The following is a 57,671-nucleotide window of genomic DNA, read 5'->3' as shown; positions in this document are numbered from 1 at the left end:
GGTGTTCAGCGTCGGCACCACGCACTGACAGCCGAAGGTGATCGGCGCCTGCAACCGCACGTTGCCGGCAGGCTGCTGATGCACCTGCTGCACAAACGCATCGGCGCGATGCATCTCTTCCAGCATGCGGGTGCAAAACGGATAGTAAGCCTGGCCCAGCTCGGTCAGCGCCACCTTGCGCGTGGTGCGCTGCAGCAGTTTGATACCCAGCCGCACCTCCAGCCGGGCGATTTCGCGGCTGACGTGCGATTTTGATACCCCCAGCGTACGGGCCGCTTCGCTGAAGCTTTGCCGCTCAACGACGCGTGCAAACAGCATCATGGCGGTGAGATTATCGCTGTTGTCCATGTTCTCTGGCTGATTCGAAAGAGTGAGAACCGCAGCTTAAAAGCAAACACGCGAATGCGCACCCGATTTCCCGTTACGCAGCGGCCACGGGAAATCGGGCGAGGGATGTCACACCGCCACCGCTAACGGAAACAGCAGGCGGTCCGGCTCGACGCGACGCTGACGCCGCAGCTGGCCTGGCGTGACGCGAAAATAATTTTTAAAGGTGCGGGTGTAAGCCTGTTGGGTATCAAAGCCGTAGCTCATCGCTACCTGCAGAATCGCCTCATCACTGTTGATCAGCGTGAGCGCTGACTCAGTCAGCCGGCGCTGGCGAATGTATTCTGCCAGAGAAAAACCGGTGTGCTGACGGAACAGACGTTGCAGATGCCAGCGGGAATATCCCGAGCGGCGTGCTACTTCATCCAGATGCAGATCGTGCCCTAAATTTTTTTCAATCCACTCCAGCAAACTACGGATAAATTCGCGCTGATTCATGACTCCCTCCGGCGTCGGTAAAATGTCCAGTGACGTCACTGTAGCGCGTTAAATTTATCCCTTAATTAGCAGAAAATTAGCGCAGAATTAGCAAGCAAAAAAACGGCTTTCCCGACGAAACAGCGCACCAGGTTAATTCTGCGCTAATTATCGGGCGCTACACTGCGACAAGTTATTCAGGAGGGCATCATGCGTGTGCTGCTGGTAGAAGATGATGAAATGATCGGCGCCAACCTGCAGCAGGCGCTGGAGGCCGCCGGCTGGTCGGTGGACTGGGTGCGTGACGGCGTATTTGCCAGCAACGCCTGGCAGGAAGGCGGTTACACCTGCGTCCTGCTCGATCTCGGTTTACCGCGTGAAGATGGCATCAATGTGCTGCGCCGTGCGCGCACGCGCGGTGACATGACGCCGGTGCTGGTGCTGACCGCACGTGATACCGTGCAGCAGCGCATTCAGGGTCTGGACAGCGGCGCCGATGACTACTTACTCAAACCCTTTGATCTGCAAGAGGTTCTGGCGCGTATGCGAGCCATCACCCGACGCAGCCACGGTGCGGCGGACTCCCTGCTGGGCAACGGCGACGTGCAGCTCGATATGATGACGCGTGAAGTGCTGTACAAAGGCCAGCGCGAGCAGCTAACCGCACGTGAATACGCCCTGCTCTATGCGCTGCTGGAACGCCCAGGGGCGATCCTGTCGCGTGAGCAGTTAGAAAACCGCATCTACGGCTGGGGCGAAGAGGTCACCAGCAACGCCGTGGACGTGCTGATTCACGGCATGCGGCGCAAACTCGATAACGAAGTGATTCGCAACGTACGCGGTCTGGGCTGGCGGGTGCCAGCAATATGAGATCCTTTACGTTTATGCGGTCGCTGCGCAACAAACTGCTGGTCACGCTGGTGCTGCTGCATCTGGCGATGATCGGCGGCGTCACCTGGTATTTCTACCACTGCTATGGCGACATGATGGGCACCATGAAGGACGACCAGCTCGCTAAAATTGCCGATGCCTGGTCAAGCAGCCAGCGCATGCCGGCACTGATGCCGATGGTGATGCAGCAGGAGAAGCTGAAAAGTACCTATATCGTTCAGCTCTGGGACACCAATAATCACCTGCGCGCCAGTTCCTGGCCGGCGTTGCATGCGCCCCTGCAGAGCAAAAAAGGCTGGTCAGATTTAAAAGTTGGCGACTGCGGCGATGACTGCCAGTGGCGCGTTTACACCCGACCCGGCGAGCTGGGCAGCGAGATCGGCAATATTCAGGTGCTGCACAACGTCGGCTACATGAAGAGCCTGATGGTGAAGCGCGTACTCTCCGCCATCATTCCGCTCATCCTGATGATGCCGCTGTCGCTGCTGGTGATCTGGCTGGTGGTGCGTGCCATTACGCGCGATCTGCGCGTGGCGTCGCGCCAGATTGCGGCGCAGGAAACCCTGCATCCGCACAGCGTGTCGCCGGACGGTCTGCCGGACGAAGTGCTGCCGCTGGTCGATGCCTATAACTCGCTACTGGATAAACTACGCGCGGCCTGGTCGTCACAGCGCCAGTTCCTTGAGGATGCCGCACATGAACTGCGCACGCCGGTCACCGCCGTCACGTTACAGCTGGAGAACCTGCGTCAGCACATCCTGCCGGGCGAAGCCAGCCGCCAGTTTGATCAGCTGGAAGCGGGCGTCACGCGCACGCGCCATCTGGTGACGCAGTTGCTGAATATCTCACGCCAGGAGGATCAGTCCGTGGTCGCCAGCGTCGAGACCATTGAGCTTGATGACCTGCTGAAGGAGAGCATTGAGCAGCTGATGGTGGTAGCGGACAAGCGCGGCATTGATATCGGCTTCAACGGCACCGCGCACTATCGTCTGCACGCCAGCCGCTCCGATCTGCGCAGCCTGTTCGATAACCTGATCGGCAACGCCATGCTGCACACGCCGGAGGGCAGCATGGTGGATGTGCTGCTGCATCGCGTCGGTCATCATACGGTGGTGGATATTGTCGATAACGGCCCCGGCATGCCGGAGTCGTTTATTGAGCGCGCCTTCGATCGCTTTACCCGCTCGCCGGATGTCCAGGCGCAGGGCAGCGGCCTGGGATTATCGATCGTGCGCAGCGTGGCGCAAAAGCATCAGATGCAGGTGGCGCTGTCGAATTGCCTGAACCCGCAGGGTGAAGTGTGTGGCCTGCAGGTACGCGTAACCCTTCCCTGACGTCTTTCCTCCTCCGGCGCGATAATCCGCGCCGGCTATTTTCTTCTCCTGCCAGTTCTCTGCGTATCCCGACAACGTAAACGGTTGCGGGGTTCCGTTCGTTACACGGCCTTTATGTGATCTAGTTCACATATTTACTGAATCGAAATGCAACACTTTTTGACAAACGTGATCAAAATCTATTTTCTATCGCTCTGTTACAGGCACATTACGCGGGCCTGAAAATCCGGCGCGTCAGACCGGCGACAACAGCACACTGCCCATCCCCTGGGATCGATTTCACCCGATCGCAGCATTTGCGCGGCGATCACGAGCAAGTGGTTAAAAAATAATGAAATTTAAAACGTTGATAGCAGGGGCCTTACTGGCCAGTAGCTGGACCGGCGCCGCACAGGCGGCGGAAAGCGATCCGCAGTACCTTTCTGACTGGTGGCATCAGAGCGTGAACGTGGTAGGCAGTTATCACACCCGCTTCGGACCTCAGTTCAACAATGATGTGTATCTCGAATACGAAGCCTTTACTAAAAAGGACTGGTTTGATTTCTACGGCTACCTTGACCTGACCAACTTCTTTGGCGTGGGTAACAGCAATGCCAACGGTATTTTTGACCATGGTTCGCCGATGTTCATGGAAATTGAGCCACGCTTCTCCATCGATAAGCTGACCGGCACCAGCCTGGCATTCGGACCGTTCAAAGAGTGGTACTTCGCTAACAACTACATCTACGACATGGGTCGCAACAGCGACAGCCGTCAGAACACCTGGTATATGGGTCTGGGTACTGACATCGATACCCATAGCGATATCGGCCTGTCACTGAACGTGTACGCGAAATACCAGTGGGAAAACTACGGCGCGGCTAACGAAAACAGCTGGGATGGTTATCGCTTCAAGGTGAAATACTTTGTGCCGATCACTGACCTGTGGGGCGGCAAGCTGAGCTATATCGGCTTCACCAACTTTGACTGGGGTTCCGATCTGCGTGACAAGTCTGACCGCTCACGCACCAGCAACTCGATTGCCTCCAGCCACATTCTGTCGCTGAACTACGATCACTGGCATGTCTCTACCGTGGCGCGTTACTTCCACAACGGCGGCCAGTGGGCTGATGGCCAGGAGCTGAACTTTGGCAACGGTCCATTTGAAGTGAAATCGACCGGCTGGGGTTACTACCTGGTGGTGGGTTACAACTTCTAAACCGCTTCCGGCGTGGCCGCTTACCATCGCGGCCACGCCAGTCGGTTACGCCTGTGGCTTCACCACGTTGATGCGCCATGGGATGCCAAACTTATCGATAAACATCCCGAAGCCGTTCGACCAGAAGGTTTTTTGCCATTCAGTGGTCACTTTGCCGCCCGCAGAGAGCTTATCAAACCAGGCTTTACCCTCCGCTTCATCTGGCGTGGCCAGGCTCACCGCATAACCGGCATGTTCGGACGCCGGTGGCTGGGCGGTATTGCCATCACTCAGCATCAGCTCGCCCTGACCAATGCGCAGATGCGCATGCATAATCTTTTCCGGCGGCAGCGGCGGCGCCGACCGATCGCCCACCTGCTCGCCCTGCTCCGGCATATCGCCAAACGTCATTTTTTGCAGAATTTCGCCGCCGGTGGCCTCCAGATAGAAGGCAATGGCTTCTTCACAGCGGCCGTAGAGAAATAAATAAGGACTCACCTGCATCGTAACCTCCGTTGAGAGTGCGTTAACGCGTGTCGTACACCTAAAGTGTAGACGATGCAGTTTTTCACCCGTCACGGCTGGCAGTAGCGGCGGAACAGCTGCGCCATGTAAGCGCTCATCGGCGTCAGCGCGGTGTCTTTACGCTGAATCAGATAGAAGGTGGCTTTCGGCAGCGGATCGTCGAGATCCAGCGCGATCAGCTGCCCGCCGTGCGTAGGGTCTTCAATCACGTCGCGCGCAATGATGCTGACAAAATCACTCTTCGCCACCAGGCTGGTGCAGGCCATAAAGGTCTCGCAGGTCACCGCGATTTTGGGTGCCATGCCGCGCTCACCGAACAGGTCATGCAGCAGTCGGTAATAACTGCCCTGCGGCGTCGGCATGGTCCAGTCGCAATGTTGCAACTCGGCCAGCGAGCGCGCATGCGCCATCGGATGCCCTTTACGCATCACCACCTGATACTCGCGCTGCATCAGCCGCTCGAAAATCAGCTCCTGATCGAAGTGATGCCGGTCGTAGGTATTGATGGTGAAATCCAGCGCACCCTGCCGCAGTTCATGCACCATCGACACCAGCTGGCCCTCGACTATACGCACTTTCACCAGTGGATATTCGCGATGAAACTGGGTTATCACCTGCGGCATCACGGTACGCGCAATGCTGCCGCCCACCCCAATATTCACTTTGCCACCGGCCAGACCGAGCCGCTGCTGGATATCCTCCTGCGCCACGCGCAGTTCCTCCAGCACCAGACAGGCATGACGAAAAAAGGTTTCACCGACATCGGTCAGCATCACGCCCTGCTGACGACGCTCGAACAGGCGCGCGCCCAGCGCCAGCTCCAGTTCCTGAATCGCTTTGGTTAACGCCGGCTGTGACAGGCCCGACAGCCGGCTGGCGGCGCGAATACTGCCCTGGTGCGCCACGTCAACAAAGGCGCGCAGCTGATGAAGTTTAAGATTGGCCGCCATGATCTGGTGATAACCGTTGTCTATCGGTCACAAGATATTCGCATCTTATGCGCCCTAATACCATTGTGTAGATTCGGTTGAATGCATAAAAAACCAACACTAAGGAACAGCCGATGAACACCCTTTCCGACCTTGTCAACGCGCGGATACCGCAGATGCAGACATGGCGCCGCGACCTGCACCAGTTTGCTGAATCCGGCTGGCTGGAGTTCCGCACCGCCACGCTGGTGGCGGAAGAGCTGCATCGTCTTGGTTATCAGCTACAGCTGGGCCGTGAGGTGATTGATGCCGATGCGCGCATGGGTCTGCCGTCTGCTGAAGTGCTGGCGCAGCAGGAAGCGCGTGCGCTGCAGCAGGGCGCACTGCCACAGTGGCTGCCCCACTTCTCCGGCGGTTTCTGCGGCGTGGTGGCAACGCTGGACACAGGACGTCCCGGTCCGGTGATGGGCTTTCGTGTTGATATGGACGCGCTCGACCAGACGGAGAGCGCCACCGCCGATCACCTGCCGACGCGCGAAGGCTTCGCCTCGTGCAATCCCGGCATGATGCACGCCTGCGGCCACGATGGTCACACCACCATAGGTCTGGCGCTGGCGGGCGTGCTGATGGCGATGAAGCACCAGCTTAGCGGTCGCATAAAACTCATTTTTCAGCCGGCGGAAGAAGGCGTACGCGGTGCCAAAGCCATGGTGGCCGCGGGCGTGCTTGATGATGTCGATCTGTTCACCGCCATTCACCTTGGCACCGGCGTGCCGCCCGGCGAGATCGTCTGCGGCAGCGACAGCTTTCTCGCCACGACCAAACTGGACGTGCGTTTTACCGGGGTCGGCGCGCATGCCGGTGGCAAACCGGAAGAGGGACGCAACGCGTTGCTGGCGGCGGCGCAGGCCACGCTGGCGCTGCACACTCTGCCGCAGCACAGCGGCGGCGTGGCGCGCGTTAACGTTGGTGTCTTACAGGCCGGCAGCGGACGCAACGTAGTGCCGGATGTTGCGCTAATGAAGGTGGAAACGCGCGGCGCGAGTAATCAGGTTAATGACGATATCTATCAGCAGGCGCTGCGCGTGATTGCCGGTGCCGCGGCGATGTACGGCGTTGAGCACGAGGTTACGCTGATGGGCGGTGCCCGCAGCTGCACGCCGAGCCCGGCGTGGGTCAGTTTTATCCATCAGCAGGCCGAAGCGCTGGGTCTGTTCAGTTCGGTGATAGACAGCAAACAGCAGGCGGCCGGTTCCGAAGATGCCACCTACATGATGGAGCGCGTGCAGCAGCGCGGCGGCCAGGCGTCTTACGTCATCTTCGGCTGCGAGCTGGCGGCGGGCCACCACAATGCGCGGTTCGATTTTGATGAAGCGGTGATGGCTACTGCCGTGCAGATGCTGGCTACGCTGGCGCTTAACCAGGCGCAGTTCGGCGGTGCCCGATGAGCGCGCACGACTTTATCGATCGCTACATCGACCAGCATCAGGCGCGCTTCAGTGCCCTCAGCGATGCGATCTGGGACGTGCCGGAAACCCGTTTCGAAGAGACGCAATCGTCTGCGCTGCTGGCCGATGCGCTGGCGCAGGAGGGGTTTGAGGTCGAGCGCGGCGTTGGCGGTCTCGACACCGCGTTTATCGCCTCAATCGGCCACGGCCAGCCGGTGATCGCCATCCTCGGCGAGTTTGATGCGTTGGCCGGCCTGAGCCAGCAGGCGGGCTGCGCCACGCCTGAGCCGCTGGTGGAAAACGGCAACGGTCACGGCTGCGGCCACAACCTGCTCGGTACCGCCGGCCTGGCCGCCGCTTTCGCCATCAAAGCCTGGTGGGCAGAACAGGGCGGACGCGGCACGCTGCGCTTTTACGGCTGCCCTGGCGAGGAGGGTGGCTCGGGTAAAACCTTCATGGTGCGCGAGGGGCTGTTTGATGATGTCGATGCTGCCGTGACCTGGCACCCGGAAGGCTTCAGCGGCATGTTTAACCTCAGCACCCTCGCCAATATTCAGGCGGCGTTTCACTTCAAAGGTGTGGCGGCGCATGCCGCTAACTCGCCGCATCTCGGGCGCAGCGCGCTGGACGCGGTGACGCTGATGAACACCGGCGCGAATTTCCTGCGCGAGCACATCGTGCAGGAGGCGCGCCTGCACTATGCGGTCACCCAAACCGGCGGCGTATCGCCCAACGTGGTGCAGGCCGATGCCGAAGTGCTGTACCTGATTCGCGCGCCGCAGCTCGACCAGGCCCAGGATATCTACCAGCGTGTGATCAACATCGCCAAAGGTGCAGCGCTGATGACCGATACGCAGATGACGGTACGTTTTGATAAAGCCTGCTCCAACTATGTGCCCAACCGCGCGCTGGAAGCGGTGATGGAACGTAATTTGCACCATTTCGGTCTGCCGCACTACAGCGCGCAGGAACAGGCATTTGCGGCAGCGATCCGCGCCACGCTAAGCAAAGACGATCTGCGTAACGCGCGACTGAATGCGGCGCGCACCGGCGGCGAAGCGGGCATCGCCTGGGCTGAGGCGCTGGGGGATAAAGTACTGATGGATGAGGTAGCGCCGTATGCGGTCACGCGCGAGCTGCTGTACGGCTCAACCGACGTTGGGGATGTGAGCTGGGTAACGCCGACGGCGCAGTGTTTTGCCCCCTGTTTTGCCTTCGGCACGCCGCTGCACACCTGGCAGCTGGTGGCACAGGGCCGCACGCCGATTGCCCACAAAGGGATGTGCCTTGCCGCTAAAGTGCTGGCCGCCACCGCGCTGACGCTGTTGCACGATGATGCCGCGCTGGCGCGTTGTCGTGAAGAGTTTGACCGCGTGCGCCGTGAGCAGCCGTACGTGTGCCCGATTCCGGCCGGCGTGCAGCCATCGACATTAGCATCCTGAGTTCAGCAACGCATTACGCCAGGTGCGCATAAATGCGCACCCTACGAGGGCGTGGCCGGTGGTCACCGCTCCTTACCGTGTAGGGTCGCCATTTATGGCGACCTGGTGCCAACGCATCACCATTAAAAAAATATAAGCAGTACGCAAACATAACTGACAAGACGACTCATGAGGATCTACCGATGGAAGTGATGACCGAAAATCGCAGCCCCGGCAAGCTGTTCAGCTGGATTGAGCGGGTCGGCAACAAAGTGCCCAACCCGTTCTTACTGTTTGTCTACCTGATCGTGGTGCTGATGATCGCCACCGCGCTTCTCAGCAGCCTTGATGTAGCTGTTAAAAATCCGGCCAATGGCGAACTGGTGCGGGTCAATAACCTGCTGAGCGTGGCGGGCATTCAGTGGATCCTGCCCAACATCATCAAAAACTTCAGCGGTTTCACCCCACTGGGCTCCATTCTGGCGCTGGTGATTGGGGCCGGGCTGGCGGAAAAAGTCGGCCTGCTGCAGTCGCTGATGGTGAAGATGGCGTCACGCGTCAGCCGTCGCTACGCCAGCTATATGGTGCTGTTTATCGCGTTCTTCAGCCATATCTCTTCCGACGCCGCACTGGTGGTGATGCCGCCGCTCGGCGCGCTGATCTTCCTTGCCGTCGGGCGTCATCCGGTGGCGGGCCTGCTGGCGGCGATTGCCGGCGTCGCGTCGGGTTTTACCGCGAATCTGCTGATCGTCACCACCGACGTACTGCTCTCCGGCATCAGTACAGAGGCCGCCAAAGCGGTCAGCGACACGGTCCACGTCAGCGTGATCGATAACTGGTTCTTCATGGCCAGCTCAGTCATCGTACTGACCGTGGCCGGCGCGCTGCTGACCGATAAATTTGTCGAGCCGCGCCTGCCGGTCTGGAACAGCGGCCACCACGATCGCCTGCCACCACTGACGGCGCAGGAGAATCGCGGCCTGAAGGCGGCCGGTCTCGCCGCACTGGTGTTCATCGGCGTGATGGCGCTGCTGGTGGTGCCGGAGCATGCGCCGCTGCGCAACCCGAAAACCGGCGGCATCATCCCTTCGCCGTTTATTCAGGGCATCGTGCCGATCATCATCCTGTTCTTCTTTGTGGTGGCGATTGCCTATGGCGCGATGACACAGCAGATTCGCCGCGCTGACGACATCCCCCGACTGCTGGTGGATCCGATGAAGAGCATGGCCGGCTTTATCGTCATGGTGTTTCCGCTGTCGCAGTTCGTGGCGTTCTTCAACTGGAGCAACATGGGTAAGTTTATGGCCATCGGCCTGACCGATATGCTGGAGAGCGCCGGCATCAGCGGTGCGCCGGCCTTTCTCGGCCTGATGTTCCTCTCGGCGTTTCTGTGCATGTTTATCGCCAGCGGCTCGGCAATCTGGTCGATCCTCGCGCCGGTGTTTGTGCCGATGTTCATGCTGCTCGGCTTTCACCCGGCGTTTGCCCAGATGATTTTCCGCATCGCCGATTCCGCCGTGCTGCCGCTGGCGCCGATGTCGCCGTTTCTGCCGCTGTTCCTCGGTTTCCTGCAGCGCTATCAAAAAGACGCACAGCTCGGCACCTATTACGTGCTGATCTTCCCATATCCGCTGGTGTTCTTTGTGACGTGGATCGCGCTGCTGCTGGTGTGGTATCTGCTGGGCCTGCCCATCGGTCCGGGCGTTTATCCGCATCTGCCCTGACCTGGCGCCATGGACGGCGTACCGTTTTCTGTGAACTGCAACGCACGTTGCCAAAATGTCACCGCTGCGCCTCTCGGCAACCCCGGACGAATTGATTATTCTGCTATTTCTTCGCTTGCTAACGGTTAATGATTTCTGACAAACCACCACCGGGCGGATCCTGCAAACACCGAGGTAACAATCATAATGACAACCACCTATTCGACAGGGGTGGCGACCGATCGCATCGCGACCGAACGCCAGACGCTGGCCGGGCGCATCGACGCTTTGCCCTCTTCCGCCGGGCTGTGGCGCTTTATTACGTTGCTGGCGCTCGGCGGCTTCTTCGAGCTGTACGATCTGTTTGAAACCGGCTACATCAGCGCCGGGCTGGTCGCCGCAGGCGTGTTCCACACCGGCGCCGCAGGCGTGTTTGGTATCGCCGATCAGGCGGCGTTCGCCTCGGCGACCTTTCTCGGCCTGTTTGTCGGTGCCAGCCTGCTGACACCCTATGCTGACCGCTTCGGCCGTCGCCTGACTTTTATGTGCGCGCTGGCGTGGTACGGTGCGTTCTCACTGCTGATGGCGTTCCAGCACAGCGCGGAGATGATTATTCTGTGCCGCTTTCTGGTCGGCATCGGTCTGGGCGTCGAGCTGGTGACCATCGATACCTATCTGTCGGAGTGGGTGCCGGCCCATCTGCGCAGCCGCGCGTTTGCCTTCTCTTTTTTCATTCAGTTCCTGTCGGTGCCGACGGTAGCGCTGATGTCATGGTGGCTGGTACCGCAAACCCTGCTCGGCCTCGAAGGCTGGCGCTGGGTCGTGATCGCCGGTGCGCTGTGCTCGCTGGTGATCTGGTTTATCCGGAAAAACCTGCCGGAGTCGGCGCGCTGGCTGGCACAGCAGGGGCGGCATCAGGACGCGCACCGGGTGCTGAGCGAGATGGAAAAACGCTGCGGCATTGCGCCGGGAGACGATTTCTCTCAGCGTGATGCGGCGGCACAGCTGCCGAAAAAAGGGCGCTTTAGCGAAATCTGGGCACCGGCTTATCGCCAGCGTACGCTGATGCTGGTGGTGATGAACTTCTTCCAGGCGATTGGCTTCTTCGGCTTCGGTAACTGGCTGCCGGCGCTGCTGTCCGGCAAGGGGGCCACCGTCACCCATAGCCTGCTGTACGCCTTTTTCATCACGCTGGCCTATCCGCTCGGCTCGCTGATCTGCAGCCGCTACGCCGACCGGCTGGAAAACAAATGGCAGATCGTTTCTTCATCGCTGATGACGGTGGTGTTCGGCACGCTGTTCGCGCTGACCAGCAACCCGCTGCTGATGGTGGTGTGCGGTTTCCTGATCACCTACAGCAACGCCTGGCTCACCTTCAGCTATCACGCTTATCAGACTGAGATCTTCCCGACGCACATTCGTGCGCGCGCCGTCGGCTTCTGCTATTCATTCAGCCGGCTGTCGACCGCTTTCAGCAGTATTCTGATTGGCCTGATTCTGCAGTATGCCGGCAGTCAGGGAGTGATCGTGTTTATCGTGCTGAGCATGCTGATGGTGATGCTGTCGGTCGGGATTTACGGGCCGAAGACGCGGGGGCTGGATCTGGAGAACATTTAACCCGGATGGGCGCAGGGTGGGCGGCGGCCGGTTCAGCCCGGCAATGCGCACCCTTTGGAGCGGCACGATTCATCGCGCGATAAATCGCGCCGCTACGTCCTGGTGCAAACCTTTGGGGGCGTTTCCGCCCCCGCCAGATTTACACCAGTTCGGTTTTCACCCCTTCCTGGATCAGCACATCGGCATCGACGCCGCTGTGGCTGTAAACCTGATACTTCACGCCAGCCACCGTGGTGCTGCCCTGCTGTTTCACCCAATCGCCCACGTCACCGCCGTCGCCGAGGATGTCATCCAGTTTCACCACGTCCTGCGCATCGCCTTTGATCAGCACCTGGGTTTTGCCGTCAACAATAAACAGGTCTTTGCTGCCAGCACTGAGAACATCCGCCACGCTAACGCTAAGCGTATTTTTACCGTTGCCGAGCATGTCGATTACCGCGGCTTCTTCACCGCTGGCAAGCATTTCTGTCAGTATGCTTTCCGTTGCGATTACTTTGGTAACACTATTATTTTGCGGCTGCACAAACAGATTATCCAGCAGGAAGTCATTGCCATAGGCATTTGGCGTATCATTGACCACCGCAACTTTCACCACTTTGGTTTCGGTTGCTGTGTAAACGCCACTAAAATGCTGCCATGTTTGCGTCAGGGTAGCAGGAGCAACAACATCTACTCCGTCGACTTGAATGCCGATTACTGAAGATGCATAGCTTTTATTAATCCGTTGACCATCAAAGCCCAGCGTGTAACTTTTACCCGCTTCGACCTGGATATATTGATAAACAACCTCACCACTATAATCACGTCCGGTATTATTAGCATCTGTCGAGCTGCCTAAGACATTGGAGCCATCTTCGCCCTTCCAGTAAGTGGTCTTAATCTGGTTGAGTTTTTCATATATCCCTGCAGCCATCCAGCCCTGCAGTGTGCCGTCGTTGAAGTCCCAGTCGATCCGCTGTTCCCCCACGTTGGTTACGTTGACCGGCTTTATCCCAAGGTTATCCAGCAGGAAATCGTTGCCGTAGCCATTGGCGGTGGCATTAGTGACTGCAACTTTGACCACTTTGGTTTCGGTTGCGGTATAGGTGCCGCTTTTATGCTGCCATGACGACGTTAACGCCTCGGGTTTAATTACCGTTTTACCGTCCACTTCCATGCCGATTACTGGGGCAACCCAACCCTGATTCAGACGATAACCATCAAAATCCAGTTCATAAGTTTTACCCGCCTCGACTTCAATATAGCGATAAACCACTTCACCGCTGTAATCACGCCCCTCGACGAAGTCAGTCATTGAGCCAAGTACGTTAGAACCGTCGGCGCCTTTCCATTCGGTGGTTTTCAGCTGGTTATATTTTTCGTACAGCCCCGCAGCCATCCAGCCCTGCAGCGTGCCATCGTTGAAGTCCCAGTCGAGTCCCTGTCTATCCACCGGCGTAACTTCGACCGGCTTCATACCGAGATTGTCCAGCAGGAAATCATTGCCGTAGCCATTGGCGGTGGCATTAGTGACCGCGACTTTGACCACTTTGGTTTCGGTTGCGGTATAAGTGCCGCTTTTATGCTGCCATGACGACGTTAACGCCTCAGGTTTAATCACCGTTTTACCGTCAACTTCCATACCAATTACTGGGGCAACCCAACCCTGATTCAGACGGTAACCATCAAAATCCAGTTCATAAGTTTTACCCGCCTCGACTTCAATATAGCGATAAACCACGTCACCGCTGTAATCACGCCCCTCAACGAAGTCAGTCATTGAGCCAAGCACGTTAGAACCGTCGGCGCCTTTCCATTCGGTGGTTTTCAGTTGGTTATATTTTTTGTACAGCCCGGCAGGCATCCAGCCTTGCAGCGTGCCATCATCAAAGTCCCAGGCCAGCCCTTCATCGCCTACTCTCACCGCGTTATCGTTGATTTCCAGCTTGAAAATATCAGCGGACGGATCGCGCGTGCTGCTGCTACTAACCTGGAACTGATATTCGCCGTGCTGACCGGATAAGTTACTGGTAGTGAAATTCCAGGCCCCGAAGTTGCTGGCGCGCGTGCTGCCAAGTAACTGCCAGTTGCCATTGTCGTGCTGAGCATACACATACACTAAACTGTTTGATGCTGCCCAGCCCGTGAGTGTTGGAGTGAAATCATCGGTATAGTCGCCATTTTTTAGTTCGCCCTGGATACCGCCTTCATTATCAATAGCGTTACTGATATTCGGTTTTTCCGGCTGCAGCGTTAGCTGATACGTGCTGCCATTGGTGTAACGTTTCTCGCTGTTGCTGACCTGGAAAGTATGCTCTCCGAGATACCCCCCCAGATTTGGCGTAGTGAAGGTCCAGTTCCCCTGCGCGTCGGCTTTAACACTGCCGAGCCGTGCCCAGGTACCGTTGACGTGTTTATCAAAGAAATAAACGATCGAATTGGCTTCGGCACGACCGCTCAGCGTCGGTGTGTAATCATCAGTCACAGCTCCATTTTTCAGCGCGCCGGTGGATGTACCAACATTATCAAAAGCGGATTCAATTACAGGCATAACGGCTTCGCCGCTGATAATAGTCAGGCTAAACTTCTCTGCCTGGGTATCTGGCTGCGTGAAATAGCCAACCTGGAACTCATAATCACCGTCCCCCTGCGTCAGCTTATTCGTCTCAATCTCCCAGTTACCCTGAGCATCCGCACGTACACTACCGAGCAGCTCCCAATAACCGTTAATCCGTTGTGCGTGGACATATACCACACTGTTGGCTTCTGCACTGCCTTTCAGAATAGGACTGAAATCATTGGTCAGCGCCCCGCTATCCAGACGCCCCTGATAGAGGCCTTCGTTATCGAATGCATAATCGATTTTAGCTTCCGGCGTTGGAATCACTTTGTAAGTAAAGGGTTCGCTTTCATTACTCAGTTCGCCACGATTATTCTGCGCGCGGACGGTAATGGTATTATTGCCAAAGTTAAGGAGATCAATGTTGCTTTCCCAGTGCCACTGGCCATCAACCACTGGTGCGATGCCTACCCGCTCGCCGTTGACATAAATCACTACACTTTCGGCATCCAGCGGCGCGTTGCCGCTCAGGCGCGGACTACGATCGTCGCTCTCGCTACCCGCTTTAATCACGCCATTATTGGGGCCTTCATTATCATAGACTTCCAGCAGCTGCGGCTTGTCGATGCGCGGCGAATTGACGTAAAGCGTGAAGACCGGGGAATCAAAACTGACCTGGCCGAATTTGTCAGTGGCGGTGACATACAGGCGCTGTTCACCATTACTCAGTTCCGGCGTGATGGTCCACTGACCGTTTTTCGCCGCCTGCACGCTGCCAGTCAGCACGCCGTTGCTGTACAGGCGGACAATGCTGTCCGGCTCGGCATAACCGGAAATGGCTGGCGTTTTATCATCGGTGAAGCCTTTGTTGCCAACCGGGCCCTGCACCGGACCGAAGTCATCCAGTACGCGCATAATCGCCGGCATATCGGGCGGGCTGAGATCGACTTCCAGCCGCGTCTGAAGGGGAATTCCGGCATTGCCGGCAAGATCGAAGAAGCGGATAGTGAGATTGTGGCTGCCCTCTTCCAGTCGCAGCGGCAGCTGATACTCCCAGCTGCCGTCCGCGTTTACCTGCGTAGTAAATAGCCGGCCATTGATGGCAAATTCGATATAGCTAACGCTTTTATCCGCAACCACTCCTTTCCAGTACTGATAGGGTGAATTGACGAAGTTTTCTTGTCCCGGTTTGGTCGGGTCGTAATAGCCGACAGACATATGGTCATCCTTTTCGCTAAAGTTAATGTAACGCTTAATAAGCGGAAAGGATTTTCAAGCCAGAGATAATCAATCTCTTACAAGAAATGTCTGAAAGGATTTTCGCGGTCGTGTAAATAAATATATGTAGATCTATTATATTTTCACACCCCATCAGTTTTTAAATTGCATCATGAGCTGATGGGGTGTAAGAGTAATTTACTGCTTTTCCAGCCCCCGGATATCCGCGCTGCCCTGTTTTGGCTGCACGCTGTCATCCTGGCGCAGTTTCGCCACCTGTTTCGCCGTGACTTTGGTCTGCACGCCGTTGCCCCAGCTGCTGCGGATAAAGTTCACCACATCCGCCACCTGGCTGTCGTTCAGACGCCAGCCAAACGCCGGCATAGTGATCGCGGTCGGTGCGCCTTGCACGCCCGGCAGCGTGCCGCCAACCAGTACGATATGAATCAGCGACGTCGGATCCTCTGCCATCACCACCGGATTCCCGCGCAGTGCCGGATAGAAGCGTTGATAGCCGCTGCCGTCGGTTTTATGACACGCCGCACAGCTGTCGACATACACGCCGGCACCCGGCTGGCTGTCGTCACCTTTCCACAGCGCCCGGGCCACTGCGTCATCCTCACGGAATACCGCCTGAGACGGATCTTTCGCACCCAGCGATTTCAGGTAACGGGCGATCGCGCTGATATCCGCATCGCTGAGATACTGCAGGCTGTGCTGCACCACCTCGGTCATGCCACCAAACGCCGCCGTGTGATCGTTACGGCCATAGCGCAGGAACTGCTGCAGATCCGCTTCGCTCCAGCGCCCCAGGCCATCGCGGTTGTCACCGCGCAGGTTGCTGGCGGTCCAGCCGTCAATCGGCGCGCTGCTGCCGGCAAGGTAATCGTTGCCCTGACCGTTATTCAGCGCTTTCTCCTGCATAGTGATGCTGCGCGGCGTGTGGCAGGCACCGCAGTGGCCCAATCCTTCCACCAGATAGCGACCGCGTGCCAGCGCCGGATCTTCCTGCGCGGCCGGCTGGAACGCCTTCACATCTGGCGCAAACAGGCCGCGCCAGATCGCCAGCGGCCAGCGCATCGACAGCGGCCACGGAATGTCGCTCTCTTTGTTAGCCTGCGCCACCGGTGCCACGCCGTGCATGAAGTAGGCATACAGCGCCTTCATGTCGTCATCGCTGACCACCGCATAAGATGGATAGGGCATCGCCGGATAGAGCGTGTCGCCGTTTTTCGCCATGCCGTGACGCACCGCTTTCTGGAAGTCGTCATAGCTGTAGTCACCAATGCCGGTTGCCTTATCCGGCGTGATATTGGTGGAGTAGATGGTGCCAATCGGCGTCGCCATCGCCAGTCCGCCGGCAAACGGTTTACCGCCTGCGGTGCTGTGGCAGGCGACGCAGTCACCGGCGCGCGCCAGATACTCACCACGCTGCACCAGCGCATCGGCGGCGGTGTCCTCCGCCAGCGCGGCGAACGACAGGGTGCCCAGCAACAGGGCTGTTAAACTTTTGATCATCGCCATGTTCCTTATGCCTGTACCAGCGGGCCGGGGTTCTTCAGATACTGTTCACGAATCGCTTTGGCGGACCAGTAGCTCAGCGCCGCCACCATGCCGGTCGGGTTGTAGCCCAGTCCCTGCGGGAAGGCAGAAGCGCCGGCAACAAACACGTTCGGCACATCCCAGCTCTGCAGATAACGGTTCACCGCGCTGGTTTTAGGATCTTCGCCCATGATGGCGCCGCCGCTCATGTGCGTGGTCTGGTACACGGTGGTATCGAAATGGGCACCCGGCCCTTTTGCGCCGCCAATGATCATCTTCGGATTCATCGCTTCGGTGATTTTGCGCATCTTGCCGATCATGAACTGCGCCATTTTGATGTCGTTGTCCTGCCAGTCAAAGGTCATACGCAGCAGCGGCTGGCCGTAAGCATCTTTGTAGTTGGGATCGAGATCGAGATAGTTAGCGCGATACGACTGGTGCGCGCCGTGCGCATCCATCGACACGTGATGGTTATAGGTATCCGCCACCGCCGCTTTCCACTGGCTGCCCCAGTTCGGCGTGCCTGTTGGCGTCGGCAGGCCGGAGATCGGCTTGGTGCCCGCCTGGTTGACCCAGAACGGTGAACCGCCGACAAAGCCGTACGGACCATGGTCAAAGTTATCGGCGTTGTAATCATCCACCGCCACGCCGGCGCCACCGGCACCGATGAACGGATTGGTGGTGGTGTTTTTATCAAACAGCGCCTTCAGCGTGGAGATGTTCTGGTAGGCAAAGTTACGGCCGACCACGCCCTCGTTGCTGATAGGGTTGTACGGCTTGCCGATGCCGGACAGCAGCATCAGGTGCACGTTGTGGAACTGGAAGGCGGAGAGGATCACCAGATCCGCCGGCTGCTCCACTTCACGTCCCTGACCGTCCAGATAGGTCACTCCGGTCGCGCGTTTTTTATCGTCGGTAAGATTGACGCGCAGCACATACGCGTTGTTGCGCAGCTCAAACTTCGGCTCCTGGCGCAGCGCGGGCAGAATGTTAACGTTCGGCGACGCTTTGGAGTACATGTAGCAGGCGTAGCCGCTGCAGAAGCCGCAGAAGTTGCACGGGCCCATCTGCGCGCCGTAGGTATTGGTGTAAGGACCGGAGGTGTTGGCCGACGGCATATCGTAAGGGTGATAGCCCACCGATTCCGCCGCCTGGGCAAACAGCTGTGCTGACCAGGTGCGCTTCTGCGCCGGCAGCGGGAAGTCGCTGGAGCGATCCGGCGCATACGGGTTGCCGCCTTTCTCTTTGCCCACCACTTTGCCCTTGATTGACCAGGCGCTACCGGAGGTGCCGAACACTTTTTCCGCCTGATCGAAGAACGGTTCCAGCTCGTCATAGCTGACGCCGAAATCCTGAATGGTCATGCCTTCCGGGATAAAGTTTTTGCCGTAACGCTGCTCGTAGTGACTGCGCAGGTTCAGCTCGACCGGGTCGACGCGGAAGTGCACGCCCGACCAGTGCAGGCCGGCGCCGCCGGTGCCGGTGCCCGGCAGGAATGCCGCCAGCTGACGATACGGTACGGCGGTTTGTGAGGCATCGTGACGGATAGTCACAGTGCTTTTTGACAGATCCTGGAACAGCTTTTTGCGGATGTTATAAGTCAGTTCATCAATGGACTGTGGATAGGATCCATCCGGATAGGTATCGCGATGCGGCCCGCGCTCCAGCGCCACCACATGCAGACCGGCCTCGGTCAGCTCTTTCGCCATGATCGCCCCGGCCCAGCCGAAACCGACGATCGCCACATCCACTTTTTTTAACGCATTTGCCACGGTTACGCCCTCTCGCCGCGAATATCAACTGACGGGAACGGATAACGTTCGCCGCGCTCTACCCAATCCATAAAGTCGGCGCGTGCGCCAGGGAAGCCGATCAGCTTCCAGCCCACCATGCCCTGATTGCCGCCGTGGATCGGATCGCTGAAGTAGCCCTCGCGGGTGTTTTGCAACAGAAAGGCGAAGAAGGTTTTGGCCGGCACCTGCGGGAATTGCGCGCTGCCGTTTTCGAAGGCGCTCAGCAGCGCGTCCTGCTGCGTGGGCGTCAGCTCAGCAAACACCTTGCCGTGCTGCTGTTTGCTCCACCCATCGGCATCGGCCAGGCCGAGACGGTAGATCTGCTGCGGCACCAGCGGCAGTTGATAGCCGAGCTCTTTTGGCAGATCCGGATTGAACGGTCCCTGCATATACCAGTTGCTGCCGGTGGCATACGGCGTATTCATCTGGCGATCGATAAACTCCGGTACGCCGGCTTCCAGCGCGCCAGGACCACGTTCATCGTTGGGGATCAGGCGCGCCACGGCGGCTTTGAGGAAGGCAAACTCTTCGGCGGTAAACCACACCGGTTGATACTCGCGCGCCTGCTGCGGCGCAGCTGCCGACGACGCTGCCGCACCGGCGGCCATTGGCGCGACCAGTGCGCCCATCGCCGTACTGCCTACCGCCATTGCCGGCGCCAGGGTGATGGTTCTCAGCAGGAAATCCCGGCGAGTGTGACCCTTTTTTTCTTCTGACATGACATTGCCTCATTACCGCATATAATGCGGCATGAAAGTTAAGTAGTTGCGTTGTAATGATTTTTATTGGCGTTTTAAGGGATACAGCAAGACTGTTACCGGTAACAGTTGGCGTAGTGTAACACCATCGCTGTTAATAATTTAGTTTCCCGAAACAAATGAGCACAAAAAACTTAACAACTAACTCTGCCGCTTTACATAAAAGCGGCGATGCTGTCATCGTCGGATACAACCGACAACAGACAGATAAATGCCGGAAGCGGTATAAAGAGTACACACAACAGCGGAGTGCCTATGTTTAAGTCCTATTTTCCGCGGCCGGCGCTGTTTTTCAGCTCGGCCGCGATTTGGAGCCTGATTGCCATTTTTGCCTGGTTTGGCTTTTTCAATGATTTTCCGGCGCGCTTTCCCGCTTTGCAGGCGGCGATGCAGCAGCCGCTGCCGACCAACGCCAGCCGCTTTATCCACGCCAGCCAGCTGTGGTTTTATGCCTATTACTGGATCATGGGCGGCGCCTTTGCGCTGGTGTGGCGCATCATCGACAACCATCCGTGGCAGCGCTGGTCGGTATGGGGATCGTTACTGATTATCTTTGTCACCTGGTTTGGCGTGCAGGTTGGCGTCGGCGTTAACGCCTGGTATGGTCCGTTTTACGACATGATTCAACAGGCGCTGACCAAAGCTGGCTCGGTGAGCATCAATCAGTTCTATGTGCAGGTACTGGCGTTTCTCGGCATTGCGCTGATCGCGGTAGTGATCGGCGTGATGAACTCGTTTTTCGTCAGCCACTGGGTATTCCGCTGGCGTACCGCGATGAACAACTACTACATGCATAACTGGCAGCGCCTGCGTCTGGTAGAAGGTGCCGCACAGCGTGTGCAGGAAGACACCATGCGCTTCGCCAGTACGCTGCAGGACTGGGGCATCAGCTTTATTCAGGCCATCATGACGCTGGTGGCGTTTCTGCCGGTGCTGGTGACGCTATCGCATCACGTGAAAGAAGTGCCGATCCTCGGCAATATCCCTTATGCGCTGGTGATCGCCGCGCTGCTGTGGTCGCTGTTTGGTACCGCGCTGCTGGCGCTGGTGGGGATTAAACTGCCGGGGCTGGAGTTCCGCAATCAGCGGGTGGAAGCCGCGTACCGTAAAGAACTGGTGTACGGCGAGGACGATCCGCAGCGCGCCGCGCCGCCTACGGTGCAGGAGCTGTTCAGCCGCGTGCGTCACAACTATTTCCGCCTCTATTTCCACTATCTCTATTTCAACATCACGCGCATTCTCTATCTGCAGGTGGACAATGTGTTCGGGCTGTTCGTGCTGTTCCCTTCGATTGTTGCGGGCACCATCACGCTGGGGCTACTTAACCAGATCACCAACGTGTTCGATCAGGTGCGCTCCTCCTTCCAGTATCTGATCACCTCGTGGTCCACGCTGATTACGCTGATGTCGATCTACAAACGTCTGCGCAGCTTCGAGCAGATTCTGCAGGATATTCCGCACGACGAGATGCTGCGCGAAGCCTCGGAGTAAGCGGAAAAGCTCGGGGGCAGAACCGCGCTGTACTCCGACATCGCTCAGAGCAGTTCCCTCTCCCGCCCGCGGGAGAGGGTTAGGGTGAGGGCGAACCCCGCCCCCATCCGCCCCATCCTCAGCCCGCCAGCACCGCAAACACCCTCTCGATGGCGTACGCGCCGGGATCCTTCACGCCATCCAGACTCTGCTGATTGAGATAAGCCGAACGGCCCGCCTTCGCACTCTGCATCTGCGCCGTCGCGTCGGCACCCTGTTGCGCAGCGGCTGCCGCCGCGGCCAGCGACTCTCCGGCCGCTAACGCCTCCAGTGCCGGCTGCAGCGCATCCACCAGGGTGCGATGTCCCGGCTGCGCGCCGCCGTAGTGCTTCATCCGTTCCAGCCCGTGCATCAGCGCCTGCGGCAGCGTGCTGCCCTCCTCCAGCTGCTGTCCGGCCGAAGTAAACAGAATCGACATCAGCACGCCGCTCGATCCGCCCATCACCGTCGCCAGCTGTTCGCCTACCAGCGCCAGCAGCGTAGGCAACTCATCCAGCGGTAGCTGCTGTTCACGCAGGCCGCGCTGGATTTTCTTCGCGCCGGCGGCAAAGGTCGAGCCGGTATCACCGTCGCCGACTTTGGCGTCCAGCGCATTCAGCTCGCTCTCCAGATCGATCAGCGTCTGCGTCACGCGCTCAACCACCTGCGCCACTTCAGCGTTATCAGAAGGATCGAAATCCAGCACGCTGCCGATGCGTTCAGCGCGCTGCAGGCTGATGGGCGCAAAGTCGTATATCGGCGTCCAGCCCAGCACCTGCACCGGCGCATGCAGCGCCTCGAAAAACGCCTCTTCCAGCGCCAGCAGCGTCAGCGAAAACCCTTTCATATCCAGCGCGCTGACCAGCGTTGCCGGGCCAATTAAATGGGTGATGCGTGCCGCCAGCGGCGACTGCAGTACCTCGCGCGTGAGCAGCGCCAGCTCCAGCTGGGAAAAGCCGCCGAGATTGTTGATCATCAACAGCGCCTGTTTGCCGTCGGGCAGCGCCTGCGCCAGCTGATCGGTCATGATGCTGGTAATTTTGCGGCTGTTTTGCGTATCGAGCGTGATCACGCCCGGCTCACCGTGAATGCCCATCCCCAGCTCGCTATGACCAGCTGCCACGCGATCGTCGCGCTTTTCACCCGGAATGTGACAGGTGGCAAACGCCAGGCCGATGGAGGACGTGGCGTCGATGGTGCGCTGCGCCAGGGTTTTGACCTCGTCGAGCGAGTGCCCCTGCTCCGCGGCAAAGCCGGCGATTTTGTGCACCAGCACGGTGCCGGCAATGCCGCGCGGCTGTGGATTTTCCGGCAGCGCGATATCGTCCTGCACCATCACCAGCTCCACCTTGTAACCAAGATTTTTCGCCTTTTCCGCTGCGAGGCCAAAGTTGAGCCGGTCACCGGTGTAATTTTTCACAATCAGCAGACAGCCCGCCTCACCGGTGACGTTAACAATGGCGTTCAGCACCGCATCAACGCTCGGCGAGGCGAAGATATCGCCGCACACCGCAGCGGTCAGCATCCCTTTGCCGACAAAGCCCGCGTGCGCCGGTTCGTGACCGGAGCCACCGCCGGAAATCAGCGCGACTTTGCTTTTATCCCAGTCCGAACGCACCACCACGCGAATCTCATCGCCCAGATCGAGGCGGGTCAGGTTGTGCCACGGCGTGCTGAGTAACACGCCTTCGATCGCTTCGTTCACCAGATCGTTTTTTTCATGCATAAAAAACTGGCTCATTGCACTCTCCCCTTAGGTGTTGTCGTCCTAAAGGTAGCGTAAGCCGGGCGGGAAAGGGGGCATCAAGGCTGGAAATGCAAAGGGCGACACACGTCGCCCCTGAGTTTCGGATAATTACGCCCTACAGCGCGATGCGCAACACGCTGTCCGGATTTTTCGGCGGTTCCTTGCGTGAGCCCGGCTGCTTGATGCTGACGAACAGCGTCTTGCCATCGGCGGAGAGCGCCAGGCTGTTCGGCAGGCCCGGCGCTTTCACCGTGCGTTTCACTTTATAGCTGCTGGCATCAATGATGCTGATCTCACCGGCTTTACGGTGCGTGACATACAGCTCGTCACGGTCGGCATTGAACAGCACCGCCAGCGATTCCGGTACCTCAATACGCTGAATCACCTGCTGCGTGCGGGTATCCAGCACCAGCACCTGCGGCTGCTTCGCATCGCTGAGGAAAGCGCGGTGGCCTTTGTTATCCAGCGCAATATTCAGGAAAAAGTGCTCTTTATCGCCGTCAATTTTCTGGCGCTTTTCAATCGCGTTCAGCCGGGTATTGATGGTGACCAGCTCGCCATCGGCATTGGTGACATACAGTTTCTGCGCAGCGGCATCCAGCGCCAGCCCGGTGCCCATTTTGCCGGTATTCGGGATAGTGCTGATGAGCTGCAGCGTTTTGCCGTCCACCACCCACACCACGCTCTGCGCGCCGAGACCGGTAATGTAGACGCGATTGGTCGCCGCATCCGTCACCACTTCACGCGGCTGCAGCGGACGAACCGAGTCACCGCGCTTGCGGCCATCCAGCACCAGCGTGTTGATCACCTTACCGCTGCTGGCATCCACTGCCGTCAGCGCACCGTTGACCGTGTTACCGAAGTACAGCACGTTGGTGTGCTGATTGATGGCGGCACCAAACGTTTTCAGGTCGGTATTGATGGTTTGTTTCACCGCCAGATTCTGCGGATCGAGACGGTACACGGTACCGCCCTGCGGGTTGCCGGCGTTTTGCGCCGTGGCGAGGAACAGCGCGTTGTCGCTGTTGCTGAACGCCAGTTCATAGGCGCCTTTGGCGATCGGCTGATTGAGCGGCTGCGTTTCCGCCGCTTGCAGCGCGCTGCAGGACAGCAGCGCCGTGGCCACCAGTAGCGGACGCAGCGCCCACTGCATTGTTTTATTCGCTTTCATAACTTCTCCATAGCAAAACCACCGCCGTGCGGCAGTGAAATGAAAGCCCGACATTGCAACCAATAGGAAATTCAGCCCGAGGCGAGCCGATAAGGATGTTAGTTTTTGCGAATAATAATCATTTATGCGAAAAAGGGACAGGATTTTATGGCGTTAGCAACGCCGCCAGGGCGCCCGAAGGCACCCTGTCAGCACAGAGGGTAAGGCGAACTTATTTGGTCAGTTCTGCCGTCATGTGAACGCCGTTGTTGAAGTTGGCTTCAGTCACTTTGTAGGAAGCACCAAGTTCCTGCGCTTTAGCAGCGATTTGCGCTTCAGCACCGTCAAGCGTAGAGGCGGTAGCGGTCACGCTTTGCGCGAAGCTGGCAAATGGCAGAACAGAGAGAGCAATAACAGCAGCAAAAGTTTTGATGGTTTTCATGGTCATTTCCTTAAAGATTTTTGATTGAATAAGGCGACATCGCCTTGATGAGAGATATAGTAGGCCGGCAACCGATCAAAAAAAAGCGCAGAGATTTGCCTAAGTCATTCGAATATTTTGACTATAAAAAGCACATTTAGCGCAACCTGCGCGCAAAGGGTTAAAAAACCACGATTTGATTAAAAGGCAGGATTTATTGCTGTGATTGGTGAGACCAGGCATACGCGGCAAAAGCGGCGCCGCGACAGCCCCTGAAGCGTGTCGCGGCGCGCCTGATGGCGGTAAACGGATTTAACCGTGATGCCGCACGCGGGTAAAGATGGTGATGGCGGCCAGCAGCATCAGCACGCCGCTGGCAAGGAATACGCCGCCCGCGCCCTGCAGATCGAACATCCAGCCACCAGCTGCCGCACCGGCGGTGATCGCCAGCTGAATAGTTGCCACCAGCAGCCCGCCGCCCGATTCGGCGTCGTCCGGCACCGCGCGCGACAGCCAGGTTGACCAGCCAGTCGGCATTGAACCAAACGCCAGCCCCCACAGCGCGACGCCGCTCGCCACCAGCCAGGAGACGTGGCCAAAGCTCACCAGCAGCACCGCCGTCACGCTCATCACCAGCGCCATGCCGGTCAGCGTCAGCGACACGCTGCGCGTCACCAGCCACGCGGCCAGCGAGGTGCCGAAGAAGTTCGCCACGCCGAACGCCAGCAGCACCAGCGACAGCTGATTCACATTCAGCTGCGCGCTGGTTTCCAGGAACGGGCGCAGGTAGGTAAAGAAGGCGAAATGGCCGGTAAACATCATGATCACCGCCAGCATGCCCCAGCGCATCACGCTCTGACGCAGCAGGTCCAGCACGCCGCCGCTGCGCGCTTTGTTCTCCGGCGGCATCGATGGCAGGGTGAAGAACTGCCAGAACAGCGCCAGCACGCCCAAAACACCGGTCAGCAGGAAAATGTTACGCCAGCCAATCAGCCCGCCAAGATAGCTGCCCAGCGGCGCGGCAATGATGGTGGCCAGCGAAATACCGCTGAACACAATCGACAGCGCGCGCGGCACCTGATCGGCGGGCACCAGCCGCATGGTAATAGCGGTCGACAACGTCCAGAAGCCGCCAATCGCCATGCCGAGCAGCACGCGCGCCAGTAAAATCATCGGCAGATTTTCGGCAAACGCCACCAGCAGCGCCGAGGCGATGAGCAGCAACGTGAACGCCAGCATCACCAGGCGGCGGTCGAGGCGGCGCGTGACGTTACCAATCACCAGGCTGGTCAGCAGCGCCACCAGCGCGGTAACCGTGACCGTCTGGCCCGCCTGCCCTTCGCTGACGCGCAGCGAGTCGGCAATGGGTGTCAGCAAGCTCACCGGCAGAAATTCTGCGGTGATCAGGCCGAAGACGCCAAACGCCATGGCGAACACCGCGCCCCATGCAGGTTTCTCTACCGCAATGCTTGTTTCCACTACTTCAGTATCCAGACTCATCTGCGATCCCCATCACAAAATATCAGGCTGTAAGCATAGAGAGACGACGCAAGACGATCTATGATACAGAAACTTTGTTTTTTGATAATTCGTCTGGATTGTATGAGCCGCTATGAAGACTTGACCAGCGAACTGCTGATGGGCATGCGCCTGTACGGCGTCAAATATCAGCGCATCGCGCTGCATGCGCCGTTTGGCCTGCAATATGATGACGCGCCGGGCAAGGCGCAGCTGCACTTTGTTGGCCGCGGCTCGCTGCTGATTCGCTCCGCTTCCGGCACCGTCTATCCGCTGCAGGCGGGCGATGCGCTGCTGATTCCGCACGGTAAGCCGCACGCGCTGATCTCCGGCGAAGATGCGGTGTGCGTGCCGATCGCTACCTTTAACAGCAAACCCATCTGCGACAGCGTGTGCGCCATCAACGATGCGCCGGACGCGGATGCCTGCCCGGACGACAGCGATGTGATTTTATTCAGCGCCTGCATGGCGTTTGAGCTGGGCGGCATGCAGCCGCTGGTGCACACCATGCCGGATGTGATGCTGGTCAGCACGCTGCTGGCGCAATACCCGGAAATCCAGCCGATTCTGGATGCCATGGAGCGTGAAACACGTCAGCGCAAAGCGGGCTTTGCCGGCATTTTGTCGCGGCTGGCCGATGTGGTGGCGGCGCAAATTGTGCGGGGCTGGGTGGAGAATGGCTGTGGTCAGGGCAGCGGGCTGGTGCAGGCGCTGCGCGATCCGCGCCTCAGCCTGGCGATGGCGGCCATGCACCGCGCGCCCGGCGAAAACTGGACGGTGGAGCGGCTGGCGCGCGAATCCGGCAGTTCACGTTCGGTGTTTGCCGCGCGCTTTCAAAACGCCACCGGCATGACGCCGCTGCGCTACCTTACCGAACTGCGCATGCGTCTGGCGGTGGAGCGCATAGTTAACGATGGCGAAGCGGTGGAGAGCGTGGCGTTCCACCTCGGTTACGGTTCACTGGCCGCCTTCAGTCGCGCCTTCAAACGCATTGTCGGCACACCGCCCGGCGCACTGCGCGCCGGACGTGAAGCGTCGTGAAACTTAGCGAAACACGCTGATCGCTTCAACCAGCCGGTTGGCCTGATGCGCCATTCGGCCGGAAGCTTCTGCGCCTTCCGCCACGCGCGCCGCGTTCTGATGGGTGATGTCGTCGAGATCCTCCACCGCGCTACTGACTTCGCTCAGCGCGATGGATTGTTCGGCCGTCGCCGCGCTGATTTGCGCGATCAGGGCGGTGACATTCTGCACCTGATCGACAATCGCCTGCATCGTGTGGCCGGCCGCATCGGCGTGATCGCTGCCCGACTGCACGCGGCCGGCGCTGGTTTCCACCAGGTTTTTGATCTCGCTGGCGGCTTTGGCGCTGCGCTGTGCCAGACTGCGCACCTCGCCCGCCACCACCGCAAAGCCTTTGCCCTGTTCACCGGCACGCGCCGCTTCCACCGCCGCGTTCAGCGCCAGAATATTGGTCTGGAAAGCGATGCCGTCGATCACGCTGGTGATGTTGGCGATACGCTTCGAGCTGTCGGCAATTTCCGCCATCATGCCGACCATCTCCTGCATCACTTCACCGCCTTTGATCGCCGCTGCGCTGGTGCTGGCCGACAGCGTATTCACTTCGCTGGCGGTTTCCGTATTGCTTTTGACCGTGGCGGTCATTTCGTTCATGGTCGCCGCCGTTTGCTGCACGTTCGCCGCCGCCTGCTCGGTGCGACGGCTCAGCTCATCATTGCTGCGCGCGATGGCGTCGCTGGCGCTCAGAACGTTGATCGCCTGGCCGCTGACGTCATCCACCAGCCAGCGGAACATCAGGCCCAGCTGGCCGATAGCGCGCTGCGTCATGCCGATCTCATCCACCCGATCTATGTGCTCGACTTTGTGGCTGGCGCCGGTGGCCACGCTCAGCGCCTGACGGCACATGCGCTCCATCGGGCGCGAGATCTGCTGCTCCAGCCACAGGCTGGCCAGCAGCAGCAGCCCGGCCATGCCGCCGCTGAAGCAGCCGATCGCCAGGGGTGCCATGCCCAGCAGCCAGACGCCCAGTATCGACAACGGCAGCAGCGCGATCAGCGTGCTGCGGATGCGCCAGCGCAGCGGCAGCGTTTTCAGCACTGAAGTCAGTCGCCGCCAGCCGCTGCCAACAATCAGCCCTTTATGGAAGCGACGCCCTTTGGCACGCCCTTCACGAAAATCACGGTACAGCGTCTCGCACTGACGGACCTCCTCCGCCGACGGTTTGGTGCGTACCGACATATAGCCCTGCAGCTTGCCCTCGCGCACCACCGGAATGGCATTGGCGCGCACCCAGTAGTGATCGCCATTCTTGCGCCGGTTCTTGACCAGCGCGGTCCAGGGTTCGCCCTGCTTCAGCGTGCTCCACATATCGGCGAACGCTTCCGGCGGCATATCCGGATGACGCACCATGTTGTGCGGCTGGCCGTTGACCTCTTCCGGGCTGAATCCGCTGACCTCAATAAAGGCGTCGTTGGCGTAGGTGATGTGGCTGTTGAGATCGGTGGTCGACATCAGCGTGGCGCGATCGTCGAAGACGTATTCACGCTGGGTGATGGGCTGGTTATTACGCATGTGTGAGTCCTTGCAAAACGCAGGCTGAAGAGAAATCGATAATACTTTTTTACCTTTTCGGCAGCACAATGGCCTGGCTTTAGCGCGGCTATTTAATTTTTGTTCTGAATAAAGCAGGAGTGCGCGGCGCTTCACAGTTCCGGCCGCGGGCGGGATCGATAAAAAATCATTTAGGGTAAATGAGATCGAGCTTTGGCTGAAAGGCGTGTCGGCAGCGGTGCGCATGAATGCGCACCCTACAGAAAAACGTGCCATCACCGCATCCCTGCACATCCCGCCACATGCCCCATTCTTGTAGGGTCGCCGTTCACGGCGACCGCGTCATGTGCACGTACTGTCAGAACTGCCAGCGCACGCCGAGGTTGTAACGCCAGCCTCTGGCGCCGTTGCCGTCGATCTCCTTGCGGTAATCCGCTTCGGCGTACAGCGACACATCCTGCTGCAGCGTCACCGTGCCGCCGGCACCCACTTCCCACATCTGGCCAAAATTACCGCTGCTGAAGCTGGCGCCGAGCGCCGGGTTATCGGCAGCCGACACCGACGCCTGCGTCGTGCCGCCCCAGCCTTTGTAATAATTCGCGCGCAGATAAGGCGTGTACTGGCGGTTGCTGTCATCGGTCCAGCTGCGGTCGAGACGCGCGCCGAGACGGCCAATCGTCTGGTGATAATCGCCATAGCGCACCTGGTTATTGTCCTCATCCGTGAAATCGTTCATGTTCAGTTTCAGGTACATCAGCTGCGCCTGCGGCTCCAGCTTGTAGCCCTCGCCGAGTTCAAACGGATAACCGCTCTCCAGCGAGGCGGTCCAGCCGTGGCCCTTCAGCCTTGCCTCTCGCTGCTGGCGCGCAATGTCGGTTTCACCACGATGCCAGTCAAACGACAGCACGCCGTCAAGGTAAAAGCCGTTCTGGCGCTGCCAGGTGCCGTACAGCGCCAGACTGTCGCTGTCAAAACTGGTGCTGCTGTAACCGTCTGCCGCCTGCGGACGGATGCGCGTATTGCCGCGCGTGTAGGCCACGCCGCCGCGCAGGCTGTCCTGCTCACCGTCGAGACGCAGCAGGTTGCCGCCAAGCTGCACCGCGCTGTAGTCGAGGTCAAACCCGTAGCCGTAATCGCTAAAGCTGCGGTCGCTTTTGTATTTCAGATTCGAGCCGATGTAGCGCAGGAACATCTCACCGCCGTTACCCGCCGGGCGCGTCTGCTCGTGACGCAGTTCGCCGAGACGCTTGTGCAGGTCATCAATAATCGCGGCGGTGTAATAGGCGAGGCCAACCGGTGCCGAAATGTACGAAGGCACCTGCGGCACCACCGCCGGACGCGCATCGTAGCGCTGTGGCGTGCCAAATCCGCTGGTCACCAGCGCTGGCTGGCAGCTGTCGCTGTCCTCGCACACGTAGTAGTTTGCCAGCCGGTAATCCCAGTAATTGTTGCCGCTGCCGCTCAGCAGGCGCTGAGCCGGATCGCTACTGCCCGGCGCGAAGCTGTACAGCCGGTACTGCCACGGTCCGGCACCGAGATAGCCATCCCTGAGCGCAAAGCTGTTCTGGCCGGCGTTGCCGCCCACCTGCGCCAGCGAAATGCCTTCGTTGCCCTCAATGCCGCCGTTGCGGTTGCGATCGGTGAGCGCCGCGCTGCTTGCCGCATCGAGCCTGACGTTGAGCAGCGTGGTGCCGCTGGCGTTACCGCTGACGTTGATGTGGTCGGTGAACTGGTTGCTCAGCGCGCCGCCGTCATTCAGGCGCGTCACCAGATTCGCCTGACCGCCCATCGACGCCAGCGAGCCGTTGATGTCCAGCGTATTACCTGGCGAACCGCCGCCATTGGTGAGGTCCAGCGTGCCGCTGTTATTCACCTGCAGCGAATCCGCTGTGCCGCCCGCCAGTGTGGGATGCACGTTGTCACCGGCATACAGCGTTGAGCGCCCATCAATGTTGATGGTGCTGTGCGCCAGCTGCAGATTGTCGGTCAGCGTCCAGCGGCTATCCGCGAAGTTAATGATGCTCCAGCCGCTGCCGAGATTAACGCCTTTGCTCAGGTCATCCGCGCTGAAGCTGCCGCCGCGCGCCGTAATCTGGTCAAAGGTCAGGCTGTTACCGGTGCCGTTGCCGCTGGTGAGATGGTAAGTAGTGCTGAGATCGACGCCGCTGACGTCGGCGATATTGTTGTTGTCTGCGCCCATGGTCAGGCTGCCGTTGAGCGTGCCGCCGGTCCAGCGGAAAGTGTCGCTGCCGCCGCCAGGATTGATGTCGCCCAGCACGTCACCCTGGGTCAGCAAAATCACATCGTCGGCGTTACTGCCCGCCACCGCCACGCTTTGCGCCGTGGCGGTTACGATTGTGCCAAGGTTTTCGAATACCGTTTTGCCGCCGCGCAGATCGACCACCGGCGCCGTCAGGCTGCTGGAGCGCAGTGTGCCGCGGTTGACGATGGTGCCGGCGGTGCTGGAGACCAGCGCCGAACCGCCTGCCGCATTAGTGATATTAACGCTGGCGGCGGTGACGATATTTCCCGTGGTGTTGGCGCGAATCCCGGTGCCGCCGGCGCCGGTGACATTGAAAACGTAACCCGAACCCAGCGTCAGATCGCCGCCGGTGGTCGATCCATCGGCGTTGGCGATAGTCAGGCCGTTACCGCTGCCGGATACATTGGTGGTCACGGTGGAGGCGGGATCGAACGCGACGGCAGTGCGGATGCCGTTGCCATCGCCGACGTTAAGCGTCAGGTTGCTCAGGCTAACGTTGTCCAGCTCCGCGCGGTTTTCGATGCCGTTGCCGCTGCCCAGTACGTTGATGGTGGCGTCGCGCGCGCTGAGCGCCGCCGCGCCGCTGTCGAGCAAAATGCCATGCGCCGTGCCGCGCGTGGTGATCAGCGTATCGCTGCCGGTCAGTGCCAGCTGCGCACCGTCGCTGATGCGCACGCCGGCCACGCCGTTATCGACATTGATGCTGCCGCCCTGCGCCAGCGTGGTGCCGCTGCCGCCGACGTCTAACCCGGTGCCGCTGCTGACGTTAACCACGCCATTGTTGGTCAGCGTGCTGTCGGCGCGCGAGCGCATGCCGATGCTGTTGCTACCGGTCAGCGTCAGTGCGCCATTGTTCTCGAGTTCCGCGCCGTTGGTCAGGTCGAAACCCACGGCACCGTTGCCAGCGCCGCTGATGCGGGCGTTGCTGGTGACGCGGGTGGCGACAGCGCTGCCGTCCAGCGCATTACTGAGATCGCTGCGCAGCGTATTCACCAGCACGCCCACCGCGTTGTTGCCGCTGAGTGTGATGTTGCTGCTGCCGTCGAGCGTCGCCGCGGCACCGCCCTCGACGCGCACGGCGGTGCTCTCCTCGCCGCTGGCGGTCAGATTGAGGTTGGCGCTGTTGAGGCTGCTGCCGCTGCCGGAGACAATTACGCCGGTGCTGCTGGCGGCGCTGGCGCTCAGGCTGTTCGGCGTGCTGAAGCTCAGCGCCGCACCGTCGTCAAGGCGGTAGCCGGTGGAACCACGCGTGCTGACATCCAGCGCGCTGGTGGCGGCGCGAATGCGCGAACCGTTACCTGCAGCGTGATAGGCGATCTGGTCGCTATTGTTAAAGATCGGCGTCGATCCGGCGGCGATATTCACCAGCGCACCGTCCAGCGCTTCGGCGCCGATGGCACCACTGCCGTTGAGCGTGAGCGTGCCGCCGTTGAGGTTCGCCACCGCCTGGCTACCGCTGGCGCTGACGCCGCGCGAACGGCGGGTGCTGCTGCCGCCATTGACGTCGATGTTGCCGCTGTTGCTGGCGGTGGTAGCGAAGGTGCTGCCCGCGCTGTTCACCGCGATACCGGTGCCGCCGTCGCTGATGCTGATGTTGCCGCTGTTGCTGCCGGTCGCCCCGCTCTCCACGCGCAGGCCGGTGGTATTGGCCCCGCTGAAGTTAATGTTGCCGCTGTTGCTGAGCTGCGCGCGGTTGCGTGCCAGATAGCCGGTGATGCCGTTCTGCGCCGAGTTGAGTTCTGCGGCGGAGGTCAGCCGCGTGCTGGCGACCGGCGCACGGCTGTTGGCGCCGGTCAGCGTATGTTTCTGCCCGTCGGCAATCGCGCCCGTGGCGTTGCTGCCACTGAGGGTAATGGTGGTCGCCGCGTCAATATTGCCCTGCGCACCGCCCTCGATATTGACGCCGGTGGCACCGGTGCCGCTAACGTTAATCGTGGCGTTGTTGGTCTTCACCAATGTTCCGCCACCGCCGGTGCCGTTCACCGCCACCGCACCCGCGCCGGAGGCGGTCAGCGTGGTATTAGTCCCGTCGAACGTCGCGCCCTGTTCGATGCGGAAGAGCGTCGAGTTAGTGGTGGTGACGTCAAACGCGTTGTTGTCGTCTACGTTGATCAGCGCATTCGGGCCATAGGCAAAAAAACCAATTTGATTGCTGCCGGTGCTGAAACGGGGAATGGCATTCTGCGTTACATTAACCGTGGCGTTGCCGCGCGCGTACACGCCAATCGCGCCGTTGCCGGTGAGGTTAATCGGCCCGTCCACGTTCGCTGCGGCAGTGCCGCTGCCCTGACCTTCCACCCAAACGCCAAAGTTGCGCGTGCCGCTGGCCGGATCGGCTCCGCCCGCCACGTTGATGGTCCCGGTGGAGCTGGCGGCGGCGCTGTTACCACTGGTGGCCAGCACTTTCAGGCCGGTGCCGTTAACGCCATTGAGGTTGATGGTGCCGCGATTCTCCAGCGTACCGTTGCTGTTAGTGACCAGCATGCCGACGTTCTCGCGCGGCACGCGCGCAGCGCTGCCGTTGACGTCGATGGTGCCGCTGTTGATCAGCGTGGCATTGCTGGCACCGCTGACCGACATCCCGACGGCGTTCTGTACGCGCGAGCCAATCACAATCGCCCCGTCGTTGGTGGCGCTACCGTTGGCCAGCAGCGCAATGCCGCTGGTCAGCCCGCTCTGGTTCAGGGCTGTCTCCGCCACGTTGTCGCTCAGGCTGTTCTGCGCGCCTCGCCCGAGGTAAATCGTGCCGCCGCTGTTGTTGGTAAATCGGCTGCTGTCGCTGGTGAGCAGCACGCCGGAAGTGGTGCCACGCGCGCTGGAACCGTTGACGCCCACGTTGATATTGCCGCTGTTAGCGGCCTGCGCATTGGCATCAAGGCGGATGCCCGCCACGCCGTTGGTCAGATTGCTGCCGGTGGTACCGAGGTTAAGCACGCCATTGTTAGTGAAATCACCGCCGTTTTGCACCGTTACCGCCGTGGCGTTGTTGCTGGCCGCGCCGACGCCGGTGCCATCAATACGGTTGAGGAAGCCGCCGTTGATGACGCCGCTGCTGCTGTTGGTAGCCGTCGCGCCATCCAGCGCCAGCGCGGTGCCGCGGCTCGCCAGTTTCCCGTCGATGGTGGCATTGGCCCCGCTGGCCACGCGTACCGCGCCATCGCTGGCCCCAACCACTTCCAGCGTTTTACCGGCGGCGATAGTGACCTGCGAACCGGCGCCTTCGGCATTGATCACCACGCGGCTACCTATCGGCTGCGTCACTTCATCCGGCGCAGTGGCGCTGACGTTATAGACAATATCGCCGTTGGTGATAGTGACCGCCTGATTGAACGCGCTGAGGTAGCTGGCCGGCGCGAGATTGCCGGCCTGCAGCTGGCTCACCAGCCAGTTATTGTAGCTTTGCAGCTGGCTGGCATTGGTGACGTTGAAGGCGGTGGTTTTGCCGTCCAGCGTCTGCACGCTAAAGCTGCCGTTATAGGTCGCAAGGTTTTGTACCGCCAGGCTGTCGGTCACCTGGCCGCCGGAGACGTTGGCCGCAGAACCGTTGAAGGTGATGCGGTTGTTGTTGTTCCAGTTGAGGGCGCCGCCGTTACTGACCTGAAACAGCGTGGTGTTTTTGGCCGCCATGGTCTAGGCGTTGGTGCTGGCGCTGCTGTTGGCGTTAGCCTGACCAATGCTGACATCCAGCGAACTGCCGCTGCCGCTGACGTCGGCGATACGCGCGTCGATATACTGATTGTCATTCACGTTTTGCAGATCCGGCACCACCGTGCTGGCGGTAACCGGTGCCTGCGCCACCAGGCTGGCGGAATCAAACACCTGAAAGGTGGTGTTGCCGCCGGTAGTGGGATCCGGCACGGTGATGGCGAGGTTTTGCGGACCGGGATCGAGACGTGCCTGATTGAGATATTGTGCGCCCGCCGCGATGGTCACCTGGCCGAGCGTGGTGTTGACCGCCCCGTCAATCCCCGGCTCAAACGCCTGATTACCGGTTAAGGTTGCGCTGCCGCCGTTAACAATCAGCGCGCCGCTCTGCTGGTCGTTATCGCGCGGATTATACGCGCCCAGTGTTGCCGCTTCCCCTACGCCGGGGAAATAAAACACCGCCTGCGCAGCGACGATCCCTAACGCAATGGGATTCCGGGTGAATCTCATACAACCTCCAGTAACAAGCAATCAGCGACGCTGTGAAAGCACAGCGAAAAAAAGAACAAAGGGGCAGATGGGCGAACTCTATTTTCACAAAACGAATCAAGTGGTTAATTATGGGCACAGAGGGTGCCGCTGATGCGTGAAAATCAGGAGAAAGCTGTTGCTTATATAGACTTTATGGCTGCACAGATCAAAAGCGAGCCCGGAGATATTTATCAGGATGAAATAAGAATTTCGCAGGAAATGAAAGGCTATAACCCTGGTTTAAATAAGGCTTATAGTGATAACGCATTAATATCACGTGATTTATCTTCAGCCACTCCAGTAAAGTCTGGACGGGTGATAATTCTCACGCTCAATAATAAGCAGCGCTAACGAAATACTGCAATTGTGAGCCAGCCCACAATTGTAGCAAAATCATCCATTTAATGACATCAGACCTCTTCACGGTCTGCTCGCGCAGGCTTTTCTAGCTTAAATCGACGTTTTTGGTGCCGCCCCACCAGGTAAAGACGAAGCCGCCGATCCACGCCACGATCAGCCCCACCAGATAGACCGCCATACCGGCAAAGATGCCCTGCGAAGAGGTCATCAGCGGCAGCGTCACCAGTCCTGACGGGCCAAACACCGTGTTCATGCCCACCGGCAGACCGAGCCACGCCACCAGCCCGATAAAGAAGCCGCCCAGCGCACCGCCGAAGCAGGCGGTGATAAACGGTTTAAGACGCGGCAGCGTCACGCCATAGATAAGCGGCTCACCGACGCCCAGCAGACCTGGCACGATAGCGCCTTTAATCTGGCTGCGCAGCAGCGAGTGCTTGTCGGCTTTGCACCACAGCGCCAGCGAAGCACCGACCTGACCGGCACCGGCCATGGCGAGTATCGGGAACAGCGAATTGAAACCCTGGGTTTCCATCAGCGCAAAATAGACCGGAATAAAGCCCTGATGAATGCCGAACATCACCGCGATCAGGAATAAGCCGGCCAGAATGGCACAGCCGAACGGGTTATTGTTCAGGTGGATAAACAGCCACGACATGCCTTTAAACAGCTCGCCGCCAATCGGCATGATCACCAGGAACGTCACCGCGCCGGTAATTACTAGCGTCAGCAGCGAGGTGAGGATCATATCGAGATTATCCGGGATAATTTTGCGCAGCTGTTTCTCCAGCCAGGCACCAAATATCGCCGCCAGCAGCACGCCAATAATATTGCCGCGCGGATCGATGGTCAGGCCAAAGAAATCCTGCATGCCGCTGTAATAGCCGACGGTCGCGTTCGGGACATAACCCAGCACAAACAGCGAGGCGATGATCGCACCGTTCACGCCGGTGCCGCCAAACGCTTTCTGCGCGTTATAGCCGATTAAGATGCTGAGGAAGGTGAACAACCCTTTGCCGAACACCTTCATATAAGCCACGGTGTCCAGCAGCCAGCGGGCGTGTTCCCCGGGCTGATTAAGATGGCACACCTGCTCAATCAGCGTGGCAAACCCCAGCAGTAATCCGGCACCGATAAAGCCCGGGATCAGCGGGGTAAAAATGGTGGCAAAGCAGGAGAGAAAACGGTGCAGTGCGCTGGTTTGCTTCGCTTTCATCTGCTGCTTCTGCGCGCTGGCGATGCTGTGCAGATCGCCCGGCGCCTCTGGCGTAGCGCTGTTCAGCATCGCCTGCATTTTTTCCGCTGCGGTTTGCGCTTTGCCAGGACCGAGCACAATCTGCAACTGGGCATCGCTGTCAATCACACCCAGCACGCCGGGCAGCGTTTTCAGCCGGGCGCTGTCGACCCGCGCGGCATCGGCCAGCGTCAGACGCAGACGCGTCATGCAGTTACCGCAGTGCACGACGTTGCCTGCGCCGCCGACCGCCTGCAGGATATCGCGTAATAAGCTTTCAGTAATCGCCGCCATCATTGCGCCCCTGCGTGGTGTAAAGCCTGGCGGATAAAGCCGTGGTTCTGCGTCAGCAGCGCCTGCGCGTCATCGGCGCTCAGGTCTGCCAGTATCATCACAATGGCGGTTTTACAGTGGCCGCCGCACGCTGCCAGCGCCTGCTGCGCGCGGGCATCGTCACATTCGGTGGCCTGCTTAACGATGTTGATTTGCCGCTGCACCAGTTTCTGATTGGTGGCTTCTACGTCGACCATCAGGTTGCCGTACACTTTGCCGCTGCGGATCATGGCGCCGGTGGTCAGCATATTGAGCACCAGCTTCTGCGCGGTGCCGGCTTTCATGCGTGACGAGCCGGTGACCACTTCCGGGCCTACCACCGGCGTCAGGGCGACGTCCGCCGCCTGCGACATGGCGCCGTTGGGATTACAGGTCAGCGCGGCGGTGAAGGCGCCCTGCTGCTTCGCCCAGGCCAGCGCACCGAGCACATAAGGTGTGCGGCCGCTGGCAGCAATGCCGACCAGCACATCGCGCGCCGAAAAGTCGATATCTTTTAAATCCTGCGCGCCCTGCTCGCGGTTGTCCTCGGCGTTTTCCACCGCCTGTAAAATCGCGGTATGGCCGCCGGCGATCAGCCCGACCACCTGACTGCGCGGCGTGCCGAACGTGGGCGGGCATTCGCTGGCATCGAGAATACCGAGCCGGCCGGAGGTCCCGGCACCGCAGTAAATCAGACGTCCGCCCTGGCTGAATGCCGCCGTGATGGCATCCACCACCTCAGCAATCTGCGGCACGATAGCTTCCACCGCCAGCGCCACTTTTTTGTCTTCATCGTTAATGACGCGCAGCATCGCTTCCGTGTTCAGCTCGTCAATGTTCTGGCTCGCCGGGTTGCGGCCCTCGGTGATCATCTGGCTCAGATCAATGTTCATGTTCGCTCCCTTAAGGAATAATTTATTCTTGAAACTATATATCATATAGAATTGTTAATTCCTCCTGCTCAGGTCAATTTTTTTACCTTTTGCGGCAGCGGACATAAAAAAACCCGCCAGAAGGCGGGTTGGATTAAGAAGAAGCACTAGATGTTTGCCAGTTCTCTGCGTGCCAGCGCGGCGAGAAAGCCGCTACGGGAGCCGTATTCGCGGTGTGCTTCTACGTGGCTATCGATTTTGGTCAGTAAGTTTTGCGGCAGGGTGATGTTCAGCTTCACCGCTTTACCTTCGTAACGACTGAGATCAATCTCAACGAAAGCCCAGTAACCTCCCTGGCACTCTTCATCATTAATATGGGTTTCAACGCTGGCTGCTTTTGGAATGGCCTTGCCTGCGTCCGCTAACGATTCCACATGCGCATCGATTGCACCAAATGCATCGCTCAACGCCTCGTCAACGGTGTTGCCCGCAAAAAAACATCCCTGCACGTCGGGTACGAAACCTGACCAGCTGCCGTTTTCTGTTTTGTGCAAATAAACGGGGAATCTCATGGTGAGTCCTTATGTAAATTGCCTTCTTGATTATCTACTGCGGACATGAAAAGCATTGCAATGCCTGCTGCACCTGACATTGCTAATTGTTCCAAATCGGGGGCAAAGCCCCCGTATATCAGTCCATCATTTTCAATAGCTTACGTAATGTTCCGGTTGCCAGGTCTTTTTCAGGATGAGGAAGCGAGATGTGATATGGCTTATCTGCACGGACAAACACATGATGGCTTCCTTTAACACGATCCAGAATCCACCCTCGTTCAAGCAACATCCTAATCAGCTCCCTGCTGCTCAACACAACCTCCTGATGTCATCGTGAATATTATATACCCACCATAACCACCGATTCAATTTTAGTGGTTATGGTGGGTATAAATTTAAACTTTCTTCAGCCGCTCACCACGACAGGACTTGTCTGCAAAATATAAAAAAACCCGCCAGAAGGCGGGTTCAGTCAGAGAGCGTGTCGCTTAGCTGGCATTTTGCGTGCGCAGCTGCAGCTCGTAGGCGGCGGCCTGTTTGGTATCAAACTGGTTTTCCCAGCGGGCAATAACCAGCACCGCCAGCGCGTTACCGATGACGTTGAGCGCGGTGCGCGCCATGTCCATGATACGGTCGACGCCGGCGATAAACGCCAGACCTTCCAGCGGAATACCAACGCTGCCCAGCGTGGCCAGCAGCACCACAAACGAGACGCCCGGCACACCTGCGATGCCTTTCGACGTCACCATCAGGGTCAGCACCAGAATGATTTCATCGGTCAGCGACAGGTCAATGCCGTACAGCTGGGCGATAAAGATCGCCGCAATGCTCTGATACAGCGTTGAACCATCCAGATTGAACGAATAGCCGGTTGGCACCACGAAACTGGTGATCGCCTTCGGCGCGCCGTAGGCTTCCATCTTCTGCATGATGCGCGGCAGCACGGTCTCTGAGCTGGAGGTGGAATACGCCAGAATCAGCTCATCTTTCAGAATGCGCATCAGGGTCGTAATACGCAGCTTGCAGAAGCGCGCCACCGCACCCAGCACCACGAACGCAAAGAACAGAATCGCCACGTACACCAGCAGCACCAGCTTGGCCAGCGGGTAGAGCGAGGCAAAACCGAAGTTAGCAATGGTGACGGCAATCAGCGCAAACACCCCGACCGGCGCATAGCGCATGATCATGTGCGTCACTTTAAACATGGTTTCGGAAATGGAACGGAATACGGTCACCAGCGGATCGCGATGCTCCGATGGCAGCGCAGACAGTCCCATGCCAAACAGTACCGAGAAGAAGATAATCGGCAGCATGTCGCCTTTGACCAGCGAGGCAAAAATATTCTGCGGGATCAGCGACAGAATGGTGGTCACCAGGCCATGTGGCGCTCCCTGCACCGCTTCCGTTGTGGCTTCGTATTTAGAGATGTCCACCGTTGCCAGCGTTGACATATCAATGCCGCTGCCGGGTTGGAATACGTTGGCCAGCGTTATGCCGACCACAATGGCAATGGTGGTAATCACTTCAAAATAAATGATGGTTTTCACACCAATCCGCCCGAGCTTTTTCGCATCACCCACGCCGGCGATGCCGACAATCAGTGAGGAAATAACAATCGGCACCACAATCATCTTGATCAGATGAATAAAGATGTCGCCGGCAGGAGTGAGAATGTTAGTGATTAACCATTCACGATCGTCTGGCTGATTATGCAGCACGGTTCCGACGATAACGCCGAGAATCAGGGCAATCAGAATCTGCCACGCGAGGGTGAGTTTAAAACCTTTCATAACGCGTTATTTCCTCAGTTAAAACCCCTTTGCTCTGCTGCGAAGGTGCAGAAGACATTACACACAGGGAAGTGAGCAAAAGCCCGATAAAATAGAGGGTTATAATGGACTGCATCGGTTACCGCTGCGCCGGCATTATGCGCCCGCGCGATGATGCAGCCTGAGTTGATACCTGCTGAACAGGGCCGAGATAAGTACCATTTTCACTACGGTAAATGCAACCCCTGGGGCGATAGCTTAAATCCTGCACAGCCAGGCAGCATAAAATGCTACTGACATGCGCCTGTCATAACTCGCTGTTATGAAAAGTGTTAATTCGATAATTTTCCGCATAGCTATTCAGGATTGCTGAAAAAACGTGCCGGTCTGTTTGCTGCTTATTTAACCGGCTGGTTCATAATTTTATTGATCCAGCCAGTGGTTTTGCCTCATTTCCTGCGCCGGTAAACAGATTGAATTGGGTGACTTTTCAGCCTTACACAAGGTCGTGATCCAGACTGCAAAACAGAAACAAAGCCCGGCCTCACTCTTCAATTAACCTTTGATTGACATATGATTAACATCTTCAAGGAGGTCAGCCATGAGCCAAATACACAAGCATCCCGTACCCGCTGCCATTGCAGCGAATGCCCTGATAAATGCCGATCAGTATGCGGCGCTGTATCAACAGTCGGTTGACGATCCTGAGGCCTTTTGGGGCGAACAGGGCAAAATCCTCGACTGGATGACGCCCTACAGCAAAGTGAAAAATACCTCGTTTGCCCCCGGCAATATTTCGATTCGCTGGTATGAAGATGGCGCGCTGAACCTTGCCGCCAACTGTCTCGATCGCCACCTGGCTACGCGCGGCGATCACCCGGCGATTATCTGGGAAGGCGATGACGCCAGCGAAAGCAAAACCCTGACCTTCCGTGAACTGCACGCCGACGTCTGCCGCTTTGCCAACGTGCTGACCGGCCTTGGCGTGAAGAAAGGCGATGTGGTGGCGATTTACATGCCGATGGTGCCGGAAGCCGCGGTCGCCATGCTGGCCTGCGCGCGCATCGGCGCCGTGCACTCGGTCATTTTTGGCGGTTTCTCACCTGAAGCGGTGGCCGGACGCGTAGTGGATTCCAGTGCAAAACTGGTGATTACCGCTGACGAAGGCGTGCGTGCCGGACGCAGCATTCCGCTGAAGAAAAACGTGGATGATGCGCTGAACAATCCAAACGTCACCAGCGTGAAAAACGTGGTGGTGTTCCAGCGCACCGGCAAAGAGACCGGCTGGCACGAAGGCCGCGATCTGTGGTGGCATGAACTGATGGCGAAAGCCAGCGATCAGCATCAGCCGGTGGCGGTCGAGGCCGAACATCCGCTGTTTATCCTTTATACCTCCGGCTCCACCGGCAAGCCGAAAGGCGTGCTGCACACCACCGGCGGTTATCTGGTGTATGCTGCCACCACCTTCAAATATGTTTTTGATTATCATGAAGATGATGTGTACTGGTGCACCGCCGACGTGGGCTGGATTACCGGGCACAGCTATCTGATCTACGGCCCGCTGGCCTGCGGGGCCACCACGCTGATGTTCGAAGGCGTACCCAACTGGCCACAGCCCAGCCGCATGGCGGAAGTGGTGGATAAACATAAGGTCACGCTGCTGTACACCGCGCCAACCGCTATCCGCGCGCTGATGGCCGAGGGTGATAAAGCGATTGCCGGCACCCAGCGCAGCAGCCTGCGCATCATGGGATCGGTCGGCGAGCCCATCAACCCGGAAGCCTGGGAGTGGTATTACAAAAAGATTGGCGACAGCCGTTGCCCGATCGTCGATACCTGGTGGCAGACCGAAACCGGCGGCTTCATGATTACGCCGCTGCCCGGTGCCAGCGAGCTGAAGGCCGGCTCGGCCACCAAACCGTTCTTTGGCGTCCAGCCGGCGCTGGTGGATAACGAAGGTAATACGCTGGACGGCGCCACCGAGGGTAACCTGGTGATCGTCGACTCATGGCCCGGCCAGGCACGCACGCTGTTTGGCGATCACGATCGCTTCGAGCAAACCTACTTCTCGACGTTTAAAAATCGCTATTTCAGTGGCGACGGCGCGCGCCGTGACGAAGATGGCTATTACTGGATCACCGGCCGCGTCGATGACGTGCTGAACGTCTCCGGCCACCGGCTTGGCACGGCGGAGATCGAGTCCGCGCTGGTCTCGCATCCGAAAATTGCCGAAGCCGCGGTGGTGGGGATTCCGCACAGCATCAAAGGCCAGGCGATCTATGCTTATATCACGCTGAATCACGGCGAAGAGCCGTCGCCAGAGCTGTACAGTGAGGTGCGCAACTGGGTGCGTAAAGAGATCGGCCCGATTGCCACGCCAGACGTGTTGCACTGGACCGATTCGCTGCCAAAAACCCGCTCCGGCAAAATCATGCGCCGTATTCTGCGCAAGATCGCCGCCGGCGATACCAGCAACTTTGGCGATACTTCAACGCTGGCCGATCCGGGCGTGGTGGAGAAATTGCTCGAGGAGAAACAGTCGATCACCATGCCATAACCGGCATTGACCCGGCGGAGAGTATCAGCCTGTCCCCGGCAGGCAGCTCTCCGCTCTTCCATCCTTACGCCGTATGCTTTTCACCATCGCACAACCTTTATAACTAGAATATTCAGCCAGTTAAATCACGTTGCCGTGAGTTTTCTGTCTGCCTTGCCTCTGGAGAAAATGTGATGAACGAAGCCCTGAACCAACAGGAAGCCGTCTGGCAACAAATCGAAAGCAATCCGCGTTTTCAGGAGCTGGTGCACAAACGTCAGTCGTTTGCGCTACTGCTCAGCCTCATCATGCTGGTACTGTACGTCGGCTTTATTCTGCTGATTGCTTTCGCGCCCGGCTGGCTCGGCACGCCCTTGCACGCCGGCACCAATGTGACGCGCGGCATCCCCATCGGCGTCGGCCTGATTGTGGTGTCGTTTCTGCTGACCGGCGTTTATGTCTGGCGCGCCAACGGCGAGTTTGATCGTCTGACCAAACAGATTGTCAGCGAGGTGAAATCATGAAGCGCCTGCTCTCCGCCTCGCTGGCTATCGTACCAGCCAGCGTATTTGCCGCCGATGCCATTACCGGCGCGGTGCAAAAACAGGCCACCAACTACGAAGCGATCATCATGTTCGTGGTCTTCGTGGCGGCCACGCTCGGCATTACTTACTGGGCGTCCAAACGCACCCGCTCGCGCAGCGATTACTACACTGCCGGCGGCAACATCACCGGTTTCCAGAATGGCCTGGCGATGGCCGGTGACTTTATGTCGGCCGCCTCGTTTCTCGGTATCTCCGCGCTGGTCTACACCTCCGGCTACGACGGGCTGATCTACTCGCTCGGCTTCCTCGTCGGCTGGCCCATGATTCTGTTCCTGATTGCCGAACGCCTGCGCAACCTGGGCCGCTATACCTTTGCCGATGTGGCGTCCTATCGCCTGCAGCAAAAGCCCATCCGCACCCTATCCGCCTGCGGTTCGCTGGTGGTGGTGGCGCTGTATCTGATCGCGCAGATGGTGGGTGCCGGTAAGCTGATCCAGCTGCTGTTCGGTCTCGACTACCACATCGCCGTGGTGCTGGTCGGCATTCTGATGGTGCTGTACGTGCTGTTTGGCGGCATGCTGGCCACCACCTGGGTGCAGATTATCAAAGCGGTGCTGCTGCTGTTTGGTGCCAGCTTTATGGCCATCATGGTGATGAAAGCCACCGGTTTCAGCTTTAATACGCTCTTTACCGAGGCGATGGCGGTGCACCCGAAAGGAAGCGCGATCATGCAGCCGGGCGGTCTGGTGAAAGACCCGATCTCCGCGCTGTCGCTCGGTCTGGGCCTGATGTTTGGCACCGCCGGCCTGCCGCATATTCTGATGCGTTTCTTCACCGTCGCCGATGCGCGGGAAGCACGCAAAAGCGTGTTCTGGGCCACCGGCTTTATGGGCTACTTCTACTTCCTGACCTTTATTATCGGCTTCGGCGCGATTCTGCTGGTCGGCGCTAATCCGGCCTTCAAAGACGCCAGCGGCGCGCTGATTGGCGGCACCAATATGGCGGCAGTGCATCTCTCCAATGCGGTCGGCGGCAGCCTGTTCCTCGGCTTTATTTCGGCGGTGGCCTTCGCCACCATTCTGGCAGTAGTGGCCGGACTGACGCTGGCCGGTGCTTCGGCGGTGTCGCATGACCTGTATGCCAGCGTGATCCGTAAAGGTCAGGCCACCGAGCGTGAAGAGTTACGGGTGTCGAAAATTACCGTGCTGGTGCTGGGCGTGGTGGCGATTGCGCTGGGGATTCTGTTTGAGAAACAGAACATTGCCTTCATGGTCGGCCTGGCGTTCTCGATTGCCGCCAGCTGTAACTTCCCGATTATTTTGCTGTCGATGTACTGGTCAAAGCTGACCACGCGCGGCGCCATGGTGGGAGGCTGGCTGGGCCTGCTGACGGCGGTGGTGCTGATGATTCTCGGCCCGACCATTTGGGTGCAGGTACTGGGACACGCAACGCCAGTCTATCCGTATGAGTATCCGGCGCTGTTCTCGATGCTGGTCGCGTTTGTCGGCACCTGGCTGTTTTCCATTACCGATCATTCCCAGCAGGGAGCGCTGGAGCGGGCGAAATTCCGCGGGCAGTTTATCCGTTCACAGACGGGCGTCGGGATTTCGCAGGGGAAAGCGCATTAAGATTGAAGCAGTGCGGTGATTGACCAGGTCGCCATTAACACGGTGCGGTAATTGACCAGGTCGCCATGAACGTAGTGCAGTGATTGACCAGGTCGCCATAAATGGCGACCCTACGGAATTTCGTAGGGTGCGCATTCATGCGCACCTGGTACAGTCATCAGAAACGCAGCGACGCACCGACGTACGGGCCGTCGACCAGCACGTTATCTTTACGGTCGCCTTTGTTGTTCAGCTCAATGTACTGATAGCCAACGCGCAGGTTCAGCAGCGAAATCGGCGTAAAGCTCAGGCCGCCTGAGGCTTCTTTATAGCTGTCCAGACGATCGGAGAACGCTTCCGGCGCATAGTAATATTCGCCGTACAGGCCCCACATGCTGTTGAAGTTATACTGCGCACCGGCACCCAGCGCCACGGTGAAGCCATCACGGCCATCTTCCGGATGGGTGAACAGCGCTTTCGCCGTCGGTGCCACGCGGAAATCACCCACATCCAGGTTATAACCCATACCAAGGCCGTAAGTGCTGCCGTCGTGATCGCTGCGCAGCCAGTTGCCTTTCAGAAACAGACCCGGTGAAGCGGTGCCGAGGCCAAGGTTCAGGTTGGTGCTGTGCTCACCCACGTCAACACTGCCCTCAATCGCCTGCGCGCCGCCGCTCAGCAGTGCCAGACCTAAAACGCTTCCCGTAACAAGTTGCTTAAACATAACAATCCACTCCATGAAGGACACATAATTCGGCGCAAAGGGTAAACAGCGCGGCGACGTGACACAACTTTATTTGGAAAGCTTTACGTAAAAATGGGTTACAGCGGGCAGAAACTGACCGCATCCGCCAACACCCAGAGCGATGCGGGCGCAGATTTGCCCGTCAGGCATGCCACAACAGCTGTCCCAGCAGCGGGGCCAGCAGCACCGTGAGCACGCCGGAGAGCATCATTACCAGGCTGGAGACCACGCCCTCCTGCTGGCCGAGCTGATAAGCGCGTGCCGTGCCGGCACCGTGCGAGGCGGCGCCAAAGCCGGCGCCTTTCGCCACGCCCTGCTTAATCGCGATGCGTAAAAACAGCACGTCGCCCACCGCCATGCCAAACACGCCGGTAATCACCACGAACAGCGCGACCAAATCGGGCTGGCCGCCAATCGGCTGGGCCGCTGCCAGCGCAAAAGGCGTGGTGATGGAGCGCACCGCCAGGCTGCGCTGGATGCTCTCCGGTAGCGTCAGCAGCCGCGCCAGCCATACCGAACTGCACACGGCCACCAGCGTGGCGGTGATCACGCCCACGCTCAGTGACAGCCAGTGGCGGCGGATAATGTGCAGGTTTTCGTAAACCGGCACCGCAAAAGCCAGCGTCGCCGGACCCAGCAGCCACAGCAGCCAGTGGCTTTCAGCGATGTAATCCTGCCAGCTGACGTGCGTCAGCAGCAGCAGCGCCACCAGCACCAGCGGCGTTAACACCAGCGGCATCAGCAGCAGTGTGGGCCTGCGCCGGTACAGGCGTTTATTGAGGTAGTAAACCAGCAGCGTCAGCGCCAGACACAACAGGCTAATGATAAAGTCAGTCACGATTGCCCTGCTTACGCGCCGCGCGCGCCAGTTCGAAGCGGTATAAGCGATCGACCACCAGCGAGGTGGCCGCCAGCACCATCAGCGTACTGACGGCGATCACCACACAGATGCGCCAGCCTTCACTGCGCAGCAGGTCGCTGTAATTCACCACCGCCATCACCGCCGGAATAAAAAACAGCAGCATTTCGGCCAGCAGCCAGTTGGCTCCGGCTTTAACCCAGCGCAGCGGCACGATACCGCTGACGATCAACAGTAACAGCAACACCATACCCACGACGTTGGCCGGTAACGGCAGATGCAGCCAGCTCACCAGCTGACCACTGGCAACGAACAGGGCGATATACAGCACCAGCTGCAGCGGCACCGTGACGCGTTGCAGGATATCCGTGGTGCGCGGACGAAGCGCGGACGCCATTTCTCTCTTCCCCTCAAAAATTCAGGGTTGCAGTATAAATCCGCGCCAGAGTGTGAAAGAAATGAATTAAAATTATTCAAACTATGCCAAAAAGGAATGTTTATGGACGTGCGTGCCCTGCGTTACTTCACCGAAGTGGTGCGTCAGCAGAGCTTTACCCGCGCGGCGGAGAAGCTGTTCGTGACGCAACCCACCATCAGCAAAATGCTGCGCCAGCTGGAAGAAGAGCTGGGCTGTACGCTGCTGCTGCGCGAGGGACGCAAGCTGCATCTCACCGACAGCGGCCAGGCGGTATATCAGCGCGGCCTGGCGATTTTGCAGGAGTTTCATCAGCTGGAGGCGCAAATCAGTGACATCAACCAGCTGAAAACCGGTGAGCTGCGGCTGGGCATTCCGCCGATGGTCGGCATGCAGATTGCCGGATCGATCTCCGCGTTCCGCCGCCGCTATCCCGGCGTACAGCTGAAAATCTCCGAATTTGGTGGCCTGACGGTGCAGCAGGCGGTACTGAGCGGCGGGCTGGATATTGCGCTGACCGCCCTGCCGATTGATGCGGAGCTGCCGCTGAACACGCTTGAACTGATGCGCCATCCGCTGTGCGTGCTGCTGCCGCGCAGCGCGCGCTGGCTCAACCGCACCAGCCTGACGCTGGCCGAGCTGGCTCAGCATCCCCTGCTGATCCTCAACGAAGAGTTTTCGCTTAACCGCCAGCTGATGAAAGCGTTTCAGCGCCAGGGAGTGATGCCGGATATCGCGCTGCGTAGCGCGCAGTGGGATTTTCTTGCCGCGATGGTGCAGGCGGATATGGGGCTGGCGATCCTGCCGGAGCCGATCTGCCAGCGGCTGGATAAACAGGCCTTGCTGTGGCTGCCGCTGGAGTCGGAGCTGCAGTGGCGTCTGGGGCTAATCTGGCGCGAAGGCAGTTATCTGTCGCGCAGCGCGCAGGCGTGGATTGCCTGCTGCCGCGAACACTGGCCGGATAACGCGCCACGGCTATCGCTGTAGCAAAGCGGCCGCCCTGTCTGTCAGGCGGCCGCGGGATCGGAGAGCAGCAAAACGCGGCGGCTATTCCTCTTTCTCTATCAGCAACGCTTCCAGCAGGTCGAGATCGCGCAGCAGGCGCTGCATAGTCTCGTTGGAGATCTGCTGGGTGGCGCGCAGATGATAAACCTCGGCACGCTCGGCGCGCAGCGCGGTCAGACGGAAACGGCGCTCCAGATTTTCCGCAAACAGCGCCTGCTCCATATCATCTTTGCCATCGACGCGACGACGCAGATTACCAATCACCCGCAGGCTGACCTCTTTCAGCAGCTCAGGATCGATGTTCTCTTCAGCGTCGTTTTCCAGCCGCTGCTCCATTTTGTGCAGGCTTTCGATCGCCACGCCGGCCATCGCAGCACGCGCGCTCTGGATTTCGCGACGGTGCCCCACTTTGTCGTGGCTCTCCATGCCGCGCAGCAGAATCGGCAGCAGAATCACGCCGACAAACAGCGAGAACAGAATCACGCCGGTAGCGATAAACACCAGTTCGTAGCGCGCCGGAAAAGGTTCGCCATTGCTGAGGAACAGCGGAATCGACAGCACACCGGCCAGCGTGATAGCACCGCGCACGCCGGCAAAAGAGGCGATCAGCAGTTCACGCAGCGAGTAGCTGGAAAACTCCAGCGGCTTCTTCTTCAGCAGGCGCAGGCTGGTGCGCTTCATGATCCACAGCCAGCCGAAGCGCACGATCATCAGCGCCGCATAGACCAGCCCGACGTCAGCGAACAGCATCCACAGCTCGACGTTAGGATCGGCGTTCGCCTGAGCAATCGAGGTGGAGAGAATGTCCGGCAGCTGCAGGCCCAGCATCAGGAACACCATGCCGTTGAACACAAACTCCAGCATCTGCCATACGCTGTTGGCGCGCAGGCGCATTGCCAGCGGTGCCTGACGGATGATGCCGGAACGGGTGATGGTCATACCGGCCGCTACCGCCGCCAGAATGCCGGAGACGCCGAGGTGTTCAGCAATCAGGTAAGAGGCGAACGGCAGCAGCAGCAGCAGTACGGTTTGCGTTGCCGGGTCGTCACCGCTCCAGCGGCTGAGCAGGCGCAGCGAACGACCGTACAGCCAGCAAACGGCGACACCGGCCACCAGGCCGCCAATCGCCACTTTAAGGAATTCGACACTGGCGCCGCCCCAGGTGAACACCATGGTGCCCATCGCCACCGCGACGGCAAACTTGAGTGACACCAGGCCCGACGCGTCATTCATCAGCGCCTCGCCCTGGACAATCGACATGATCTTTTTCGGGATGCGCCCTTCGCCGACGATGCCGGAGAGCGCCACCGCATCGGTCGGTGACAGCACCGCCGCCAGCGCGAACGCCGGAATCAGCGGAATGCCCGGCACCAGCCAGTAAATCAGGTAGCCGATACCGACCACGGTAATCAGCACCAGCACCAGCGCCAGGCCGATAATTTCACGGCCGTGATGCAGAAACTCGTTGATCGGCGTTTTCCAGCCATCGGCAAACAGCAGCGGCGGAATAAACAGCACGAGGAACAGTTCGGGGTCAAAATCGACGTGCAGACCAAAGGTTGGCCAGGCCAGCAGCGCGCCGGCCGCGATCTGTACCAGCGGGAGCGGGATCTGAAACGGCAGGATACGTGCCGCAACGCCGGACAGCGAAACCACCAGCGTCATGATGAGAATAGTAAAGAAGATTTCCATGCTTTCCTTAGGCGAATCATATTAATCGAAGCGATGTTGCGTCGGAAAGTGTAAAACAAAACGCCGCCCGGCGGGGCTACCCGATGTGCGGCGTGTGCGATAAAGAGAATAATCCGGACTGACGCCCGGATTGCGGTCAGATAGCCCAGCCGCCCGCGTAGAACGCCACCAGCGCCACAGCAATCACCACCGTGCCAGCGTTGAGCTTGCGCCACTCGCCGGCAAATAGGCGGCCAATTACCAGCGCGGCAAAGCCGAGCATGATGCCGGTGACGATGTTGCAGGTCAGTACGATGAATACCGCCGTCAGCAGGCCAGACATCGCATCGACGAAATCATTGAAGTCGATTTTGGCCACGTTGCTCAGCATCAGCAGGCCGACATACATCAGCGCGGGTGCGGTGGCATAGGCCGGAACCAGATAAGCCAGCGGCGACATAAACAGAATCAGCAGGAACAACAGACCCACGACAATCGCCGTCAGGCCGGTTTTACCGCCGGCGGCAGTACCCGCAGCGGACTCGATATACACTGCGGCGGGCGAGGCACCCACCAGTCCGGCAAACAGGCTGCTGATAGAGTCGGTGGTCAGCGCGCGACCGCCATTGATAATCTGGCCCTCTTTATCCAGCAGGTTCGCCTGCCCGGCCACCGCACGAATGGTGCCGGTGGCGTCAAACACCGCGGTCATCACCAGCGCCAGCACGCTCGGTAACACCACCGGCTGCAGCGCGCCCATGATATCCAGGCTAAACATTGCCGACTGGCCGCTGGCATCACGCAGGCTCGGCATGGCAAACAGCCCCTGCCACTTTACCGCCGGGTCGAAAATCAGCCCAAGCAGCGAAATCGCAATGATGGTCAGCAGAATGCCGCCCGGTACCCGCCGTTTTTCCAGACCAAAAATCGCCGCCAGCCCGATCAGCGCCATGATCACCGGGAAAGAGGTGAAGTGACCAAGCGCCACCGGCAGGCCTGCCGCCGGGTTTTTTACCACCAGACCAATGCCATCGGCGGCAATCAGCAGCAGAAACAGGCCGATACCGACGCCGGTGCCGTGCGCCACGCCCATCGGCAGGTTACGCAGAATCCACGCGCGAATGCCGGTCACGGAAATCAGCGTGAACAGCAGCCCCATCAGGAAGACCGCGCCCAGCGCCACCGGCACGCTAATGTGCTGGCCCAGAACCAGGCTGAACGCGGTAAAGGCGGTCAGGGAGATGGCACAACCAATCGCCATCGGCAGGTTGGCCCACAGTCCCATGATGAGGGAGCCAAAGCTGGCCACCAGACAGGTGGCGACAAACACCGCCGTCGGTGAGAAGCCCGCTTTACCGAGCATGCCAGGCACCACGATGACCGAATAGACCATCGCTAAAAAGGTGGTGAGGCCAGCCAGCACTTCCTGCCGCACGCTGCTGCCGCGTGCTGAAATGTGGAACCAGGCGTCCAGTTTTCCCCTGGCCGGGCGTGATTCGCCAGACATAGTTATTCCTCTGTGTTTTTTAAGATATAGGTCACCGCGCGGCTCGCGTTTGCGCATCATCCTGGTGAAGATGTCTCAGAGAGAAAAGCAGGCAAACGATTACGTGGCCGCGTATTCCAGGTCAAAAAGGGGTGACGCGGAAAAAAGGCAAACGATTATCTGGCGTTTGGGGTGGCGTTTTCAACTGCTAATCACCTGGCAGGCAGGATAATGCGCAGCTCTGGCGCCATTATGGCTGGCGTTACGCTAGCGGGAGCAGGAAATCATGGAGGAAAAAGGCTGGCATTTCAGATGGTTTGCTGCGGTGCCGCGACAGCGCGTCGCGGCGTCCTGTTTCGTTGCGTTACCGCTGCGCCTCAGCCGTTATTGAACTGAATCGGGCCGCCCTGCTCCAGCGCGCGCTGCCACGCGGCGCGCTGCTGCATATTCTCCAGCCAGCGCGCCGTGGCGGGCATCTCACCCAGCGCGCCGCGCATCTGCAATGCCAGCAGCGGAAAACTCATCTGCACATCGGCAATGCTGAAGCGTGAACCGGCAAAAAAGCGCTGCTGGCTCAGATGCTGCTCAATCACGCGCCCGTGGAGCGCCAGCTGCTTGTTCAGCCACGCTTTCTGAATGCCTTTACTCAGCGCCACGCCGGCCGGGCGCAGCAGCCATGGCACCGGCTTTTTGCCCAGTTGCGCAAACACCAGCTTCATCACCAGCAGCGGCATCAGCGAACCTTCAGCATAGTGCAGCCAGTAGCGCGCCTGAATTTGCTCCTCTTCCTCATGCAGCGCTAGCAGATGCTCGCTGTCGTATTTCAGCTGCAGATATTCGAGGATGGCGCCCGATTCGGCGATCACCCGATTGCCATCGGTAATCACCGGCGATTTACCCAGCGGGTGCACTTTCTTTAATTCGTCCGGCGCCAGCAGGGTATTTTCCCGCTGATAGCGTTTGATTTGATACGGCACCGCCAGCTCTTCCAGCAGCCACAGCACCCGATGAGAACGGGAGTTTTCCAGATGGTGAACGGTAATCATGCGCGATTCCTTGCTGCTAAGGGTTGGCATCTAGTATAGCGGATTAACGCTGCGGCTCGTCCTGTTGCGGATCGAGCAGGACCGCTCCGGAGCCCTGCTGTCCCAGACGGTCACCCGGATTGCGCAGCGGGCAGTCGCGCATCGACAGGCAGCCGCAACCAATGCAGCCGTCAAGATCGTTGCGCAGACGCGTCAGGGTTTCGATGCGTTTATCCAGCTCTTCGCGCCAGTGCTGCGTCAGCGCGTCCCACTCCTGCGTCGACATGCGCTTATTCGCCGGCACGTGCATCAGGCTGTCGCTGACCGTCGCCAGCGGAATCCCGATGCGCTGGGCAATTTTGATGATCGCCACGCGGCGCAGCACATCACGGCTGTAGCGGCGCTGATTACCGCCATTGCGCGTGCTGCTGATCAAGCCTTTGCTTTCATAAAAGTGCAGTGCCGATACCGCCACGCCGCTGCGTTTCGCCACTTCGCCCGGCGTCAGCACCGGTTTCGGGTAATTGCGTTCTTTTTTCATTTAGGGCCTTTACCTCAAGTTAACTTGAGGAATTATACTCGCACCCCAGCAAAACAGCGAATTTCAAACCAGGCGATAACCTTGCAGAAGGAACAGGCTATGATGCAACAGGAAATCATCCATTCACTGACTAACTGGATCGATCAGAATCTGGATAAAACATTGTCGATTGATGAAGTGGCGGCAAAATCGGGTTACTCGAAATGGCACCTGCAGCGTATGTTCCGTACGGTTACGAAACAAACGCTGGGTGGTTATATTCGTGAACGCCGTCTCACGCTGGCCGCCGAAGCCTTGCGTCAGACGCAGCGTCCGGTATTCGACATTGCGATGCAGTACGGCTACGACTCGCAGCAGACGTTTTCGCGCGTGTTCCGCCGTCAGTTCTCGCAAACCCCTACCGCTTATCGTCACAGCATGCGTCGCCAGGCGATGGTGCAGCGTCCGCGTCTGGTCAACTTCGACTGCAGCGAAGGCATGAACAGCTTTGCCCAGCGCACCACCGGCGAGTGCTGCCCGGTACGCTGAAGTCAGTGCGCCCCGCGCGGGCGCGCCTTTCCCCTCCTCTTCACCTTCCTCCAGCCCTTTCTTGGCCTGCCATACCAGGTCTAAATTTTGTTCAAATTTTCAAATCCAGTGATATAATGTGACCCAAGTCACAGATTCAAGCTGTATTAAGACGACAGAAGGGCTTCCCTGACCTCCCTTTTCTGCCGCCAGTGATGTCCGATGAATGTCAGGGATATTACTGATCTCAAGAGGTTTTTCGCAGATGGCTACGTTAACTACCAGTCTGATCGTCATGCGTTGGGAACTGCTCAGCGCGGTAATGATGTTCTTCGCCAGCACCATGAAAATTAAATTGCGTCAGAACAGCCACCACGTGATGGCGCTGATGTGCGGCGGCGTGGGCGTAGCGATGTCATGCTGGTTCGTTACCGGTCTGCTCGGCATTACGCTGAGCATGGAAAACGTGCATAACTTTATGTCCATCACCAAAGAAGCGTTTATTCAGGTGATGAGCCAGACACCAGCCGACTGGCCAATGCCGTAAACGCGGCGCATAAAAAACCCCGCTAAGCGGGGTTTTTTATTTTGCTGTGTGATTTCAAATTTTCTTCAATACGGCTGGAAGTGGCACTTCCGGCACCGTGACGTCCGATCTCTGCGTATCGCGACGATCCTGAATCCACATATCACCCATCATCTGATTAAGCCCCCGATCCAACCCGGTGACCAGCCCGGCGCCTGGCGTGAACGTCAGCTCACCGAAGTAGATCTGTTCGCCATCGATATACCAGTCCACGCGCACATAATCGAAATCGCTGGCCAGCGTTTTACTCAGCGCCAGCGCGTGCTGCAGCTGTGGCAGCAGCGGTGACACATCCAGCCCGGTATCACGGATTTTGTGATACGCCTCGTTAAGATTGTTGACGTAAAAGTTCATCGACAGCAGCGGATTACAGCGGTTGTAGATCACCTGCAGCACATATTCAAAATTGCCGTCGCGCTTGTTGAACATGTGAAACTTGTAATCGATCGGCGCGGTTTTGCCATCGCCGATGTACTTCTCCACCAGAATGCGCGGCTTAATATAGCGATAGTGAATCTCGCGCGCCTCGTTGGCGAAATCGGTCTTCAGCCAGCGCTGGCAGTCGCTGATAATCTGCTGTTTTTTCAGCGCATCCGGTTCTTCCAGCAGGATCTCGACCATGTTGGAGCCGTGATTCGGCTTGATAACCGTGTTCTTCCAGCTCGGCAGCGTATGCAGTGAGTGCGGATCGCTGGTCTCATAAACCAGCGGAATCAGATACTCACTGCCCACCTTTTCGGCAATGTACTCACGCACCGAAAACTTGTCCGACAGGCGGCCATAGCACTGGTAGTCGCCGTAGACGAATTTGCGATACAGCACTTTCTCATTGAACACCTTCGGCTGACGCAGGTTCGGCAGCTTACGGAATTTGTGAAAGTAGTAGATGCGATCCTGGTAAGCCCAGGGCATCTTTTTGATGAAATACTGTACGCTTCTTCTGAGTTCGTCTTTCAACCTGATCATATCTGACCTCATTTGTAGGTTTTGTAGTTGAGTGAGGAAACCTGAATTTTTTGGATGACGCCGTTTTTGAAGAAGTAATTCATTACGGTCAGGGACAGTAACTCCGTGATGAAAACGCTCCAGGCGGCACCCATGATGCCGTAGCCCTGGATCAGCCACCACGACAGCGGCAGGCTGATGACCATCAGACAGATGATCTTCTTCAACAGATAGTTAAACCCGCCCTCTTTCACCATGTAGCGATAAGCGACGGTCCCCATTGCCGAAAAGCAGGTTGCTAACGACAGTAACGTAATGAGACTTCCGGACTGTGTGTACTCGTGACCATATAAAGCGATGATGATTTTTTCGCCGTACAAGGCGATCATCGCTAATAACAGCAATGAAACTCCCATGACATAGCCGTTCAGCCGCGCGGTGAGCTTGATCGCGGCTGCTCCACGCTCGCGGAAAATCTCCGAGAAGCAGGAAGTGATGATGGCAACCGGGATAAAAATCCAGGAAGCCGAAATGGTATTCGCGGCGGCGAACAGGCCAAGGTCGCGCGCTGAGGCGATGCCCGCGAGGAACATCTGTGCGGCTTTCACCTGCACCGAGATAAAGATGCTGGAGATGGCCAGCGGCAGGCCGGCATACATCAGGTAGCGCAGGTAGGTGGTGCGCTTGTCCTGCGGCGGCGCCAGATCCTGATGTTCGCGATAAAAATTGACGCGCTTGATGGCATACGGCACCAGCGTGACGGCCACAATCGAAGCGGTGAGCCACAGTGGATTGAGGTGCAGCCAGGCGATGGTGAAGCTCATGGCAAAGCCCAGCAGCAAGCCGGCCGAGTTAGCAATGGTATTGAGCCGCGACGCCAGCCGCGCATTGTTATAAACGCTGAACGTGTCCTGGGTGACAAACACCGACGAGATAAACGAGGCCAGTGCAAACGCAAGGAAGTTTTCCTGCATGTTGTACCAGACCCAAATCAACACCGGGATTGATGTCAGCAACAGCAGCACCAGGCGCATGGTCCGCGCCACGGTCATCAGCCGCAGGCCTTTCGGCGCACTTTTACTGATGCGCTTGAACAGGATGGTTTCGGTACCAAAAATCGCCACGGTTTGCACCATGGAGAACAGCGAGGTCGAAAATGCCATTTGGCCAAACACCGTTGGGCCAAAGGATTTTGCCACGTAGGAGGTCACAAATATGACGCCGAATACCGAGACGATCTTCTCAGACATCATCCAGGCGGCATTAGACATTACGCTCAATTTCATTGACTGGTCCTTAGTATTACGTACAGCAACTGCTTTTCGGTACAACGTCCTTGAAATGAATTAACAAGCGCTCAGTGGGCCTGACACAATTTAATAACTTCAAACCAGGCTGGTCCGAAAAATGAGACTCGCGTCAGAGTTTAGCGATTAAATTCAGGAAAATTCCGATTAAACCTGGTGCGAAGCCCGATGGATGTAAACGATTTCAACCCGAATTCAGGACAAAAGTTCACAGGCATATCCTGAGTTTTTTGCAAGCAGGCTATGCCGAATTTCCAATGATTGTCGTATTTTTCTGCATTTGGGATGGAATGAATCTATATCAAAAACCCAGCACCAGGAAGGCGTTCAATGGCATTCAGAATAAAATAAGATTTATCCCATGATGATATTTATTCTAAATAACTTAATTTAACCCTCGCAATTCTAATCGCGCACTTTAATACTGCATTAATACCGTTTTTGCAGTACCAGATATTAATACAGTAATTCTCATCCACTAATTGATAAGAAAGGTAAGAGCATTTATGAGAAAGTCACGATATAGCGAAGAGCAAATCACAAATGCCATTAAAGCTTCTGAAACGGGAGTGAAAGTCAGGGAGATTTGTGAGGAGCTGGGCATTTCCGAGGCCACCTTCTATAGCTGGAAGAAGAAGTTCTCCGGGCTTTCTTCAGAGGAGGGTCGAAAAATCAAGGAGTTGGAGGATAAACTGCAGAACCTTACGCGTGAGCTGCAGACCCTGAGCTCCGACAAGGAGATGCTGCAAAGCGTGCTGAAAAACTTCTTCACTACGAATGAAAAGCGTCAGGCGGTCAACTTCCTGCAAACCACTTTCGACATCGGTACCCGTCGCAGCTGTCGTTTACTGGATATTAGCCGTAGCGTTTATCATTACCCTTCCGGTTCCGATAATCGCTAATACCATTGAGGCCGATGTTATATGACTTAATGCTGAGATTTGTTCTTACCAGAAGAGATGAAGATCATTAAATTCGGCATTCGCTACATAACAATTCGAACCACTTTTTCCTGATGAATGCCATCACGGAATCACTTCCTTTTTTGCGGTAAAATTGATTCACACCAGCAAAAGCCTCGCGTTTCAAGCCATTTAGACTTAGCCCAATCTCATTTTGGTGAGATTGGTGCTTAGTCTATTACTTCACGATTACTAATAATCAGACCTGATCACAGACAATTCTGTTAAGCATTAATGAACAACACGGTGTAACCGCTCACACATTGGCTCAGTTTTAAACTGGATCTGGCCGCTGCGTTTATGATCGCTTTGGCGATCAGCGCTAGTCGGCTAACTCTTAAACCACACCAGGAATACTCCGGTTCAAAAACGTTATGATGTTTAAACTATAAAGCCGAAAAACGGTTATCCATGGTAAATACTGCGCTTAAATCCATCGTCATCTTTAATCTTTTTTTCTGGCAGCTGTTGGGAATCATTCTTAACAATGCCGGTAACGCTTAAGGCTAAGGTGGCTTCTCACGCTGGAATTTCAGTGCCACAGCCGGGTAAAAATCCGACTGGCGAAGAGTTTTTTACGCGCTAAACCGGCGAATTGTTGCCCGATATGCGCTTTTTTTATCCCTCCGGAACGCTAGAAGGCAGCGAGAGTCAGCCTTTTACCGTGCTGACGGCAGGGAGTTTTATAGCGGAAGAGAATGAAAACCGGGCGGCCGTAGCGCTGGTCGGTTATATAGCATGCGCGTGCCGGCCAGCATCAGGTCACTGAGGCGGGATTAT

General features: G+C 58.2%; 46 protein-coding genes (1 of these 46 cut by a window edge). 17 read left to right on the top strand and 29 right to left on the bottom strand.

Annotated elements, in window-relative coordinates; translation table 11 throughout:
- Positions 1-348 carry the 5' end (the start) of a LysR family transcriptional regulator gene (locus tag H7K56_RS17105; protein ID WP_132465794.1) on the bottom strand. It extends 543 nt beyond the left edge of the window, so the window shows 348 of its 891 coding nt (coding positions 1-348); the start codon lies at positions 346-348; its stop codon lies beyond the left edge, outside the window.
- Positions 349-456: 108 nt separating this feature from the next.
- On the bottom strand, positions 457-825 hold the full coding sequence (locus H7K56_RS17100) for a helix-turn-helix domain-containing protein (RefSeq protein ID WP_021507794.1): 369 nt from the start codon (positions 823-825) through the stop codon (positions 457-459).
- A 189-nt stretch (positions 826-1,014) separates the two neighbouring features.
- Here H7K56_RS17100 and H7K56_RS17095 point away from each other — a divergent pair, with 189 nt between their 5' ends.
- The 3 genes from H7K56_RS17095 to H7K56_RS17085 all read left to right on the top strand — a co-directional run bounded on the left by H7K56_RS17095 (position 1,015) and on the right by H7K56_RS17085 (position 4,227).
- Complete coding sequence (locus H7K56_RS17095; protein WP_150360475.1) at positions 1,015-1,674, top strand: response regulator; 660 nt, start codon at positions 1,015-1,017, stop codon at positions 1,672-1,674.
- Positions 1,671-3,029 carry a sensor histidine kinase gene (locus tag H7K56_RS17090; protein WP_150360476.1) on the top strand — a complete coding sequence of 453 codons (1,359 nt, stop codon included), beginning with the start codon at positions 1,671-1,673 and terminating at the stop codon, positions 3,027-3,029. The genes H7K56_RS17095 and H7K56_RS17090 overlap by 4 nt, the downstream gene beginning before the upstream one ends.
- A gap of 331 nt (positions 3,030-3,360) precedes the next feature.
- Complete coding sequence (locus H7K56_RS17085) at positions 3,361-4,227, top strand: nucleoside-specific channel-forming protein Tsx (protein ID WP_021507798.1); 867 nt, start codon at positions 3,361-3,363, stop codon at positions 4,225-4,227.
- 45 nt (positions 4,228-4,272) lie between these two features.
- Here H7K56_RS17085 and yjdN read toward each other — a convergent pair whose 3' ends face one another.
- Positions 4,273-4,710: a VOC family metalloprotein YjdN gene (gene yjdN / locus H7K56_RS17080; RefSeq protein ID WP_058774910.1), complete on the bottom strand. Its 438-nt coding sequence runs from the start codon at positions 4,708-4,710 to the stop codon at positions 4,273-4,275.
- Between the two features lie 71 nt (positions 4,711-4,781).
- Positions 4,782-5,681: a LysR family transcriptional regulator gene (locus H7K56_RS17075; RefSeq protein ID WP_150360477.1), complete on the bottom strand. Its 900-nt coding sequence runs from the start codon at positions 5,679-5,681 to the stop codon at positions 4,782-4,784.
- 113 nt (positions 5,682-5,794) lie between these two features.
- Between H7K56_RS17075 and H7K56_RS17070 the strand changes: the two genes are divergently transcribed.
- The 4 genes from H7K56_RS17070 to H7K56_RS17055 all read left to right on the top strand — a co-directional run bounded on the left by H7K56_RS17070 (position 5,795) and on the right by H7K56_RS17055 (position 11,849).
- A complete protein-coding gene (locus H7K56_RS17070) occupies positions 5,795-7,108 on the top strand; it encodes an amidohydrolase (RefSeq protein WP_150360478.1) in 1,314 nt (437 codons plus the stop codon).
- The gene (locus H7K56_RS17065; RefSeq protein WP_150360479.1) at positions 7,105-8,550 is read left to right on the top strand and encodes a M20 family metallopeptidase; all 1,446 of its coding nucleotides are present in this window, start codon (positions 7,105-7,107) and stop codon (positions 8,548-8,550) included. Before H7K56_RS17070 ends, H7K56_RS17065 begins: the two co-directional genes overlap by 4 nt.
- 182 nt (positions 8,551-8,732) lie before the next feature.
- The gene (gene abgT / locus H7K56_RS17060) at positions 8,733-10,253 is read left to right on the top strand and encodes a p-aminobenzoyl-glutamate transporter (protein ID WP_150360480.1); all 1,521 of its coding nucleotides are present in this window, start codon (positions 8,733-8,735) and stop codon (positions 10,251-10,253) included.
- Between the two features lie 186 nt (positions 10,254-10,439).
- A complete protein-coding gene (locus H7K56_RS17055) occupies positions 10,440-11,849 on the top strand; it encodes an MFS transporter (protein WP_150360481.1) in 1,410 nt (469 codons plus the stop codon).
- 139 nt (positions 11,850-11,988) lie between these two features.
- Here H7K56_RS17055 and H7K56_RS17050 read toward each other — a convergent pair whose 3' ends face one another.
- The 4 genes from H7K56_RS17050 to H7K56_RS17035 form a co-directional block, all read right to left on the bottom strand.
- Positions 11,989-15,606, bottom strand: a complete 3,618-nt coding sequence (locus H7K56_RS17050) for an Ig-like domain-containing protein (protein ID WP_150360482.1) — start codon at positions 15,604-15,606, stop codon at positions 11,989-11,991.
- A gap of 198 nt (positions 15,607-15,804) precedes the next feature.
- The gene (locus H7K56_RS17045; RefSeq protein ID WP_150360483.1) at positions 15,805-17,124 is read right to left on the bottom strand and encodes a c-type cytochrome; all 1,320 of its coding nucleotides are present in this window, start codon (positions 17,122-17,124) and stop codon (positions 15,805-15,807) included.
- Positions 17,125-17,135: 11 nt separating this feature from the next.
- The gene (locus tag H7K56_RS17040; protein ID WP_150360484.1) at positions 17,136-18,920 is read right to left on the bottom strand and encodes a GMC family oxidoreductase; all 1,785 of its coding nucleotides are present in this window, start codon (positions 18,918-18,920) and stop codon (positions 17,136-17,138) included.
- A gap of 2 nt (positions 18,921-18,922) precedes the next feature.
- Positions 18,923-19,660 (bottom strand): gluconate 2-dehydrogenase subunit 3 family protein, encoded by a 738-nt coding sequence (locus H7K56_RS17035; protein WP_058770036.1) that lies wholly within the window; start codon positions 19,658-19,660, stop codon positions 18,923-18,925.
- Positions 19,661-19,954: 294 nt separating this feature from the next.
- Between H7K56_RS17035 and sbmA the strand changes: the two genes are divergently transcribed.
- Entirely contained in the window at positions 19,955-21,190 is a 1,236-nt protein-coding gene (gene sbmA / locus H7K56_RS17030) for a peptide antibiotic transporter SbmA (RefSeq protein WP_021507809.1), read from the top strand.
- A gap of 118 nt (positions 21,191-21,308) precedes the next feature.
- Here the strand turns inward: sbmA and H7K56_RS17025 are convergent, their stop codons facing one another.
- From H7K56_RS17025 to H7K56_RS17010, 4 genes are all read right to left on the bottom strand, one after another.
- Positions 21,309-22,949 (bottom strand): dihydroxyacetone kinase subunit DhaK, encoded by a 1,641-nt coding sequence (locus H7K56_RS17025; RefSeq protein ID WP_150360485.1) that lies wholly within the window; start codon positions 22,947-22,949, stop codon positions 21,309-21,311.
- Positions 22,950-23,070: 121 nt separating this feature from the next.
- Entirely contained in the window at positions 23,071-24,126 is a 1,056-nt protein-coding gene (yncE, locus tag H7K56_RS17020) for a 7-bladed beta-propeller protein YncE (protein ID WP_150360486.1), read from the bottom strand.
- 211 nt (positions 24,127-24,337) lie between these two features.
- Complete coding sequence (locus tag H7K56_RS17015; protein WP_058780877.1) at positions 24,338-24,547, bottom strand: YdgH/BhsA/McbA family protein; 210 nt, start codon at positions 24,545-24,547, stop codon at positions 24,338-24,340.
- 291 nt (positions 24,548-24,838) lie between these two features.
- The gene (locus H7K56_RS17010) at positions 24,839-26,026 is read right to left on the bottom strand and encodes an MFS transporter (RefSeq protein ID WP_058757539.1); all 1,188 of its coding nucleotides are present in this window, start codon (positions 26,024-26,026) and stop codon (positions 24,839-24,841) included.
- Between the two features lie 102 nt (positions 26,027-26,128).
- Here H7K56_RS17010 and H7K56_RS17005 point away from each other — a divergent pair, with 102 nt between their 5' ends.
- A complete protein-coding gene (locus H7K56_RS17005) occupies positions 26,129-27,085 on the top strand; it encodes an AraC family transcriptional regulator (RefSeq protein WP_021507815.1) in 957 nt (318 codons plus the stop codon).
- 3 nt (positions 27,086-27,088) lie between these two features.
- Here H7K56_RS17005 and H7K56_RS17000 read toward each other — a convergent pair whose 3' ends face one another.
- The 3 genes from H7K56_RS17000 to H7K56_RS23420 all read right to left on the bottom strand — a co-directional run bounded on the left by H7K56_RS17000 (position 27,089) and on the right by H7K56_RS23420 (position 35,030).
- Positions 27,089-28,633 carry a methyl-accepting chemotaxis protein gene (locus H7K56_RS17000; protein ID WP_150360487.1) on the bottom strand — a complete coding sequence of 515 codons (1,545 nt, stop codon included), beginning with the start codon at positions 28,631-28,633 and terminating at the stop codon, positions 27,089-27,091.
- Between the two features lie 337 nt (positions 28,634-28,970).
- Complete coding sequence (locus tag H7K56_RS16995; protein WP_249042711.1) at positions 28,971-34,502, bottom strand: autotransporter outer membrane beta-barrel domain-containing protein; 5,532 nt, start codon at positions 34,500-34,502, stop codon at positions 28,971-28,973.
- 3 nt (positions 34,503-34,505) lie between these two features.
- Positions 34,506-35,030 carry a hypothetical protein gene (locus H7K56_RS23420; protein ID WP_249042712.1) on the bottom strand — a complete coding sequence of 175 codons (525 nt, stop codon included), beginning with the start codon at positions 35,028-35,030 and terminating at the stop codon, positions 34,506-34,508.
- Between the two features lie 132 nt (positions 35,031-35,162).
- Here H7K56_RS23420 and H7K56_RS16990 point away from each other — a divergent pair, with 132 nt between their 5' ends.
- Positions 35,163-35,402: a hypothetical protein gene (locus H7K56_RS16990; RefSeq protein WP_136546466.1), complete on the top strand. Its 240-nt coding sequence runs from the start codon at positions 35,163-35,165 to the stop codon at positions 35,400-35,402.
- A gap of 94 nt (positions 35,403-35,496) precedes the next feature.
- On the opposite strand, the gene murP is transcribed toward H7K56_RS16990, so the two are convergent.
- The 5 genes from murP to gltP all read right to left on the bottom strand — a co-directional run bounded on the left by murP (position 35,497) and on the right by gltP (position 40,170).
- Positions 35,497-36,936, bottom strand: a complete 1,440-nt coding sequence (gene murP, locus H7K56_RS16985) for a PTS N-acetylmuramic acid transporter subunit IIBC (RefSeq protein WP_150059277.1) — start codon at positions 36,934-36,936, stop codon at positions 35,497-35,499.
- Positions 36,936-37,847 carry an N-acetylmuramic acid 6-phosphate etherase gene (gene murQ, locus H7K56_RS16980; protein ID WP_150360488.1) on the bottom strand — a complete coding sequence of 304 codons (912 nt, stop codon included), beginning with the start codon at positions 37,845-37,847 and terminating at the stop codon, positions 36,936-36,938. Before murQ ends, murP begins: the two co-directional genes overlap by 1 nt.
- A 146-nt stretch (positions 37,848-37,993) precedes the next feature.
- Complete coding sequence (locus tag H7K56_RS16975; RefSeq protein ID WP_058757543.1) at positions 37,994-38,398, bottom strand: type II toxin-antitoxin system HicB family antitoxin; 405 nt, start codon at positions 38,396-38,398, stop codon at positions 37,994-37,996.
- Between the two features lie 118 nt (positions 38,399-38,516).
- Complete coding sequence (locus tag H7K56_RS16970) at positions 38,517-38,696, bottom strand: type II toxin-antitoxin system HicA family toxin (RefSeq protein ID WP_306460749.1); 180 nt, start codon at positions 38,694-38,696, stop codon at positions 38,517-38,519.
- A gap of 172 nt (positions 38,697-38,868) precedes the next feature.
- Positions 38,869-40,170 carry a glutamate/aspartate:proton symporter GltP gene (gene gltP / locus H7K56_RS16965; protein ID WP_021507820.1) on the bottom strand — a complete coding sequence of 434 codons (1,302 nt, stop codon included), beginning with the start codon at positions 40,168-40,170 and terminating at the stop codon, positions 38,869-38,871.
- Positions 40,171-40,750: 580 nt separating this feature from the next.
- On the opposite strand from gltP, the gene acs reads away from it, so the two are divergent.
- The 3 genes from acs (at position 40,751) to H7K56_RS16950 (ending at position 44,858) form a co-directional block, all read left to right on the top strand.
- Positions 40,751-42,706: an acetate--CoA ligase gene (gene acs / locus H7K56_RS16960; RefSeq protein WP_150360489.1), complete on the top strand. Its 1,956-nt coding sequence runs from the start codon at positions 40,751-40,753 to the stop codon at positions 42,704-42,706.
- 173 nt (positions 42,707-42,879) lie between these two features.
- Positions 42,880-43,209, top strand: coding sequence for a DUF485 domain-containing protein (locus H7K56_RS16955; protein WP_021313201.1), 330 nt, complete (start codon positions 42,880-42,882; stop codon positions 43,207-43,209).
- Positions 43,206-44,858, top strand: coding sequence for a cation acetate symporter (locus H7K56_RS16950; protein ID WP_021507822.1), 1,653 nt, complete (start codon positions 43,206-43,208; stop codon positions 44,856-44,858). The genes H7K56_RS16955 and H7K56_RS16950 overlap by 4 nt, the downstream gene beginning before the upstream one ends.
- A 157-nt stretch (positions 44,859-45,015) precedes the next feature.
- On the opposite strand, the gene H7K56_RS16945 is transcribed toward H7K56_RS16950, so the two are convergent.
- The 3 genes from H7K56_RS16945 to H7K56_RS16935 all read right to left on the bottom strand — a co-directional run bounded on the left by H7K56_RS16945 (position 45,016) and on the right by H7K56_RS16935 (position 46,838).
- Positions 45,016-45,561 carry a YfaZ family outer membrane protein gene (locus tag H7K56_RS16945; RefSeq protein ID WP_031279754.1) on the bottom strand — a complete coding sequence of 182 codons (546 nt, stop codon included), beginning with the start codon at positions 45,559-45,561 and terminating at the stop codon, positions 45,016-45,018.
- 163 nt (positions 45,562-45,724) lie between these two features.
- Positions 45,725-46,420 (bottom strand): LrgB family protein, encoded by a 696-nt coding sequence (locus tag H7K56_RS16940; protein WP_021507825.1) that lies wholly within the window; start codon positions 46,418-46,420, stop codon positions 45,725-45,727.
- Complete coding sequence (locus H7K56_RS16935; protein WP_150360490.1) at positions 46,413-46,838, bottom strand: CidA/LrgA family protein; 426 nt, start codon at positions 46,836-46,838, stop codon at positions 46,413-46,415. The genes H7K56_RS16940 and H7K56_RS16935 overlap by 8 nt, the downstream gene beginning before the upstream one ends.
- A gap of 102 nt (positions 46,839-46,940) precedes the next feature.
- On the opposite strand from H7K56_RS16935, the gene H7K56_RS16930 reads away from it, so the two are divergent.
- On the top strand, positions 46,941-47,843 hold the full coding sequence (locus tag H7K56_RS16930; RefSeq protein WP_021507827.1) for a LysR family transcriptional regulator: 903 nt from the start codon (positions 46,941-46,943) through the stop codon (positions 47,841-47,843).
- 60 nt (positions 47,844-47,903) lie between these two features.
- Here the strand turns inward: H7K56_RS16930 and H7K56_RS16925 are convergent, their stop codons facing one another.
- The 4 genes from H7K56_RS16925 to soxR all read right to left on the bottom strand — a co-directional run bounded on the left by H7K56_RS16925 (position 47,904) and on the right by soxR (position 52,584).
- Positions 47,904-49,553, bottom strand: coding sequence for a Na+/H+ antiporter (locus H7K56_RS16925; RefSeq protein WP_021507828.1), 1,650 nt, complete (start codon positions 49,551-49,553; stop codon positions 47,904-47,906).
- 136 nt (positions 49,554-49,689) lie between these two features.
- Complete coding sequence (locus H7K56_RS16920; protein ID WP_058757550.1) at positions 49,690-51,039, bottom strand: NCS2 family permease; 1,350 nt, start codon at positions 51,037-51,039, stop codon at positions 49,690-49,692.
- A 356-nt stretch (positions 51,040-51,395) separates the two neighbouring features.
- Positions 51,396-52,064: a glutathione S-transferase family protein gene (locus H7K56_RS16915; protein ID WP_021507831.1), complete on the bottom strand. Its 669-nt coding sequence runs from the start codon at positions 52,062-52,064 to the stop codon at positions 51,396-51,398.
- A 43-nt stretch (positions 52,065-52,107) separates the two neighbouring features.
- Entirely contained in the window at positions 52,108-52,584 is a 477-nt protein-coding gene (soxR, locus tag H7K56_RS16910) for a redox-sensitive transcriptional activator SoxR (RefSeq protein WP_021507832.1), read from the bottom strand.
- A 99-nt stretch (positions 52,585-52,683) separates the two neighbouring features.
- Between soxR and soxS the strand changes: the two genes are divergently transcribed.
- Both soxS and H7K56_RS16900 read left to right on the top strand, forming a co-directional pair.
- Complete coding sequence (gene soxS, locus H7K56_RS16905; protein ID WP_058757551.1) at positions 52,684-53,112, top strand: superoxide response transcriptional regulator SoxS; 429 nt, start codon at positions 52,684-52,686, stop codon at positions 53,110-53,112.
- 244 nt (positions 53,113-53,356) lie between these two features.
- Positions 53,357-53,638, top strand: a complete 282-nt coding sequence (locus tag H7K56_RS16900) for a YjcB family protein (RefSeq protein ID WP_010618515.1) — start codon at positions 53,357-53,359, stop codon at positions 53,636-53,638.
- A 54-nt stretch (positions 53,639-53,692) separates the two neighbouring features.
- On the opposite strand, the gene H7K56_RS16895 is transcribed toward H7K56_RS16900, so the two are convergent.
- On the bottom strand, positions 53,693-54,643 hold the full coding sequence (locus H7K56_RS16895; RefSeq protein ID WP_031279756.1) for an ATP-grasp fold amidoligase family protein: 951 nt from the start codon (positions 54,641-54,643) through the stop codon (positions 53,693-53,695).
- Between the two features lie 8 nt (positions 54,644-54,651).
- Entirely contained in the window at positions 54,652-55,908 is a 1,257-nt protein-coding gene (locus tag H7K56_RS16890; RefSeq protein WP_150360491.1) for an oligosaccharide flippase family protein, read from the bottom strand.
- A 527-nt stretch (positions 55,909-56,435) separates the two neighbouring features.
- On the opposite strand from H7K56_RS16890, the gene H7K56_RS16885 reads away from it, so the two are divergent.
- Positions 56,436-56,831, top strand: a complete 396-nt coding sequence (locus H7K56_RS16885) for a transposase (protein WP_031279757.1) — start codon at positions 56,436-56,438, stop codon at positions 56,829-56,831.
- Positions 56,832-57,671 lie beyond the last annotated feature (840 nt).

The sequence above is a fragment of the Pantoea dispersa genome, assembly GCF_014155765.1.
Lineage (GTDB): Bacteria > Pseudomonadota > Gammaproteobacteria > Enterobacterales > Enterobacteriaceae > Pantoea > Pantoea dispersa.
This window is presented reverse-complemented; position numbering and strand designations above follow the sequence as displayed.

Coding starts and splice junctions, on each gene's coding strand:
- H7K56_RS17100 (WP_021507794.1), bottom strand. CDS start 825: ATGAATCAGCGCGAATTTATCCGTAGTTTGCTGGAGTGGATTGAAAAA.
- H7K56_RS17095 (WP_150360475.1), top strand. CDS start 1,015: ATGCGTGTGCTGCTGGTAGAAGATGATGAAATGATCGGCGCCAACCTG.
- H7K56_RS17090 (WP_150360476.1), top strand. CDS start 1,671: ATGAGATCCTTTACGTTTATGCGGTCGCTGCGCAACAAACTGCTGGTC.
- H7K56_RS17085 (WP_021507798.1), top strand. CDS start 3,361: ATGAAATTTAAAACGTTGATAGCAGGGGCCTTACTGGCCAGTAGCTGG.
- yjdN (WP_058774910.1), bottom strand. CDS start 4,710: ATGCAGGTGAGTCCTTATTTATTTCTCTACGGCCGCTGTGAAGAAGCC.
- H7K56_RS17075 (WP_150360477.1), bottom strand. CDS start 5,681: ATGGCGGCCAATCTTAAACTTCATCAGCTGCGCGCCTTTGTTGACGTG.
- H7K56_RS17070 (WP_150360478.1), top strand. CDS start 5,795: ATGAACACCCTTTCCGACCTTGTCAACGCGCGGATACCGCAGATGCAG.
- H7K56_RS17065 (WP_150360479.1), top strand. CDS start 7,105: ATGAGCGCGCACGACTTTATCGATCGCTACATCGACCAGCATCAGGCG.
- abgT (WP_150360480.1), top strand. CDS start 8,733: ATGGAAGTGATGACCGAAAATCGCAGCCCCGGCAAGCTGTTCAGCTGG.
- H7K56_RS17055 (WP_150360481.1), top strand. CDS start 10,440: ATGACAACCACCTATTCGACAGGGGTGGCGACCGATCGCATCGCGACC.
- H7K56_RS17050 (WP_150360482.1), bottom strand. CDS start 15,606: ATGTCTGTCGGCTATTACGACCCGACCAAACCGGGACAAGAAAACTTC.
- H7K56_RS17045 (WP_150360483.1), bottom strand. CDS start 17,124: ATGATCAAAAGTTTAACAGCCCTGTTGCTGGGCACCCTGTCGTTCGCC.
- H7K56_RS17035 (WP_058770036.1), bottom strand. CDS start 19,660: ATGTCAGAAGAAAAAAAGGGTCACACTCGCCGGGATTTCCTGCTGAGA.
- sbmA (WP_021507809.1), top strand. CDS start 19,955: ATGTTTAAGTCCTATTTTCCGCGGCCGGCGCTGTTTTTCAGCTCGGCC.
- H7K56_RS17025 (WP_150360485.1), bottom strand. CDS start 22,949: ATGAGCCAGTTTTTTATGCATGAAAAAAACGATCTGGTGAACGAAGCG.
- yncE (WP_150360486.1), bottom strand. CDS start 24,126: ATGAAAGCGAATAAAACAATGCAGTGGGCGCTGCGTCCGCTACTGGTG.
- H7K56_RS17015 (WP_058780877.1), bottom strand. CDS start 24,547: ATGAAAACCATCAAAACTTTTGCTGCTGTTATTGCTCTCTCTGTTCTG.
- H7K56_RS17010 (WP_058757539.1), bottom strand. CDS start 26,026: ATGAGTCTGGATACTGAAGTAGTGGAAACAAGCATTGCGGTAGAGAAA.
- H7K56_RS17005 (WP_021507815.1), top strand. CDS start 26,129: ATGAGCCGCTATGAAGACTTGACCAGCGAACTGCTGATGGGCATGCGC.
- H7K56_RS17000 (WP_150360487.1), bottom strand. CDS start 28,633: ATGCGTAATAACCAGCCCATCACCCAGCGTGAATACGTCTTCGACGAT.
- H7K56_RS16995 (WP_249042711.1), bottom strand. CDS start 34,502: ATGGCGGCCAAAAACACCACGCTGTTTCAGGTCAGTAACGGCGGCGCC.
- H7K56_RS23420 (WP_249042712.1), bottom strand. CDS start 35,030: ATGAGATTCACCCGGAATCCCATTGCGTTAGGGATCGTCGCTGCGCAG.
- H7K56_RS16990 (WP_136546466.1), top strand. CDS start 35,163: ATGCGTGAAAATCAGGAGAAAGCTGTTGCTTATATAGACTTTATGGCT.
- murP (WP_150059277.1), bottom strand. CDS start 36,936: ATGGCGGCGATTACTGAAAGCTTATTACGCGATATCCTGCAGGCGGTC.
- murQ (WP_150360488.1), bottom strand. CDS start 37,847: ATGAACATTGATCTGAGCCAGATGATCACCGAGGGCCGCAACCCGGCG.
- H7K56_RS16975 (WP_058757543.1), bottom strand. CDS start 38,398: ATGAGATTCCCCGTTTATTTGCACAAAACAGAAAACGGCAGCTGGTCA.
- gltP (WP_021507820.1), bottom strand. CDS start 40,170: ATGAAAGGTTTTAAACTCACCCTCGCGTGGCAGATTCTGATTGCCCTG.
- acs (WP_150360489.1), top strand. CDS start 40,751: ATGAGCCAAATACACAAGCATCCCGTACCCGCTGCCATTGCAGCGAAT.
- H7K56_RS16955 (WP_021313201.1), top strand. CDS start 42,880: ATGAACGAAGCCCTGAACCAACAGGAAGCCGTCTGGCAACAAATCGAA.
- H7K56_RS16950 (WP_021507822.1), top strand. CDS start 43,206: ATGAAGCGCCTGCTCTCCGCCTCGCTGGCTATCGTACCAGCCAGCGTA.
- H7K56_RS16945 (WP_031279754.1), bottom strand. CDS start 45,561: ATGTTTAAGCAACTTGTTACGGGAAGCGTTTTAGGTCTGGCACTGCTG.
- H7K56_RS16935 (WP_150360490.1), bottom strand. CDS start 46,838: ATGGCGTCCGCGCTTCGTCCGCGCACCACGGATATCCTGCAACGCGTC.
- H7K56_RS16930 (WP_021507827.1), top strand. CDS start 46,941: ATGGACGTGCGTGCCCTGCGTTACTTCACCGAAGTGGTGCGTCAGCAG.
- H7K56_RS16925 (WP_021507828.1), bottom strand. CDS start 49,553: ATGGAAATCTTCTTTACTATTCTCATCATGACGCTGGTGGTTTCGCTG.
- H7K56_RS16920 (WP_058757550.1), bottom strand. CDS start 51,039: ATGTCTGGCGAATCACGCCCGGCCAGGGGAAAACTGGACGCCTGGTTC.
- H7K56_RS16915 (WP_021507831.1), bottom strand. CDS start 52,064: ATGATTACCGTTCACCATCTGGAAAACTCCCGTTCTCATCGGGTGCTG.
- soxR (WP_021507832.1), bottom strand. CDS start 52,584: ATGAAAAAAGAACGCAATTACCCGAAACCGGTGCTGACGCCGGGCGAA.
- soxS (WP_058757551.1), top strand. CDS start 52,684: ATGATGCAACAGGAAATCATCCATTCACTGACTAACTGGATCGATCAG.
- H7K56_RS16900 (WP_010618515.1), top strand. CDS start 53,357: ATGGCTACGTTAACTACCAGTCTGATCGTCATGCGTTGGGAACTGCTC.
- H7K56_RS16895 (WP_031279756.1), bottom strand. CDS start 54,643: ATGATCAGGTTGAAAGACGAACTCAGAAGAAGCGTACAGTATTTCATC.
- H7K56_RS16890 (WP_150360491.1), bottom strand. CDS start 55,908: ATGAAATTGAGCGTAATGTCTAATGCCGCCTGGATGATGTCTGAGAAG.
- H7K56_RS16885 (WP_031279757.1), top strand. CDS start 56,436: ATGAGAAAGTCACGATATAGCGAAGAGCAAATCACAAATGCCATTAAA.